At 68.9% G+C, this 57,076-nt stretch carries 48 protein-coding genes and 1 pseudogene (1 of these 49 cut by a window edge); 31 read left to right on the top strand and 18 right to left on the bottom strand.

Features of this window, described 5'->3' with window-relative positions; genetic code table 11:
* The 3 genes from N800_RS10645 to glyQ all read right to left on the bottom strand — a co-directional run.
* Positions 1-1,391, bottom strand: the 5' portion of a protein-coding gene (locus N800_RS10645) for an autotransporter assembly complex protein TamA (RefSeq protein WP_036138165.1). It extends 397 nt beyond the left edge of the window; the window shows 1,391 of its 1,788 coding nt (coding positions 1-1,391); it begins with the start codon at positions 1,389-1,391; its stop codon lies off the left edge, out of view.
* Positions 1,392-1,529: 138 nt separating this feature from the next.
* Positions 1,530-3,596, bottom strand: a complete 2,067-nt coding sequence (gene glyS, locus N800_RS10640; protein WP_036138197.1) for a glycine--tRNA ligase subunit beta — start codon at positions 3,594-3,596, stop codon at positions 1,530-1,532.
* Positions 3,597-3,673: 77 nt separating this feature from the next.
* On the bottom strand, positions 3,674-4,588 hold the full coding sequence (gene glyQ / locus N800_RS10635; RefSeq protein WP_036138161.1) for a glycine--tRNA ligase subunit alpha: 915 nt from the start codon (positions 4,586-4,588) through the stop codon (positions 3,674-3,676).
* A gap of 158 nt (positions 4,589-4,746) precedes the next feature.
* On the opposite strand from glyQ, the gene N800_RS10630 reads away from it, so the two are divergent.
* From N800_RS10630 to N800_RS10595, 8 genes are all read left to right on the top strand, one after another.
* A complete protein-coding gene (locus N800_RS10630) occupies positions 4,747-5,484 on the top strand; it encodes a glutamine amidotransferase (protein WP_036138159.1) in 738 nt (245 codons plus the stop codon).
* A 70-nt stretch (positions 5,485-5,554) separates the two neighbouring features.
* A complete protein-coding gene (locus tag N800_RS10625) occupies positions 5,555-6,472 on the top strand; it encodes a hypothetical protein (protein WP_156962966.1) in 918 nt (305 codons plus the stop codon).
* 164 nt (positions 6,473-6,636) lie between these two features.
* A complete protein-coding gene (locus N800_RS10620) occupies positions 6,637-9,933 on the top strand; it encodes a type VI secretion system Vgr family protein (protein ID WP_052108156.1) in 3,297 nt (1,098 codons plus the stop codon).
* Between the two features lie 11 nt (positions 9,934-9,944).
* The gene (locus N800_RS10615) at positions 9,945-10,463 is read left to right on the top strand and encodes a hypothetical protein (RefSeq protein ID WP_156962965.1); all 519 of its coding nucleotides are present in this window, start codon (positions 9,945-9,947) and stop codon (positions 10,461-10,463) included.
* A gap of 22 nt (positions 10,464-10,485) precedes the next feature.
* A complete protein-coding gene (locus N800_RS10610; RefSeq protein WP_198032523.1) occupies positions 10,486-12,141 on the top strand; it encodes a TIGR02594 family protein in 1,656 nt (551 codons plus the stop codon).
* A complete protein-coding gene (locus N800_RS10605; protein ID WP_052108155.1) occupies positions 12,138-12,545 on the top strand; it encodes an SH3 domain-containing protein in 408 nt (135 codons plus the stop codon). Before N800_RS10610 ends, N800_RS10605 begins: the two co-directional genes overlap by 4 nt.
* Before the next feature lie 580 nt (positions 12,546-13,125).
* Complete coding sequence (locus N800_RS10600) at positions 13,126-14,037, top strand: alpha/beta fold hydrolase (RefSeq protein WP_036138148.1); 912 nt, start codon at positions 13,126-13,128, stop codon at positions 14,035-14,037.
* A 60-nt stretch (positions 14,038-14,097) separates the two neighbouring features.
* The gene (locus N800_RS10595) at positions 14,098-15,108 is read left to right on the top strand and encodes a hypothetical protein (RefSeq protein ID WP_156962964.1); all 1,011 of its coding nucleotides are present in this window, start codon (positions 14,098-14,100) and stop codon (positions 15,106-15,108) included.
* Between the two features lie 15 nt (positions 15,109-15,123).
* On the opposite strand, the gene N800_RS10590 is transcribed toward N800_RS10595, so the two are convergent.
* Entirely contained in the window at positions 15,124-15,492 is a 369-nt protein-coding gene (locus tag N800_RS10590; RefSeq protein WP_036138142.1) for a YkgJ family cysteine cluster protein, read from the bottom strand.
* A gap of 229 nt (positions 15,493-15,721) precedes the next feature.
* Here N800_RS10590 and oleC point away from each other — a divergent pair, with 229 nt between their 5' ends.
* The 8 genes from oleC to N800_RS10550 all read left to right on the top strand — a co-directional run bounded on the left by oleC (position 15,722) and on the right by N800_RS10550 (position 23,340).
* Positions 15,722-17,365 (top strand): olefin beta-lactone synthetase, encoded by a 1,644-nt coding sequence (oleC, locus tag N800_RS10585; protein WP_036138140.1) that lies wholly within the window; start codon positions 15,722-15,724, stop codon positions 17,363-17,365.
* Positions 17,362-18,363 (top strand): 2-alkyl-3-oxoalkanoate reductase, encoded by a 1,002-nt coding sequence (gene oleD, locus N800_RS10580; RefSeq protein WP_036138138.1) that lies wholly within the window; start codon positions 17,362-17,364, stop codon positions 18,361-18,363. Before oleC ends, oleD begins: the two co-directional genes overlap by 4 nt.
* 61 nt (positions 18,364-18,424) lie before the next feature.
* Positions 18,425-19,090, top strand: a complete 666-nt coding sequence (locus tag N800_RS10575) for a ubiquinone biosynthesis accessory factor UbiJ (protein ID WP_036138135.1) — start codon at positions 18,425-18,427, stop codon at positions 19,088-19,090.
* Positions 19,087-20,763, top strand: coding sequence for a ubiquinone biosynthesis regulatory protein kinase UbiB (gene ubiB, locus N800_RS10570; protein ID WP_036138133.1), 1,677 nt, complete (start codon positions 19,087-19,089; stop codon positions 20,761-20,763). Before N800_RS10575 ends, ubiB begins: the two co-directional genes overlap by 4 nt.
* Positions 20,760-21,410, top strand: coding sequence for a 2'-5' RNA ligase family protein (locus N800_RS10565; RefSeq protein ID WP_198032522.1), 651 nt, complete (start codon positions 20,760-20,762; stop codon positions 21,408-21,410). Before ubiB ends, N800_RS10565 begins: the two co-directional genes overlap by 4 nt.
* 14 nt (positions 21,411-21,424) lie before the next feature.
* Entirely contained in the window at positions 21,425-22,156 is a 732-nt protein-coding gene (locus N800_RS10560) for a pseudouridine synthase (RefSeq protein ID WP_052108160.1), read from the top strand.
* 77 nt (positions 22,157-22,233) lie between these two features.
* Positions 22,234-22,653 carry an alternative ribosome rescue aminoacyl-tRNA hydrolase ArfB gene (gene arfB, locus N800_RS10555; RefSeq protein ID WP_036138128.1) on the top strand — a complete coding sequence of 140 codons (420 nt, stop codon included), beginning with the start codon at positions 22,234-22,236 and terminating at the stop codon, positions 22,651-22,653.
* 72 nt (positions 22,654-22,725) lie between these two features.
* A complete protein-coding gene (locus tag N800_RS10550) occupies positions 22,726-23,340 on the top strand; it encodes a lysophospholipid acyltransferase family protein (RefSeq protein ID WP_036138126.1) in 615 nt (204 codons plus the stop codon).
* A gap of 55 nt (positions 23,341-23,395) precedes the next feature.
* Here N800_RS10550 and N800_RS10545 read toward each other — a convergent pair whose 3' ends face one another.
* On the bottom strand, positions 23,396-24,364 hold the full coding sequence (locus tag N800_RS10545) for a LysR family transcriptional regulator (RefSeq protein ID WP_036138125.1): 969 nt from the start codon (positions 24,362-24,364) through the stop codon (positions 23,396-23,398).
* A 127-nt stretch (positions 24,365-24,491) separates the two neighbouring features.
* Here N800_RS10545 and aceB point away from each other — a divergent pair, with 127 nt between their 5' ends.
* The 4 genes from aceB to N800_RS10525 all read left to right on the top strand — a co-directional run bounded on the left by aceB (position 24,492) and on the right by N800_RS10525 (position 31,429).
* A complete protein-coding gene (aceB, locus tag N800_RS10540; RefSeq protein ID WP_036138123.1) occupies positions 24,492-26,135 on the top strand; it encodes a malate synthase A in 1,644 nt (547 codons plus the stop codon).
* Between the two features lie 195 nt (positions 26,136-26,330).
* Positions 26,331-27,629, top strand: a complete 1,299-nt coding sequence (gene aceA / locus N800_RS10535; protein ID WP_036138121.1) for an isocitrate lyase — start codon at positions 26,331-26,333, stop codon at positions 27,627-27,629.
* Between the two features lie 246 nt (positions 27,630-27,875).
* Positions 27,876-28,931 carry a GGDEF domain-containing protein gene (locus tag N800_RS10530; protein ID WP_036138119.1) on the top strand — a complete coding sequence of 352 codons (1,056 nt, stop codon included), beginning with the start codon at positions 27,876-27,878 and terminating at the stop codon, positions 28,929-28,931.
* 14 nt (positions 28,932-28,945) lie between these two features.
* Complete coding sequence (locus tag N800_RS10525; RefSeq protein WP_052108154.1) at positions 28,946-31,429, top strand: putative peptide modification system cyclase; 2,484 nt, start codon at positions 28,946-28,948, stop codon at positions 31,427-31,429.
* Here the strand turns inward: N800_RS10525 and N800_RS10520 are convergent.
* Together N800_RS10520 and N800_RS10515 are read right to left on the bottom strand one after the other, a co-directional pair.
* Positions 31,413-31,649 (bottom strand): NHLP-related RiPP peptide, encoded by a 237-nt coding sequence (locus N800_RS10520; protein WP_036138116.1) that lies wholly within the window; start codon positions 31,647-31,649, stop codon positions 31,413-31,415. The genes N800_RS10525 and N800_RS10520 overlap by 17 nt on opposite strands.
* A gap of 49 nt (positions 31,650-31,698) precedes the next feature.
* Positions 31,699-32,901, bottom strand: a complete 1,203-nt coding sequence (locus N800_RS10515; RefSeq protein WP_269635144.1) for a putative peptide maturation dehydrogenase — start codon at positions 32,899-32,901, stop codon at positions 31,699-31,701.
* Positions 32,902-33,111: 210 nt separating this feature from the next.
* Here N800_RS10515 and N800_RS10510 point away from each other — a divergent pair, with 210 nt between their 5' ends.
* Entirely contained in the window at positions 33,112-33,486 is a 375-nt protein-coding gene (locus tag N800_RS10510; protein ID WP_156962962.1) for a hypothetical protein, read from the top strand.
* Between the two features lie 122 nt (positions 33,487-33,608).
* Positions 33,609-34,085 carry a hypothetical protein gene (locus N800_RS10505; protein WP_156962961.1) on the top strand — a complete coding sequence of 159 codons (477 nt, stop codon included), beginning with the start codon at positions 33,609-33,611 and terminating at the stop codon, positions 34,083-34,085.
* A 21-nt stretch (positions 34,086-34,106) separates the two neighbouring features.
* Here the strand turns inward: N800_RS10505 and N800_RS10500 are convergent, their stop codons facing one another.
* Both N800_RS10500 and ubiK read right to left on the bottom strand, forming a co-directional pair.
* On the bottom strand, positions 34,107-35,633 hold the full coding sequence (locus tag N800_RS10500; protein WP_036138111.1) for a YifB family Mg chelatase-like AAA ATPase: 1,527 nt from the start codon (positions 35,631-35,633) through the stop codon (positions 34,107-34,109).
* A gap of 10 nt (positions 35,634-35,643) precedes the next feature.
* Positions 35,644-35,913, bottom strand: coding sequence for a ubiquinone biosynthesis accessory factor UbiK (gene ubiK / locus N800_RS10495; RefSeq protein WP_036138109.1), 270 nt, complete (start codon positions 35,911-35,913; stop codon positions 35,644-35,646).
* Positions 35,914-36,125: 212 nt separating this feature from the next.
* Between ubiK and N800_RS10490 the strand changes: the two genes are divergently transcribed.
* A complete protein-coding gene (locus N800_RS10490) occupies positions 36,126-36,464 on the top strand; it encodes a P-II family nitrogen regulator (protein WP_036138106.1) in 339 nt (112 codons plus the stop codon).
* A 188-nt stretch (positions 36,465-36,652) separates the two neighbouring features.
* Here N800_RS10490 and speE read toward each other — a convergent pair whose 3' ends face one another.
* On the bottom strand, positions 36,653-37,504 hold the full coding sequence (gene speE / locus N800_RS10485) for a polyamine aminopropyltransferase (RefSeq protein ID WP_036138103.1): 852 nt from the start codon (positions 37,502-37,504) through the stop codon (positions 36,653-36,655).
* A gap of 340 nt (positions 37,505-37,844) precedes the next feature.
* On the opposite strand from speE, the gene speA reads away from it, so the two are divergent.
* Positions 37,845-39,758 (top strand): arginine decarboxylase, encoded by a 1,914-nt coding sequence (speA, locus tag N800_RS10480; RefSeq protein ID WP_036138101.1) that lies wholly within the window; start codon positions 37,845-37,847, stop codon positions 39,756-39,758.
* Between the two features lie 133 nt (positions 39,759-39,891).
* The gene (locus tag N800_RS10475) at positions 39,892-40,758 is read left to right on the top strand and encodes an NAD(P)-dependent oxidoreductase (protein ID WP_036138099.1); all 867 of its coding nucleotides are present in this window, start codon (positions 39,892-39,894) and stop codon (positions 40,756-40,758) included.
* Positions 40,759-40,909: 151 nt separating this feature from the next.
* Here the strand turns inward: N800_RS10475 and N800_RS10470 are convergent, their stop codons facing one another.
* The 3 genes from N800_RS10470 to radC form a co-directional block, all read right to left on the bottom strand.
* Entirely contained in the window at positions 40,910-41,749 is an 840-nt protein-coding gene (locus N800_RS10470) for an SPOR domain-containing protein (protein WP_036138096.1), read from the bottom strand.
* On the bottom strand, positions 41,750-43,438 hold the full coding sequence (gene argS / locus N800_RS10465; RefSeq protein ID WP_036138095.1) for an arginine--tRNA ligase: 1,689 nt from the start codon (positions 43,436-43,438) through the stop codon (positions 41,750-41,752). It abuts the gene before it with no gap.
* Between the two features lie 128 nt (positions 43,439-43,566).
* Entirely contained in the window at positions 43,567-44,241 is a 675-nt protein-coding gene (radC, locus tag N800_RS10460; RefSeq protein WP_036138092.1) for a RadC family protein, read from the bottom strand.
* Positions 44,242-44,340: 99 nt separating this feature from the next.
* On the opposite strand from radC, the pseudogene coaBC reads away from it, so the two are divergent.
* From coaBC to N800_RS10445, 3 genes and pseudogenes are all read left to right on the top strand, one after another.
* Positions 44,341-45,590 (top strand): annotated as a pseudogene (coaBC, locus tag N800_RS10455) (bifunctional phosphopantothenoylcysteine decarboxylase/phosphopantothenate--cysteine ligase CoaBC).
* A gap of 128 nt (positions 45,591-45,718) precedes the next feature.
* Positions 45,719-46,177 (top strand): dUTP diphosphatase, encoded by a 459-nt coding sequence (dut, locus tag N800_RS10450; protein ID WP_036138090.1) that lies wholly within the window; start codon positions 45,719-45,721, stop codon positions 46,175-46,177.
* 12 nt (positions 46,178-46,189) lie between these two features.
* Entirely contained in the window at positions 46,190-48,520 is a 2,331-nt protein-coding gene (locus N800_RS10445; RefSeq protein ID WP_036138088.1) for a phosphomannomutase, read from the top strand.
* 125 nt (positions 48,521-48,645) lie between these two features.
* Here N800_RS10445 and N800_RS10440 read toward each other — a convergent pair whose 3' ends face one another.
* Both N800_RS10440 and pyrE read right to left on the bottom strand, forming a co-directional pair.
* Complete coding sequence (locus N800_RS10440) at positions 48,646-49,299, bottom strand: hypothetical protein (RefSeq protein ID WP_036138086.1); 654 nt, start codon at positions 49,297-49,299, stop codon at positions 48,646-48,648.
* Positions 49,300-49,405: 106 nt separating this feature from the next.
* On the bottom strand, positions 49,406-50,077 hold the full coding sequence (gene pyrE / locus N800_RS10435; protein WP_036138083.1) for an orotate phosphoribosyltransferase: 672 nt from the start codon (positions 50,075-50,077) through the stop codon (positions 49,406-49,408).
* Between the two features lie 86 nt (positions 50,078-50,163).
* Here pyrE and N800_RS10430 point away from each other — a divergent pair, with 86 nt between their 5' ends.
* Entirely contained in the window at positions 50,164-50,964 is an 801-nt protein-coding gene (locus N800_RS10430; protein WP_036138081.1) for an exodeoxyribonuclease III, read from the top strand.
* 6 nt (positions 50,965-50,970) lie between these two features.
* On the opposite strand, the gene N800_RS10425 is transcribed toward N800_RS10430, so the two are convergent.
* Positions 50,971-52,293: an AmpG family muropeptide MFS transporter gene (locus tag N800_RS10425; protein ID WP_036138183.1), complete on the bottom strand. Its 1,323-nt coding sequence runs from the start codon at positions 52,291-52,293 to the stop codon at positions 50,971-50,973.
* 137 nt (positions 52,294-52,430) lie between these two features.
* Between N800_RS10425 and N800_RS10420 the strand changes: the two genes are divergently transcribed.
* Positions 52,431-52,694, top strand: coding sequence for a hypothetical protein (locus N800_RS10420; protein WP_052108152.1), 264 nt, complete (start codon positions 52,431-52,433; stop codon positions 52,692-52,694).
* On the opposite strand, the gene N800_RS10415 is transcribed toward N800_RS10420, so the two are convergent.
* Both N800_RS10415 and N800_RS10410 read right to left on the bottom strand, forming a co-directional pair.
* Positions 52,682-53,848 (bottom strand): anhydro-N-acetylmuramic acid kinase, encoded by a 1,167-nt coding sequence (locus N800_RS10415; RefSeq protein ID WP_156962960.1) that lies wholly within the window; start codon positions 53,846-53,848, stop codon positions 52,682-52,684. The genes N800_RS10420 and N800_RS10415 overlap by 13 nt on opposite strands.
* Positions 53,849-53,855: 7 nt before the next feature.
* Positions 53,856-55,310 carry a peptidoglycan DD-metalloendopeptidase family protein gene (locus tag N800_RS10410; protein ID WP_036138076.1) on the bottom strand — a complete coding sequence of 485 codons (1,455 nt, stop codon included), beginning with the start codon at positions 55,308-55,310 and terminating at the stop codon, positions 53,856-53,858.
* A gap of 200 nt (positions 55,311-55,510) precedes the next feature.
* Between N800_RS10410 and tyrS the strand changes: the two genes are divergently transcribed.
* A complete protein-coding gene (tyrS, locus tag N800_RS10405) occupies positions 55,511-56,719 on the top strand; it encodes a tyrosine--tRNA ligase (RefSeq protein ID WP_036138178.1) in 1,209 nt (402 codons plus the stop codon).
* Positions 56,720-57,076 lie beyond the last annotated feature (357 nt).

Genomic DNA, 57,076 nt, shown 5'->3' with positions numbered 1-57,076 from the left:
ATCAGCCGACTGCGCTCGCCCACGCCTTTGTAGTGCCGTGCGGTGACGTGCGCCTGCAGGAAGTTGGCATCCGAGCCTGCGCCCTGCAGGCCACCGCGCAGCATCACCGCGCCGCCGAAGCCGTGCCGCGGGTACAGGCGATCGTCGGTGTCCAGGTATTCGCCGCGCAGCGAGGGATAGAGGTAGCTGGCATAGCGGAATTCGCGCGGGCCGACGATGCCGAGCCTGCGTTCGGCCTCGTAGGCCCAGCGTTCGCGCAGCGCGTGCACCGACGCCACGGCATTCCAGTTCGCATTGATCTCGCCATTGCGGGCAGCAACCAACTCGATGCGGCGGTTGTCGATGTAGTCGGTCTGTTCGTCGGCGGCCTGCGCGGTGAGCGTGTACCAGCCGTCGATCCAGCCGAAAGCCGGGATGCGGTACTGCGTGGTCAGTGTCTTGCGCTTGACCGCCCAGTCCACCTGCGCCAGCGCCTTGTGCCCGCGGTCGTTGACGTAACGGCGCTCCACGCCCAGCCGGACGCCCGCTCCGCTGTCGGTGCCGTAGCTCAAGCCGGAGGTGTAGATCGAACGCTTGGCCGGGGTCAGCGTCACCGTGGTCGGCACGCGCCCGTCCACCGCGTCCTGCGGCCGCGGCTCGATGTCGATGCTGGAGAAGTAATCGAGCTTGGCCAACGACTCGCGCAGGCGGTCCAGCTTGCCCTGGTGGTAGTAGCTGCCTTCGTCCCAGTACACGAAGTGCTCGACGATGCCGTCGCGCAGGATGCGCTTGGGCGACTGCACGAACGTGGTGGGTCCCATGTCGTAGCGGTCGCCGCTGTCCCAGCGCAGGTCGATGTCGGCGGCATGCTCGGCGCGCGTGACCTCGACGCGCCGGGCGGTGAAGTCCGCATCGAAATAGCCGCGCTCCGCCAGGCGACGGGTGATGCGCGCCTTGCTGGCCTCGTAGATGGCGTGGTCGAAGACGTCGCCGGGCCCCGGGGTGAACGCCGCGATCTCGCGGTCGAGGTAGCGGTCCTCCGCGCCGGCGCCATCGATCGCCACCGCCGACTCGCGTACCCGCACCGGCTCGCCGGGCTGCACGCTGATGACGACTACGCTAGCGGCTTCGTCGTCGCGGTTGCGCTCGACGGTGATGGTGGGCGAGTAGTAGCCGAATGGCTCCAGCGCCTCGCGCGTTTCGTTCTCGGCTTCGCGCACCAGGTAGCCGAGACGGCGGCCGGATATCTCGCGGTCGATGGCGTCCACCAGCGACAGCGAGGCGCGCACGTTGGTGGTCATCGCCTCGTCCAGGCCGCGGATGTCGACCCGGGTGACCTTGGCCGCCTGCGCCGTGCCGGCCAGGCACAGGCTCGTCAGGGTGCAGGTGAGGATGCGGGCGAGGGGGCGCATCGCCGCAGGATACCCACGGCGTGTCAAAGCGCGATTAACGCTGGCACCTGCATGGGCCCGGTGGCACGCCAACCGGGCCGCATGCGTTGCGGCGGCGAGTCCTTTCGCGGATGGGTACATGTGCGACCGGCGTACCGGTCAGATCGCCAGTTGCTCGATCGCCGCCACGCTGCCCAAGCGGTCGCTCAACCGCTGCAGCAGGGCGAGGCGGTTGTTGCGCACTGCCGCATCGTCGGCGTTGACCATCACCGCATCGAAGAACGCATCGACCTGCGGACGCAGTCGTGCCAGCCGGCCGAGCACGGCCACGTAGTCGCGGGCATCGAGCAGCGCATCGGTGTCGGCCACCGCGGCGTCCACCGCGGCCGCCAGCTCGCGCTCCGCCGGTTCGGTCAGCAGCGCGGCATCCACCGTGGTCGGCACCACGTCCTCGACCTTGCGCAGGATGTTGCGGCTGCGCTTGTTGGCCGCGGCCAGCGCGGCCGCTTCCGGGAGCTTGCTGAACTCGCCGATGGCGCGCAGGCGCGCGTCGAAGTCCGGCAATGATTCGTGCACCGCGTTGTACACCGCCTCGAACTGCGCGGCCGACACGCCCTGTTCGGTGTAGTAGCCGCGCAGGCGGTCGTAGACGAACTGGGTGATGTCCAGCGCACCCAGCTCCGGGTGCGTGGCTGGCTGCAGCGCCACCGCGGCTTCGACCAGTTCGTGCAGCAGCGCGTCGTGGCCGCCTTCCAGCAGCGTGCGCGCCAGCCCCAGCGCATTGCGGCGCAGGGCGAACGGGTCCTTGTTGCCGGTGGGGCGCAGGCCTGCGGCAAAGCCGCCGGCCAGCGTGTCCAGGCGCTCGGCAATCGCCAGCACCTGGCCCAGCTTGGATGGCGCGATGGCGTCGCCGGCAAAGCGCGGCATGTACGCTTCGTCCAGCGCGTTGGCCAGTTCGATCGGCTCGCCGGCCACCGCGGCGTAGTAGCGTCCGGCGATGCCCTGCAGTTCCGGGAACTCGTTGACCAGGCGTGACTGCAGGTCGGCCTTCGACAGCTCCGCCGCGCGCCGCGCCCGCGCCGGATCCACGCCCACCGCCTGCGCCACGCGTTCGGCCAGCGCCGCCACGCGCGCGACCTTGTCGGCGACCGTGCCCAGCTTGGCCTGGTACGTCACCGTCTTCAGGCCTTCGTTCATCGACGCCAGGCCCTGCTTCATGTCCTCGACGAAGAAGAACTTGGCATCGGCGAAGCGCGGGCGGATCACGCGCTCGTAGCCCTTGCGCACCTCGGCCTCGTCATGCGACTCGATGTTGGCGATGCCGACGAAGTGCTCACTGAGCTTGCCGTCGGCGTCCAGCACCGGGAAGAACTTCTGGTTGGCCTCCATCGTCGCGATCAGCGCTTCCTGCGGCACCGCGAGGAACTCGCGCTCGAAGCTGCACGCCACCGCCTTCGGCCACTCGGTGAGGCCGTTGACCTCCTCGAGGATGCCGGCGTCGATGCGCGCGCTGCCGCCCGTGGCATGCGCGATGGCCTCGACCTCAGCCACGATGCGCGCGCGGCGCTCGTCGGGATCGACCAGCACCTTGGCGCTGCGCAGCGACTCGACGTAATCGCCCGGCGTGCTGAACCACACCGGCTTGTCGTGCATGAAGCGGTGGCCGCGGCTGAGGCGGTCGCTGCGCACGCCCAGCACCTCGGCATCGACCACGTCCTTGCCCAGCAGCAGCACCAGCCAGTGCACCGGGCGGGCGAACCCGTACTCGTTGGCGCCCCAGCGCATCGGCTTGGGGATCGGCATCGCCGCGATCGCCTCGCGCACGATCTCGCCCAGCAGTTCGGCGGTGCGCAGGCCCGGCTTCACCGCGCGGTGCACGAAACGCTCGCCCTTGGCGTCGCTGGTCTTCTGCAGCGCGGTCCACTCCACGCCAGCCTTGGCGGCGAAGCCCAGCAGCGCCTTGGTCGGCTGGCCGTCGGCGTCCAACGCGATGTTGAGGTAGGGCCCCAGCACTTCCGATGCCTGCTCGGGCTGCTCGCCAGCCACGCCGGGCAGCAGCACCGTCAGGCGACGCGGGGTGTACAGCGGCTTTGCGCCTTCGCGTTCGAAGCCGATGCCGCGCTTGTGCAGCCCGTCGATCACGCCGTCGAAAAATGCCTGCGCCAGCCCGGCGAGTGCCTTGACCGGCAGCTCCTCGGTGCCCAGTTCGATCAGCAGCGGCTGCATCGCCGCCTGGTGCGCGTGCGAGTCGCCGGTCATCGCGTCTTCCATCGTCGTCCCGTTGTTCATGGCCTGCGTCGACATCACGCCGCCTCCGTACTGGCGGCGCGCTTCAGCCCCGGGAAACCCAGCTTCTCGCGCTGGGCGAAATACGCCTCGGCCACGCCCTGCGCGATGCGGCGCACGCGCAGGATGTATCGCTGGCGCTCGGTCACGCTGATCGCGCGTCGCGCATCCAGCAGGTTGAAGCTGTGGCTGGCCTTGCACACCTGGTCGTACGCCGGCAGCGGCAGGCCCAGCTCGATCAGCTTCAGCGCCTCTGCCTCGCACGCGTCGAAACGATGGAACAGCTCGGCCACATCCGCATGCTCGAAGTTGTACGCGGACTGCTCGACCTCGTTCTGGTGGTACACGTCGCGGTAGGTGACCGGCGTGCCATCGGGGCCATAGGTCCACACGATGTCGAACACGTTGTCGACGTTCTGCAGGTACATGCACAGCCGCTCGAGGCCGTAGGTGATCTCGCCCAGCACCGGCTTGCACTCAATGCCGCCGGCCTGCTGGAAATAGGTGAACTGGGTGACTTCCATGCCGTTGAGCCACACCTCCCAGCCCAGGCCCCACGCGCCCAGCGTGGGCGATTCCCAATTGTCCTCCACCAGCCGCAGATCGTGCACCAGGGGGTCAACGCCCAGCGCCTTGAGCGAGTCGAAATACAGCTCGACGATGTTCGCCGGCGACGGCTTCATCGCCACCTGGAACTGGTAGTAGCGCTGCAGGCGGTTGGGGTTCTCGCCGTAGCGGCCGTCGGTGGGGCGCCGGCAGGGCTGCACGTAGGCCGCATTCCACGGCTCCGGACCCAGCGCGCGCAGGAAGGTGGCCGGGTGGAAGGTGCCGGCGCCGACCTCCAGGTCGAGCGGCTGGATCAGCACGCAGCCCTGCTCGGCCCAGAAGGCGTTCAGGCGCTGGATGAGTTCCTGGAAGGTGGGTGCGGCCATGGTCTCGGAATGCACGCGACAAGGCGGGCTAGTATAGCGGTGAGGCTGCAGCCACCGGCCCGGAGACGGCGCTGGCGCGTGGCCGTGATCGAGTTGGTCGAAAGGTCTTTCCACGGGTCGCTCCCCTGCGCCCCCCTGCTGTCGTAACGCCTGCCGCCGTGTCCAAGTCCGCCCGCACCCCGTTCCTGATCCTCGAAACCGGCCAGCCGGTGCCCTCGATGCGCCGCCACCGCGGCTTCCCGCACTGGATCCGCGTCGCCGCCGGGCTGGAGGCCGACGAGACCGTGGTGGTCAACGTGCAGGCGGGCGAGCCGCTGCCCACCCGTGAAGGTTTCGCGGGCACTTTGGTCACCGGTTCGGGCGCGATGGTCACCGACCGGGCCGACTGGAGCGAGCGCAGCGCCGACTGGCTGCGCGACGCCGCTCACGCCGGCATGCCACTGCTCGGTATCTGCTACGGCCACCAGTTGCTGGCGCACGCCCTCGGCGGTGAGGTGGCCGACCATCCGGCCGGCCGCGAGATGGGCACCATCGGCTTGGCCTTGCACGACACCGCCGCGTACGATCCGCTGTTCGCCGGCCTGCCGCCCGCATTTCCGGCCCAGGCCACGCACCTGCAGACCGTGCTGCGTCCGCCGGTCGGTGCCACCGTGCTGGCGCGCTCCGAGCACGACGCCTGCCACGCCTTCCGCTGGGGCGACCGGGCCTGGGGCCTGCAGTTCCACCCCGAGTTCAGCGCCGCCCACATGCGCGGCTACGTGCACGCGCGCAGCGAAGCCCTGCTGAGCGAGGGCCGCTGCCCGAAGACCGTGGCGCGCGAGGTCAGCGCCACCCCGCACGCGCGCCGCGTGCTGCGCCGCTTCGTCCGCCACGCGCGCACCCTGTCGGGGCACTGACGGCTCGGGTAGCATGGCGGGGCTGGCGCGCACCGGCGCGCCTATCCAGCTCCCCCGGGGAACCAGTTCCATGACGACACGTGCGATGGGCCCGATGAAGGGCCTTGAGTGGCTCAAGCGCGGCATCAACCTTGGCCGCCACAACCCGAAGGCCGTCTTTGGCGGTGCGGTGCTGGTGGCCATCGGCGCGCTGCTGCCGGGCCTGCTGCAACTGGTGATGCTGCAGGCCATGGGCGCCAGCGCCACCGGCCAGCTGATCGCCATGGGCCTGTCCACGGTCGTGTCGATCGTGCTGATGTCGCTGCTGGTCGGCGGCTACCTGCGGGTCATCCACGCCGCCGAACAAGGCCGGCCGGTCGGGCCGAGCGACGTGCTGGCGCCGTTCCGGGCCGGGCAGGGCGCCGCACGCCTAGTGCTGTTCGGCGTGCTGCTGGTGCTGGTCTACCTGGTGCTGGCCTCGGTGGTGATCCTGCTGGTCGGTGAGGGCTTCATCGAGTGGTACATGCAGATGATGGTCCTGTCGCAGAAGGGCGGCGCGCCTACGGCCGATGCCATGCCGGCGCTGCCGGAGGGTTTCGGTTCGGTGGTGGGGCTGGGTTTCCTGGTCGCGGTGTTCCTGGGCGGCGTGTATTCGATCGGCTTTGGCCAAGTGGCACTGACCGGGCGCAGCCTCGGCGGCGCGCTGAAGGACGGGCTGGGTGGCACGCTGAAGAACTTGCTGCCGCTGCTGCTGCTGGCCGTGGTGTCGGTGGTCGCGCTGATCGTGGTGGCGCTGGTGATCGGGCTGGTGGTGACGCTGCTGGCGCTGGTGGGCAACCTCATCCACCCGGTGCTGGGCATGGTGCTGGCGCTGCCGGTGTACCTGGCGCTGCTGCTGGGCATCTACGTGGTGATGTTCGGCGTGATGTACCAGATATGGCGCGACGTGGCCGGCGACGTGCCACCGCCGGTGGCGCCGTCGACGTCGGGTACGCACATCGAGTTGTAATTGCGGTCACGCCGGCTCCTTCGGAACCGGCTATGATCGACACGTGACGGCCACGCGGGCAGCGCCCCGGGCCGGCACGATGCCCCGCACAGGGAGTGCGGGATGGGCATGACCGCGATGGTGCCGTTTGGCGCGTCGCGGTGGACACAAGGAGGTGGAACGCCATGGATGCACCCGCAACGCTGCTGGCCGCATTGGCCGGCGCCCCCCTGCAGCACGATCGCCTGCTCCGGCTGCACACGCCGCTGGGCCCCGACGTGCTGGTGGCGGAAACGCTGGACGGCGTCGAGTCCGTGGACGGCGGCGGCTTCCGCTTCGAACTGACCGCCCTGTCCGTCGACGCACACCTGTCACTCGACCAGTTGCTGGGCGAGCCGGTGCTGCTGCAGTGGCAGACCGACGGAAGCAACGCCACGGCTGGCGCCCACGGCGGCGATGCCATTCAGGGCATGCTGGCAAGCGCGCAAACACTGCGCCCGCTGCATGGCCACGTGACGCGCTGCGAGCGTCTGGGCAGCAACGGCGGGCTGGCGCGGTATCGCCTGCGCGTAGAGCCCTGGCTGGCGTTCCTGCGCCAGCGCGTGGACAGCTACGTCTTCCAGGACATGACGGTGGTGGAGATCGTCGAGTCGGTGTTCGCCGACTACGTCGATGGTGCCACCGGGTCCGGGGGTCGCGGGAAGCTCGCGCCGGCGTGGCGCTGGGCGCTGAACGACCCGGCCGTGTACCGCAAACGCAGCCTGACCACGCAATACGAGGAGAGCGACCTCGCTTTCGTCGAGCGCCTGCTGGCGGAAGAAGGCATTGCGTACTGGTTCGAACACGAGGGCGCCGGCAGCGCTGCAGCGGGTGGCCGTGACGGGGCGGGCGGCGCCTCGTTAGGTTCGCACACGCTGGTGCTCGCTGACCACGCTGATGCCTTCGCCGAGTTGGGCAGCGTGCGTCACCACCGCAGCGATGCCACCGAACGCCACGATGGCGTGCACACCTGGACCACAGCCCGCCGGTGGCGGCCGGTGCAGCTGCGTCGCGCCAGCTGGGATTACAAGACGCTGGACGTGCGTGCCGTTGAGGCCGGCGTTGGCGGCGACGGCACCGTGGTGCTGGACGATGACACCGCCGGCCCCTACGCGTGGCCCGACCGCGACACTGGTGAGCGCTATGCACGGCAGCAGTGGGAAGCGCTACAGGTCGGCGCGGAAACCAGCCACGGCGCAGGCACCTGGCGCAGCCTGCGCGCGGGTGCGCGCTTCCAGTTGCTGGACGACGACTGGGCCGGATGGTTGGGTTTGTCCACGGGGTTGAGTGCGGCCAGCGCAGGCGAAGCAGAGGACAGCACCTTTGCCTGCCTGCGCGTGCACCACCGCGCCCGCAACAACCTGGGCGCGCAGACACTTGCCGCAGTAGAGCAGGCGTTGGGGTCGACCGCGATCGCGGCGCCCACATTGCCCAGCGCATGGGCGTCGCAGGATGACGCTGCCTGCGCCGCGCCGCATCCGGGATTGAAGGCAAACCATGCCGGCGTGGAGCGGAATCCTGCCGTAGACGCCGAGGCCGACGCGACAGGCGCGTACTTCTACCAGAACGGTTTCGACGCCATCCCCGCGCATCTGCCGTACCGGCCGATCACCGTGGACGGCCACGGCGTGCGCCGCCACCCGCGTCCCAGCGTGCACGGCACCCAGACCGCAATCGTGGTCAGTTCAGACGCGCCGCTGCTGACCGATCGCGACCATCGCATCAAGGTGCAGTTTCCGTGGCAGCGTGGCGGCGACGCAGGCAATCGACTGGAGCACCCGTCGGGCGAAACCAACGCCCCGGCCCATGGCGGCGCGTGGACCTGGGTGCGCGTGGCCGGCCCGTGGGCGGGCGACAACTGGGGCAGCGTCCTGGTGCCGCGCAAGGGCCAGGAAGTGCTGGTCGCCTTCCTTGAGGGCGACATCGACCGCCCCGTGGTGATCGGCAGCGTGTACAACGGCCGCGGCAACGCCGACGCCGCGCACAACCAGACCGGTCCGGGTGCGGGCGGTGCCACCGGCAACGCGCCTGCGTGGTTCGATGGCAACGAGCACCCGGCGGTGTTCACCGGTCTCAAGAGCCAGCAGCTGGCCGACAGCCAGGGCGGCACCGGCGGCTACCAGCAGCTGCTGTTGGACGACACGCCGGGCCAGGGCCGGGTCCAGGCCAACACCACCCAGTTCGCCAGCGGACTGACCCTCGGCCACCTCAAGGGCGGCCAAGACAACGAACGCGGCCCTGACCGCGGCTTCGGCTTCGAGCTGGCCACCCAGGCCTGCGGCGCATTGCGTGCGGGCGCCGGCCTGCTGCTCACCACCGAGCGCGGCCGCCAACAGCTGGGCGCGGACGGCGCATTGCAGCAACTGCAGCAGTCCGAACAATTGCTGCAGAGCCTGCACGACGCGGCTGCCGCGCAGAACGCCACCTTGCTGGATGATCCGCGTGCGCTGCCCGCGCACGATTCGATCAAGGCGCTGCAGGAGACCCTGCGCGCCACCCAGACCGGCACCGCCCCCGGCGACGGCGTCGGAGGCGGCGAAGGCGAGGCGTCCGGCTGGTCCGCCCCCGCCATCGTCGCCAGCAGCCCCGACGGCATAGTCAGCGTGACGCCGGCAGACCAGGTGTGGGTGTCGGGGACGCAAACGGTGCTGACCGCGGGGCAGGACCTGCAGTGGATGAGTCAGGGGGAGACCGTCGCGGCGGTCGCCGGTGGGGTGCTGCTGTACGCGCATGGCAGCGATGCGCCGAAGGGCAAGCCGAACCAGGAGCGCGGGATTGCGTTGCATGCGGCGCAAGGGAAGGTGAGTGCGCGCGCCCACAGGGACCGGGCGCGTGCCGCGGCCCGGACGCACGTGACCCTTGCGAGCACACAGGCGGACGTGAACATTGCCGCGGCCTCGCACATCCTGGCAACGGCGGCCGGTGCCTACATCCGGTTGAAGGGTGGCGACATCGAACTCGGCGCCCCCGGAAAGATCGAGTGGAAAGGCGCCCGCAAGGAGTGGGCGGGCCCGCAAACCTCGACGTTTACGCTGACCGCCCTACCCCGGTCCGAATGGTCCCACCTCACCAGTCTGCGCTTCGCGCTGGAAGGCGACGATGGTCTCGTCGACCAGGTGGGCTGGGTCGGCGAGCCCTTCCGCATTACCGACAGCACAGACGCGGAGCTAGCGTCCGGGGTGATTCAGAATGACGGTCGACTGCCCCGCGTCCAGTCCGACTGGGCCCAAGAGGTTCGGTTGTTCGTAGGGGTTGGAACTTGGCAGTTGGAACCCGTTCCGATACGGGGGGCTGGAACCCCGGCTGAAGAAGACGAGGACGAACGGGCCGAAACGGAAACCTTAGATCCCAACGACCCCTATGCCGCAGTAATCGACGGAGACGATGACGACCGGCTTTCCCTGGAAGTGATTATTCCCTTGATGCAGATGGACCTAACATGATGAGGCTACAGTTGAGTATTCGTGCCGTTGTCCTCGCGCTGGCCCTCGTCCTTAGCCCTGCCGAGGCGCAGCAATATCCAGGCGGTACTCACCGATTCGAATCGCCGCAGGGCGAGTTGGCGATCCATTCCGGGTTCGTGAACAACTGGAACGCGCATACATTCAATGTCTACAGTTTTCTGTTCAAGCCAGTTAACTCCGAGCTGGGATGGCAACAGGTGCCCGTCGTCGAGCGCAACGATGGCAGCGATCTGAAGTTCACGGTGTTGACCGCCAACACCGTCGACTTCACCCTGCGCGACGCGCGGGTGGCGGTCGTGCACGGCACCTTCGAGCTGTGGGTCGCGCAGAAGATCTACAAGGAGTCACCCTACGACGATAACGTCTCAGTCCAGCTTCGGCGATATGTCCTGGTGCAGACCGAGGACGAGGAAAGATGGGTCTTCCAGTATGCGTCTTCCCGGGACCTTGGCCGTGGCACAACGATAGAGCAGGCCCTGAATCCGCGGTCGCGGATGAAGACCAAATAGTTGCATGCGGGGGCAGGACGCCATGACACAGTTCGCCAAAGCTTTTTTCCACAAGGACATCCGCACGGTGGAGTTCACTGCCGGCAATGGCGATCGCATGTTGCGATCCGGCGGAACGTTGGCCTGGCTTTTCAACAACCCAGGAAACCTGCGGCCCAAGTCGAAGTCCCTGTATCCAGGGCAAATAGGGGCGGGGGAAACCAAGTACGGAAGGCTCTGCATATTCGCTTCGGTCGAAGCCGGCCGCGCGGAGAAGCGCGCGCTGCTGCGACGCAAGTACAACCCGATGACCTTGCGCAAGGCCATCTTTACCTATGCACCTCCTGCGGACAACAACGATTCCGAGGCCTACCTTTCATTCGTAAAGAAGAAAACGGGCTTGAGCGATGGGGTGTTGGTCGAGGATCTGTCCGAATCGCAGCTGGGCGCGATGATGTCAGCGATGGAACAGTACGAAGGATTCAATGCCAAGCAGGACACCCGCAAGGAAAAGTGGATTCACGTCACGCAAGTCACGCTGTCGGACGGTGCACGTCCCATTGCCGAACAATCGGTCACGATCGTGCGAGGGGACGACGTGCGGGAGGTAAAGAGCGACGCCTTCGGGCGCCTGCCGCTTGTTGTCACCGACAGGCCCGGCGAGTTGTTGTTACTCCAGGTCGGACGTAACACGACCCTCCAATGCACGGTGGAACTCCCGCTGCCGGCCCAGTCGCAGTCATTCGTCCTGCTCCGATCCGGATCCGAGTACAAAGCCACGCTTGCCAGCCACAATCCGTTGCCTGGCACCACGCCAAGAAAGCAAGATCCCATCCGGTACGTGGTGCAGCCGGGCGACTCGATGCAGGAGATCGCTCGGCGATTCAAGATCGACTCTAGGAGGTTGGTTGGGGACAACAAGGCGACGGTGCGTGACGCTGACCGGATATATCCGGGCCAGGTGCTCTGGATCCATGGAAAAGGGCCGGGGCCGGCAGGGGCCGCTGGCAATGGTCAGAGGTCCTCCCCGGTAATACCGGCTGCCCAGCGTCAGCCACTTAGGCAGCCTCGCAGCAAGGAAAATCAGGGCCATCCTTTGGGCGTCGTGGCGCTCGACCAGAAGCGGGCCCCCTGGATGGAAACGGCCGTCGCCGAACTAAGGAAGTGGGGCGGGACGAAGGAATCGGTCATTGATGACACCATCAACTACCACAAGCAGATCGGCATTTCCTTCAAATCGCTTTCGGTGGCGTGGTGCGCGTCCTTCGTTAATTACTGCTTGAAAACAGCGGGGTACAAGCATTCGGGGAGCGCTGGCTCGCAGTCGTTCAGGAACTCGGCTAATTTCCACAAGCTAACGGCACCCGTCTACGGTGCGCTAGTGGTCTACAGCAATCCCAAAAAGCCGGGCCAAGGGCACGTTGCCTTTGCCTATTGCAAATTGAAAGGCGGCGACGTCGCCGTGCTCGGCGGGAACCAAGGTGACAGCATCACCTTCAACTCCCACCGAGGCGTTTACATCGACATGCTGAAGTACAAGCTCCAAGGCTATTACGTGCCAGTCGCCTACAAGGCGCACGCAGAAAAGCAGTTGAAGCAGGGCGGCGATCTAGGCGAAGAAGAGCACACGTTGAAGACGTTGAGGGCTGCGTTCGGCAAGAGCGCGAAAGTCACGCAGGAGGATCGGAATACGAGATGAAGACGATGAGCGGAGTGATATCCTTAGCAGCCTGCCTGTTGCTGGCGATTCCGGTTGGTTCCTGCGCCCACACGAAATCGGTGCCGGTGATGGTCGGCGGGGACGCGGAGTCAGATGCGTGCGGCGCGGTCGGCGAGGTCAAGGGGCTGCGGAGTGGCGGTGACGGGTTCCTTGCCGTTCGCGCGGGCCCCGGGACCTCGTACCGCGTCGTGGACAAGATTGGCAACGGCCAGCTGTTGTACCTGTGTGACGCCACCGACGATGGGGCGTGGCTGGCCGTGGTGTACGGCCCCGATGACGATGATTGTGGGGTGAGTTCGCCCCTGCAGGCGCGCCAGGCCTATCAGGGGACGTGCAAAGCGGGATGGGTCAAGGCCACGTGGATTGAGGTTGTGGCGGGGTGAGGCGTCCGCAAAAGCGCGGCGCGCATTTGCGTGGACGGTACATCCACCACGCGCCGGTGGGCCGCCTTCCCTCTGCTTTGTACACTGGTAGCCCGCGTTCGCCGGCTTCCGGGAGCGCCCCAGGTGCAGCCTCGGGCGAGTTGGAGCAAGCGCTGGGCCCTCCGACCCAGCGGCACCGCGCGCCTTCGGGTGGCACCGCCTTAGCGACGTGTAGCAGCCGCCAGTTGCGCTATCCGCTCTTGGGGGGCGAGCCGAATCCAGAGCCCTAGTGGGAGCACGTAGCTTTTCCGGGAGGCATAAATTGCTGCTGTCGGACGGCGAGCCGATTGCCCACAGGCTTCCCCGTGCCCCTTCGGTGATCGCGCCGCGCAGTTGGGCAGTCTGTCCATACCGTATTGGAGCTGAAGGCGGCGACAGGGAAACCGCGTACGACTTCTACTTCCGGCGTCGGCGGCGCGCGCGTGGATTACTGGGTCGATTGCTAGGGTGTGCGGACTGGTCGCGCCCGGTCGAAGCTGCGCCCGCGGACGGGGGCGCAGGTAGGGGATAATGCCCACCTCGTCGCGCCACGGCCGTTCCGATGCCCTTGCCTGTTCTGCCTGACTACCCCTTCCAGCCCCATCGCTTCGAGCCCCGCCCGGGCATCGCCCTGAGCTACCTCGACGAGGGCCCCCGCGACGGCGAGGTGGTGGTCATGCTCCACGGAAACCCCTCGTGGAGCTTCTACTGGCGCCATCTGGTGCTGGGTTTGCGCGACCGCTACCGCTGCGTCGTGCCCGACCACGTGGGCATGGGCCTGTCCGACCGGCCGGACGACGCGCCCGACGCGCACCCCCGCTACGAGTACACCCTGCAGTCACGCGTTGATGACCTGGGCGCGCTGCTTGAGCACCTCGGCATCACCGGCCCGGTCACGCTGGCAGTGCACGACTGGGGCGGCATGGTCGGCTTCGGCTGGGCGCTCTCGCGCATGCCCCAGGTCAAGCGGCTGGTGATCCTCAACACCGCGGCGTTCCCGCTGCCAACCGCCAAGCCGATGCCGTGGCAACTGTCGCTGGGCCGTGACTCGAAAATAGGCGGTTTCCTGATCCGCGCCTTCAACCTGTTCGCGCGCGGCGCGGCGTGGCTGGGCACCGAGCGCAGCCTGCCGGCAGACGTGCGTCGCGCTTACAGCGCTCCGTACAACGGCTGGTGCAACGCGATCAGCACGCTGCGCTTCATGCAGGACATTCCACTGCGCGAAGGCGACCGTGCATGGCCTCTGGTCGAAGCCGCCGGCCGCGCACTGCCGCAGTTCGCAGATCGTCCGGCCTTCATTGGTTGGGGCCTGAGGGACTTCGTCTTCGACCGCCACTTCCTGGATGGATTCCGCCGTGCGCTGCCCAACGCCGAAGTGCACGCTTTCGAAGACGCCAACCACTACGTGCTGGAGGACAAGCACGAGGTCCTGGTGCCGGCGATCCGGACGTTTCTGGGCCGGAACCCGCTTTGACGCTGAGGAGCTGTCGCCGGTAAACACGGGACCGCCCCCCGGGCAGGGAAGACGACGTCAATGAAGATGGATTTGCCATTCAAAGGGTCTTTGCGTCCGCTTCTGGGCGCTGCGCTTCTGATCCTGATGCCGGCGTGCGATAGGGGCGACGCAGGGACTGTTGCGCTCGCCGCACCTCTTCCTGCCCAACCCACGGGAAGAGGCGAAGACATCAAGGCGACGCCCTCGGCAGTGCAGGGGTGCCACGAGCTATTGCTGGACCAGACAATCCCGTCAGGCCGCGTGCAGGTGGCACTGTGCGGGTGCGGGAGCTCAGCCGAGCTGCGCTTCGTGCACCAGTTCGCCGGAAAAATGGAGGTCCGGGCTTACCCGTTGAATGCTCAGGTCGCCGAAGCAATCGTGCACAGCGAAGCCAAGCTCTGGTCCGATCACCTGGTTTCGGTCGACCTGGCCCAAGAACGCGGAGGACGGCTGGTCCTTGGCGACTTCCGCGACGGGATGCCGGTGATTTCCAGTGTCCCTTACGTTACGGCCGATGAGGAGTCACTGGTACAGGATTTCCGGGATGGCGCCTTGTACATTTCCACCGAGTCCAAGGGTGAGCGGCGGCTCACTCGGGTTGAGGTCGGCGACGATCGGGGAAAATTCCATCCCGAAAGGGTTTCCTGCGAATGGGGCCCACCGGCCGGGGTCCGCCACCACCTGGACTTGTCACTGAGCACGGATGGGAGCGTCATCGGCGTCAGCTACGTGGGCTTCACGCCGCAGAAAAATGGTGCGGTCACCAGTTGCAGCATCGACGCCGATCGCGACGATCAGGAATCGCGCTGGTCTTCCGATGCATCGGAAACACGGATCAACCTTCTTGCTGCCGGAGTGGATCACGAGCCCGATGGTGAGGCTGAGTCCGACGACAACCGTATCCGCATCCGCTCGGAAAGCGGCCGGTACACGGTGACGTTCGAGATGAATGCCAGCGACTTCTGCGGTCATTCCTCGGTCCATGCCCGGAGCATCACACTTGATCCGCGCAATCAGGTCTGTGAATCCGTCGAGTCGCCTGACGGCTGAAGACAGAGCGCCGTCTCAAGGCGGATTCCGCTCCTCCACCCCCTCCCAATCGGCCTCGGTCAGTACCGGCAGCCCATGCGCCAGTCGCGACTTGTCACACTGCGGGCTGGCCGCGCCGAACTCCCACGACGCCGGCACCGCGCGGCACACCGAGGGCCGCACCGGGTGGATGGTGCAGCGGCTGTAGCGGCCGATGTCCGCATCCAGCGCCACGCAGCGCGGTTGCGCCTGCGAGGTGCCGCGCATCACCCGCTCGTGCTGGCGCAGGGGCTCGGTCAGTTCGATCGGCACGACGCCGCCCATGTCCCGGTCGGCCTCCGACCAGTGGAAGCTGACGCGGAAGTAGGCACAGCAGGCACCGCAGGTCAGGCAGGGGTGGTTCATCGGCGTAGGGCGATCGGGTGGGGCGGGAGGTCCGGCGATACCGGACCCGGGGGCCAACGCCGGGGATCGCCCACCCGTCACCGCTCCACGGGGAACGGGGGCTGAGGTCGTGGTCCAATGGCCTCGGGTGCGCGGTCCGAGGCAGGGGACGCCTCTGCCGGCGGGTGGCGAATTTTTCATCATCGACCGGGCCGGGCGCAAGTGTCGGCCGACAGGCGACAATGAACGGATGACTGCCCCCTGCAACATTGCGGCCGCGCTGCCGCGGCTGGCCGCCGAGCGGCCCGATCAGATCGCCCTGCGTTGCCCCGGCACGCGTGGGCCGGACGGGTTGGCCCGCTATGACCAGACCCTGACCTACGCCGCGCTGGACCGGCGCAGTGACGCCATCGCCGCCGGTCTGGCCCACCACGGCATTGGCCGCGGCACGCGCACGGTGGTGATGGTGCGACCCTCCCCCGAGTTCTTCCTGCTGATGTTCGCGCTGTTCAAGGCGGGCGCGGTGCCGGTGCTGGTGGACCCGGGCATCGACAAGCGGGCGCTGCGCCAGTGTCTGGACGAGGCACAGCCGCAGGCGTTCATCGGCATCCCGCTGGCGCACCTGGCGCGGCGCCTGCTGGGCTGGGCCAAGGCGGCGGCAAAGCACGTCACCATCGGCCGCCGCGCGTGGCTGGCCGACGTGACCTTGGCGGCCGTGGAGCAGGCGGGCGCGGCCGCGGGCCCGCAGCTGGCCGACACCGCCCCGGACGACGTGGCCGCGATCCTGTTCACCAGTGGCTCCACCGGAGTGCCCAAAGGCGTGGTCTACCGTCACCGCCACTTCGTCGCGCAGATCGACCTGCTCGGCCGGGCCTTCGGCCTGCAGCCGGGCGGGGTGGACCTGCCGACTTTCCCGCCATTCGCACTGTTCGACCCGGCGCTGGGGCTGACCTCGGTGATCCCCGACATGGACCCGACGCGCCCGGCCAAGGCCGATCCGCGCCGCCTGCATGACGCCATCGCCCGCTTCGGCGTGGACCAGCTCTTCGGCTCGCCGGCGTTGATGGCGGTGCTGGCGCGCCATGGCCAGCCGCTGCCGACCCTGCGCCGGGTGACCTCGGCCGGGGCGCCGGTGCCGCCGGACACGGTGGCGGCACTGCGGGCGCTGCTGCCCGAGGGCGCACAGTTCTGGACGCCGTATGGCGCCACCGAATGCCTGCCGGTGGCGGTGGTCGAAGGCGCCGAGCTGCAGGCCACCCGCGCCGCCACCGAGACCGGCGCCGGCACCTGCGTTGGGCGCCCGGTGCCACCCAACGAGGTGCGCATCATCGCCATCACCGACGACGCCATCGCCGACTGGCGCGACGTGCGCGTGCTGGGCGAGGGCGAGGTCGGCGAGATCACCGTGGCCGGCCCGACCGCGACCGACACCTACTTCAACCGCGACGCGCAGACGCGCCAGGCCAAGATCCGCGAGGGAGAACGGGTGGTGCACCGCATGGGCGACGTCGGCTACTTCGATGCCGAGGGCCGCCTGTGGTTCTGCGGCCGCAAGTCGCACCGCGTCGAGACCGCAGAGGGTCCGCTGTACACCGAGCAGGTCGAGCCGGTGTTCAACGTGCACCCACAGGTGCGGCGCACCGCATTGGTGGGTGTCGGTTCGGCCGCCACGCAGCACCCGGTGCTATGCGTCGAGCTGGCCCAAGGCGTTCCCGCCCGCGAGTGGCCGCGCATCGAGCGCGAGCTGCGGGAGATCGGCGGACGGCACCCGCACACCGCGCGTATCGCCCGCTTCCTGCGCCACAAGCGCTTCCCGGTGGACATCCGCCACAACGCCAAGATCGGCCGCGAGAAGCTGGCCGTGTGGGCCGCCCAGCAAGGAGTCACGGCATGAAGATCCTGGTCACCGGCGGTGGCGGCTTCCTCGGTCAGGCACTGTGCCGCGGCCTGCGCGAGCGCGGCCATGAAGTAGTCAGCTTCAATCGCGGCCATTACCCCGCGCTCGATACGCTGGGCGTGCCCCAAGTGCGCGGCGACCTGGCCGAGCGCGACGCCATCGTCAGTGCGGCGGAAGGCTGCGAGGCCGTGTTCCACAACGCCGCCAAGGCCGGCGCCTGGGGCAGCTACGAGAGCTACCACCTGGCCAACGTAGTCGGCACCGAAAACGTGTTGGCTGCTTGCCGTGCGCATCGCATTCCAAAGCTGGTCTACACCTCCACGCCCAGCGTTACCCACCGCGCGACCCATCCGGTGGAGGGCGGTACCGCCGACAGCGTGCCCTATGGCGAGCATCTGAAGGCCCCGTATGCGGCCACGAAACTGATCGCCGAAAAGGCCGTCCTTGCCGCCAACGATGCGGCGCTGGCCACCGTGGCCCTGCGCCCGCGACTGATCTGGGGCCTGGGCGACAACCAGCTGCTGCCGCGACTGGTCGAGCGGGCGAAAGCCGGCCGACTGCGCTTCGTCGGCGATGGCGGCAACCGCGTCGACACCACCTACATCGACAACGCCGCGCAGGCGCACTTCGATGCCTTCGCGCATCTGGCACCGGGCAGTGCCTGCGCCGGGCGCGCGTACTTCATCAGCAATGGCGAACCGCGCACCATGCGCGAGACGCTCAATGGCCTGCTGCACGCCGCGGGTGCACCGGAGGTCACCGGCACGGTGCCGTTCCGCGTGGCCTACGCGCTGGGTGCGGCGTGCGAAGGTCTGTGGCACGCCCTGCCGCTGCGCGGTGAGCCGCCGATGACCCGCTTCCTGGCCGAGCAGTTGGCCACCACCCACTGGTATGACATGGCGCCGGCGCGGCGCGACTTCGGCTACGTGCCGACGGTGTCGTTCGACGAGGGGCTGCGACGGCTGGCGGTGGCGTGGTCGGCAGGTATGGCGTGAATCACGCGCCCGGTCGGCGCCGCGCGACGGCGCCCGAACGCCGGCCCGGTAGAATGCGCCCATGACCGACCGCTCCTCGCCGCTGGATTCGCTCAAGCCGCTCGCCGGCCGCACCCTTGAGGCCGCGCTCAACCGCGCACTGGCCCTGGACCCTGAGACGCGCGAGAGCCTGCGCTCGCTGGACGGCCGCACGGTCGCCCTGCACGTGGCCGCGCCGCCGCTGGCGCTGCAGATCCGGGTCAACGGTGACCGGCTGGACGTCGGCCCGGTGCTCGACCCCGCCACGCCCGACCTGTCGGTGCGCAGCACGCTGGGCGGGCTGCTTTCGCAACTGCCGTTCCTGCGCAACGACAACGCGCCGCCGGTGGGCAAACTGCGCATCGAGGGCGATGCCGACCTGGCGCGCCGCCTGCAGCGCCTGGCTGAACGCTTCGACCCTGACTGGCAGCAGCCGTTCACCCGCGTGTTCGGCGACATCCTCGGCGTGCAGGTGGCCAATGCCATTGCCGGAGCGCTGCGCCATGCCAAGGACGCGGCCGGCGCCTTCGCGACCAACGCCGCCGAGTATGTGACCGAGGAATCGCGTGACGTGGTGCCGCGCGACGAGCTCAACGCCTTCCACGACGATGTCGATGCGTTGCGCGACGACGTCGAGCGTACAGCTGCCCGCGTGGCGCGCCTGGCCAATCGCATCCCCGCCGTGCCGACACGCGAGGGCGCGCCATGAAGTCGGCGCTGCGCGCCTGGCGCATCGGCCGGGTCCTGCTGCGCTACCGCCTCGACGACCTGCTCGACGGCACCCCGGTCGAGGGCTGGCTGAAGCTGGCGCGGCCGTTCGTGCCGCGCGCCTCGGCCGAGATCGCGGCAATGTCGCGCGGCGCGCGCCTACGCCTGGCGCTGCAGGAACTTGGCCCGATCTTCGTCAAGTTTGGGCAGATCCTGTCCACCCGCCGCGATCTCGTGCCGCCGGATGTGGCCGAGGAGCTGGCGCTGCTGCAGGACCGCGTCGCGCCGTTCGACGGCGAACACGCGCGCCGCATCGTCGAAGCCGCGCTCGGCCGTCCGGTGGCGGAAGCGTTCATTGACTTCGACACCACGCCGCTGGCGTCGGCCTCGATCGCGCAGGTGCACGCCGCGACCCTGCCCGCCACCGCGGAGACCGCCGCGCGCGAAGTGGTGGTCAAGGTCCTGCGACCCCACATCGAGCCGGAGATCGCCAGCGACATCGCGCTGCTCAGCGCCATCGCCGGCATCGTCGAACGCACCCACCCCAGCGCCGACAAGATCCGCCCGCGCGAGATCGTGGCCGAGATCGAGAACACCCTCAATGCCGAGCTGGACCTGCAGCGCGAGGGCGGCAACGCCAGCGTGCTGCGCCGCTTCTGGCAGGGCAGCGACGATTTGTACGTGCCGGAGGTGATCTGGTCGCACACCGCCGACCGCGTGCTCACCATGGAGCGCGTCTACGGCATTCCCTCGGATGACATTGCCGCGCTCGATGCCGCCGGCATCGACCGCCACGCGCTCGCCGCCAAGGGCGTGCGCGTGTTCTACACCAGCGTGTTCCGCGACAACTTTTTCCACGCCGATGCGCATGCCGGCAACATCTGGGTGGACACCGACCCGGCGCGCAAGGCCAACCCGCGCTTCATCGCGCTGGATTTCGGCATCGTCGGCCAGCTCTCCAGCGAGGACCAGTACTACCTCGCCGAGAACTTCATGGCGATCTTCAACCGCGACTACCGCCGCATCGCCGAGCTGCACGTGCGCGCCGGCTGGATGCCGTCACACATCCGCATCGACGAGCTGGAAGCGGCGGTGCGCGGCGTATGCGAGCCGTACTTCACCCGTCCGCTGAGCGAGATCTCGCTGGCCGAGGTGCTGCTCAAGCTGTTCCGCACCGCGCAGCGCTACGAGCTTACCCTGCAGCCGCAGCTGATCCTGCTGCAGAAGACCCTGCTCAACATCGAAGGCGTTGGCCGACTGCTCGACCCGAAGCTGGACATCTGGGCGGTGGCACGTCCGGTGCTGGAGAAGATCCTGGTCGAGCGCTACAGCCCGCAGCGGCTGGCCAGCGAGTTCCGCAAGCGCCTGCCCGAGCTGGTGACGCACGCGCCGGAGATGCCGCGCCTGCTGCACGCCTGGCTGGACCAGCAGGTCAGCGGCCAGCACCACCTGTCGATGCGTTCGCATGACCTGGCCGAGCTCACCCGCACGGTCAAGGACGCGCAGCGCCGCACGGTAGCCGCGATCCTGGGCACCGGGCTGTTGATCGTGGCCGCGGTGCTGTACGGGTTGGAGGCCGGCGGACCTCGCGTGTGGTCGGTGCCGGCGTCGTCATGGATCGCCGGGCTGGGCGGGCTGTGGGCGCTGCTGGCGGCGTGGCCGCGGCGGCGGTGAGCGCGGCGGTTGCGATCGCGCAGGCGCGGTCCGAGTCACCTGACGCGGCAACGCACACCTTTGCCAACGAGGACCGCGACTTCCCGGAGTGGCATGGCGGCATCGCGCGGTACGGGTTCTGGGCGGTGGTGGTCGATTGCCCGCATTGGCAGGCGCTGTTCGATGCCGCGACGCGGCACGTGGTGGCGCATGTCCTGCCGGGTTACCGTCGCCAACCGCACATCACCATTGCCGCGGCGGGCCTGCTGGATGAGGCGCATCTGTCGGTCGCGTTGCGCCAGCGCCAGGCGGACGCGATGCGCGCCACCGGCGAGGGGGCGTTCGACCTGCATGCCGGGCCCCTCGACAGCTTCACCGGTTCGCCCCACGTCGCCATACGCGACCCGTCGGGTGCGCTGTCGCGGCTGCGCGCCCGGCTGCAGGCGATTGCCCGCCACGATCCGCCCGCGGCCTATCGCCCGCACCTGACGATCGGCCTGTACCGCGACGTTTTCAGCCTGGCCAGCGTGCACCACCACCTGGCGGCGTTCCGCGTCCCCGCGGTCACGCCGCTGCGCGTGCGGGAGGTCAGTTTCTGCGCGTACTCGACGCGCGAACTGCAGGGCCGGTTCGACATCCTCGATACGATTCCGCTGGAAAACGCATGACCACCGACTCCGAGATGGCGCATGCCGCGTCCGCTGCGCATGGGGCCGATGACGCCGCGCTCGAGGTGCTGTACCTCGATGATTGGCTGGCCGTGGTCGACAAGCCCGCCGGCCTGATGGTCCACGACAGCGCGCTGGCACGTGGCGAAACCGACTTCGCCGCCGACCGCCTGCGCGAGCAGTTCGGCCGGCCGATCTTCCTCGTGCACCGGCTCGACCGTGCCACCAGCGGCGCGCTGCTGCTCGCGTTCGACCGCGACACCGCCGCGGCGCTGGGCCAGGTGATGATGTCGCGCGAGGTGGAGAAGGATTACTGGGCGGTGTGCCGAGGCTGGCCCGAGCCACGGTTCACCGTCGACCACCCGCTCGACGGCGGGCCGGGCAAGCCACAGAAGAAGCCAGCGGTCACCCGCTTCACCCGCCTGGCCACCACCGAACTCACCGTGCCCTCGGCGGGGTTCGAGACCTCGCGCTACGCGCTGCTGTGCGCGCAGCCGGAGACCGGGCGCTTCCGCCAGATCCGCCGCCACCTCAAGCACGTCTCGCACCACCTGATCGGCGACACCAGCCATGGCGATGGCCGCCACAACCGCAACTTCCGCATGCTGGGCATCCATCGCATGCTGCTGCACGCGCGTCGGCTGTCGTTCCTCCACCCGGTGAGCGGTGCGCGCATCGCGGTGACCGCGCCGCTGGACGCGGAATTCAGTCGCGCACTGGCCCTGTTCGAGGGTTTCGAGCCCTAGCCGCGGGCCGTACCCGGGACTTCAGCGGGGAATGCCCGCCGATGTCCCTACAATGCCCGGGAAGAGGATGCCGCCCCATGCTGCAAGTCAGTGCCAACGTGCAGATCGCCGACGACGAACTGGTCGAGCGTTTCGTGCGCTCGACCGGTCCCGGCGGGCAGAACGTCAACAAGGTGGCCACCGCGGTGGAACTGCGTTTTGACGTGGCCCAGTCGCCGTCCCTGCCCGAGCCGGTGCGCGCGCGGCTGCTGGCCAAGCGCGACCGACGCGTGACCGGCGAGGGCGTGCTGGTGATCAACGCACAGCGCTTCCGCACGCAGGAGCGCAACCGCGAGGACGCCCGCGTGCGGCTGGTCGCCTTCATCGAAAGCGGGTTGCATGCGCCGACCCCGCGCATCGCCACCCGGCCCAGCCGCGCCTCCAAGGTGCGGCGGCTGGAAGCCAAGCGCGAACGCAGTACGATCAAGCAGGGGCGTACCCGGCGGGACTGGGACTGACGGGCACGCGCCACGAATCCCGCCACGCTTCCCCGAACCCGACGCCGCCCAAGGCAACGCCCACGACACCGCATGCCCAACGACGCCGCCACGCCCTCCATCGTCCTGCCCCTGCCGCCGCAAGTGCCGCGCGTGCGCCCGCACGCCTTCGTCCGCTGGCTGGGGCGCACGATCCTGCGGCTGGCGGGTTGGCGCATGGTCGGCGCCTTCCCCGACATCCCGCGCGCGGTGCTGATCGGCGCACCGCATTCCAGCAACTGGGATGGGGTGCTGGGGCTGGCCGCCAAGATGGGCATGGGCCTGGACATCAAGATCCTGGGCAAGGATTCGCTGTTCAAGGTGCCGCTGATGGGCGCGCTGTTGCACCGGCTGGGGGTGATTCCGGTGGATCGCAGCGCCGCGCATGGCGTGGTTGAGCAGGCCTCGACGATGATCCGCAACAACGCCCAGCTCTGGTACGGACTGGCCCCGGAAGGCACGCGCAAGCCTGTGGAGCGGTGGAAGCCGGGTTTCTGGCGTATCGCCAAGGCCGCGGGCGTACCCGTGGTGCCAGCGTACTTCCACTATGGCCAGCGGGTGATCGGGGTGGGCCCGCCGTTCGAGCTGGGCGACGACATGGATGCCGACATCGCGCGCATCCGCGCGTGGTATCGCAGCGTCGCCAACGGCAAGTACCACGAAGCGTAAGTCCGGCGGCCTGCTGTCCCGGGGTGCGTCAGGCGCACCGACAGGCCGGCCCGGCTCAGCGGTCCGATTGCCCCGTGGCGTAGTAATCCGCGCGTTCGAACAGCGCCGGCTGGATCAGTTCGGTGAACGCCCGCGCCTGCGGTGACAGGTACTTGCCCTTGCGCACCACCACCCCGTAGCTGCGCGAGGGGAAATAGCGCGCCAGGGAACGGGCAGCCAGCCGCTCGTGGTCGGCCTCGGTCAGGCAGATCGCGGTCACGATGCTGATCCCCAGCCCCATCGACACGTATTGCTTGATGACCTCCCAACCACCGACCTCCAGCGCCACCGTGTACGGCACCCGGTTCTGGTGGAAGACCAGGTCGACCAGCCGGTAGGTGGTCAAGCGCTGCGGCGGTAGGATCAGTCCGTAGGGCGACAGGTCCTGCAGGGTCAGGTCGTCCTTCTGCGCCAAGGGGTGGTCGCGCGGGGTGATCAGCATCGGCTCGAAGCGGTAGACCGGCGCGTAGCTCAGGTCGCCGGGCACATCGATCATCGAGCCCACCGCCAGGTCCACCCCGTCCGAGCGCAACAGGTCCAGGCCGCCGGCGCCGGTGACGTTGTGCAGGGTCAGGCGCACGTCCGGGTGGGCGGCGCGGAAGGCTTCCACGATCTTCGGCAGCAGGTAGAGGATGGTCGACGTGCCCGCGGCCACGTTGAGCTCGCCCGCGTCCAGCCCCCGCACCCGCTCGCGGAAGGCTGCGTCGAGCCCGTCCAGGCCTTCGACCAGCGGCCGTGCCAGCTCGTACAGGGCCTCGCCCTCGACGGTCAGTGCCAGCCGGCGGCCAGTGCGTTCCAGCAGCCGCACTCCCATCTCCCGTTCCAGTGCCTGCAGTTGCAGGGTCACCGCCGGCTGGGTCAGGTACAGGGCGTCCGCCGCGCGCGACACCGAACCCAGTCGGGCCGTCTGGCAGAACGCCCGCAGCGGCTTCATCCGGTCGCCCTTGTAGGCAAAGCTTGGTGCCTTGGGGGGGCGGTCGGCCATTGGTTTCAGTCATGTATTAGTGCAGCTAATGATAAGCATTGAAAAAACTTGATTGTCAAATACAAGACGGCGGCGCATGTTGTTTTTGCATCGCAGCACGCACCAACCCCAGCGAGGAGAGATCCAGATGTCGGCAGTCTTGGCGGAACAACGGGAGCCCCGGAACGGGGCTGGGTCAGTCACCGGCATCGAGGTGACGGCCACCTTTCCGGGGCAGGAACCCCTGCTGACCCCGGTAGCCCTCGACTTCCTGGCCGGGCTGCATCGCCGCTTCGAAACCAGCCGCAAGGCCCGCCTGGCCGCCCGCCGTGAGCGCCAGGCCTTCTTCGACGCCGGTGGCCTGCCCGACTTCCGTGCCGACACCGCCGCCCTGCGTGCCGGCGACTGGCGCGTGGCCCCCATCCCGGCCGCCCTGCAGGGCCGCCGCGTGGAGATCACCGGCCCGGTCGACCCGAAGATGGTGATCAATGCCCTCAACTCCGGCGCCAACTGCTACATGGCGGACTTCGAGGACAGCACCGCGCCGACCTGGGCCAACCTGGTCGCCGGCCAGCAGGCCCTGCGCCAGGCCGTGGCCGGCACCCTTGAGTACACCGCGCCCGCCGTGGCCGGCACGCCCGGCAAGCACTACGCACTCAAGCCGTTCGAGCAGCAGGCCGTGCTGCTGGTCCGCCCGCGCGGCTGGCACCTGGACGAGAAGCACGTGCGCATCGACGGCGCGCCGATGTCCGGCAGCCTGTTCGATCTCGGCCTGTTCGCCTTCCACAACGCCCGCGCGCTGGCGGCCAAGGACCGCGGCCCGTACTTCTACCTGCCCAAGCTGCAGTCGATGGAAGAGGCGGTGCTGTGGAACGACGTGCTCGACCACGTCGAGCGCGCCCTCGGCCTGCCCGCCGGCCAGCTCAAGGTCACCGTGCTGATCGAGACCCTGCCGGCGGTGTTCGAGATGGACGAGATCCTGCACGCGCTGCGCGGCCGCATCGTCGGCCTCAACTGCGGCCGCTGGGATTACGTTTTCTCCTACATCAAGACCTTCCGCCGCCACCGCGACAAAGTGCTGCCCGAACGCGGCCAGGTGACGATGACCCAGCCGTTCCTGCGCGCCTACTCCGAGTTGCTGATCCAGACCTGCCACAAGCGCGGTGCACACGCGATGGGCGGCATGGCTGCGCAGATCCCGATCAGCGGCGACGCCGACGCCAACGCCGCCGCGCTGGCCAAGGTCCGCGCCGACAAGCTGCGCGAGGTCACCGCCGGTCACGACGGCACCTGGGTCGCGCACCCGGCGCTGATCCCGCTCGCCCGCGAAGTGTTCGACGAGCGCATGCCCACTCCGCACCAGCAGCATGTCAAGCGCGAGGAAGTAGTGGTAACTCGCGATGACCTGATCAAGCCGTCGCTGGGCACCATTACCCGTCGGGGCTTCGAAAACAACGTCGAAGTCTGCGTGCGCTACCTCGCCGCCTGGCTGGATGGCAACGGCTGCGTACCGATCCACTGGCTGATGGAGGATGCGGCCACCGCCGAGATCGCCCGCACCCAGTTGTGGCAGTGGCTGCACAGCGACGGCCTGCACCTGGATGACGGCAGCGAGGTGGACTTCGCCCTGCTCGAGCGTGCGCTCATCAACCTGCCCGCCAAGCTCACCGATCGCCTGCAGATGCCCGGAGGCAGCCGCGTGGCCGAGGCCATCGGCCTGCTCGACCGGCTCACCCACGCCGACACGCTGGAGGACTTCCTGACCCTCCCCGCCTACAAGCGACTCAGCTGATCCAACCCGGTTCGTGGCGACCGGCAGGTGCAGGCCCCGGCCCGCGCCAACGGCCCCGCCACGCCCGAGTACAGCCCGCCGCGCAGTGATCGCCCCGACCACCGCACCACCGCATTCCGCTTCACCCACCCAGGAAGACGCCATGTCTTTCCCGCAACGACCCCAGCCAACACCCTGACTTAGAGGAACGCCGCCATGACCAGCAAGCTCCCCACCGCCGACCAACTGCGCCACGACTGGGCCACCAACCCGCGTTGGGCCGGGATCAACCGCCCGTACTCGGCCGAGGACGTGGTGCGCCTTCGCGGCACCGTGCCGGTCGAGCACTCCATCGCCAAGCTGGGCGCGGAGAAGCTGTGGAAGTCGCTGCACACCGAGGACTTCATCAACGCCCTCGGCGCGCTGACCGGCAACCAGGCCATGCAGCAGGTCAAGGCCGGACTCAAGGCGATCTACCTCTCCGGCTGGCAGGTGGCGGCCGACGCCAACATCGCCGGCGAGATGTACCCCGACCAGTCGCTGTACCCGGCCAACTCGGTGCCGCAGGTCGTGCGCCGCATCAACAACACCCTGCTGCGCGCCGACCAGATCCAGTGCGCCGAAGGCAGTGGCGACATCGACTTCCTGCAGCCGATCGTGGCCGATGCCGAAGCCGGCTTCGGTGGCGTGCTCAACGCCTTCGAACTGATGAAGGGCATGATCGAGGCCGGCGCCTCGGGCGTGCACTTCGAGGACCAGCTGGCCAGCGTGAAGAAGTGCGGCCACATGGGCGGCAAGGTGCTGGTGCCGACCCGCGAAGCCGTCGAAAAGTTGGTCGCCGCACGCCTGGCCGCCGACGTGATGGGCGTGCCGACCCTGATCGTCGCGCGCACCGACGCCGAGGCCGCCGACCTGCTGACCAGCGACATCGACCCCAACGACGTGCCGTTCACCACCGGCGAGCGCACCGTCGAGGGCTTCTACAAGACCAACAACGGCCTCGACCAGGCCATCAGCCGCGGCCTGGCCTACGCGCCCTACGCCGACCTGGTGTGGTGCGAGACCGGCAAGCCGGACCTGGAGTTCGCGCGCAAGTTCGCCGAGGCGATCCACGCCAAGTACCCGGGCAAGCTGCTGGCCTACAACTGCTCGCCGTCGTTCAACTGGAAGAAGAACCTGGACGACGCGACCATCGCCAAGTTCCAGAAGGAAATCGCCAGCTACGGCTACAAGTTCCAGTTCATCACCCTGGCCGGTTTCCACAGCCTGAACTACGGCATGTTCAACCTCGCGCACGGCTATGCCCGGCGCCAGATGAGCGCCTTCGTCGAGCTGCAGGAAGCCGAGTTCGCCGCGGCCGAGAAGGGCTTCACCGCGGTCAAGCACCAGCGCGAAGTCGGCACCGGCTATTTCGACGCCGTGACGCAGACCATCCAGGGCGGCAAGTCGTCCACCGTCGCGCTGAAGGGCTCGACCGAGGAAGAGCAGTTCCACGAGGAGCGCGTGGCCGCGTGAGGCCGGTTGCACGCGGCGCGGTCCCGCTCTGGGGCGGCGCCCCGCGACAACCCGTGACAGCGGCGGGCCGGAACACGATTCCGGCCCGTCCACGGTCGGCTGTCCCCAGCCGCTAAGACATCACCGCATGCAGCCCGGCGGCCCGCAGGCGTTGTGCCCGGCCATGGCCCCTGCGGACCGCGCCCCCCGTTTCCTGAATGGATAAGGGTGGTAGTCTTCAAAGCACCGAGGGCAAGGGCCAGGGACATGAAAGTGGAAGGCGCGGCGGCGGCCGCGTTCAAGGACACGGTTGCCAAGGAAGGTGGGTCGATGCCGGCACGCGAGGAGCTGGCCATGGCAGCGCTTACGCCCGAGGAATTCGACCTGTTTGCCGACGTCGGTCGCGTGCGCCGTGTCTATGCCGGCGATGTGCTGTTCCGCCGTGGCGAGCTGGGCACCACCATGTACGTGGTGGTCAAGGGCGCCATCGACCTCGACTTCGGCGATGACCTGATCGTCAAGCGCCTGGGTCCGGCCGAATTCTTCGGTGAACTGGGCTTGCTTATCGGCGACCATGCGCGCAGTGCCGAAGCGTCGGTGCCGGTCGATGGCGAATTGCTGGAACTGCACCACGAGGAGTTCCAGCGCCTGGTCGAGCGCGAACCGGGCATGGTCTGTTACTTCCTGCGCCGCGCGATCATGCGCGTGGTGCTCAACGAGCAGGGGCTGATCCGTCGCCTGCGCCGCCGCAACCAGGACCTCGAATCCGCGCTGGACAACCTGCGCGCCACCGCGCACCAGTTGCAGCAGACCGAGGTGCTGATCCGCACCGACGAACTCACCGGCCTGGCCAACCGCCGTGGCATGACCCGGCACCTGGCCGACCGCCGCCGCAACGGTGCCATGAGCGGCCTCGGCCTGCTGCTGGTGGACTGCGACAGCTTCAAGCAGATCAACGACGACCACGGCCACCTCGTCGGTGACCGCGTGCTGCAGAGCGTGGCCAACATCCTGCGTTCGGTGTCCGGAGCGGGCGACGTGGCCTGCCGCCTGGGCGGCGATGAATTCGCGCTGCTGATCAAGGCGACCACGCGCGAGGAGGTCATGCGCATCGCCGAGTTCGTGCTGACCACGGCGCAGGGTTTGCAGCGCATGGGCCACACACCGCCGCTGATCTGCAGCCTCAGCATCGGCGCCTGCCTGGTCGGCCCGGAAGGCGACTTCAACGACTGGTATGCCCATGCCGATGCGGCGCTGTACCGCGCCAAGCGCGACGGCGGCAACCGCGTGGAATGGCAGGACAGCCGCTCGCTGCCGGCGTGATGGGTCCCCCCTGCATGAACGCGTCCATCGCCCCGCCGACCGCACGTCCCGCCGCCGACCAGGCGCCGCAGCTGCGTACGCTGCTGCTCACCGACCTGTGCGATTCCACCGCGCTGGTGGAGCGCATCGGCGACGTCGCCGCCGCCGCGCTGTTCCGCGAGCACGACCGCCTGGTGCTGGCGCTGCAGCAGCAGTGGCACGGCCGCCTGATCGACCGCTCCGACGGCCTGCTGCTGCTGTTCGAGCGCCCCATCGACGGCCTCGGCTTCGCCCTCGACTACACCCGCGGCCTGCGCGACCTCGGTGCCGCGCACCAGGTGGAGTTGAAGGCGCGGTCCGGCCTGCATGTCGGCGAGGTGCTGACCTGGCGCAACAGCGAGGAAGCCGTGCGCGTCGGCGCCAAGCCGCTGGAGGTCGAAGGCCTTGCCAAGCCGATGGCCGGTCGGCTGATGGCAACCGCGCGGCCCGGGCAGATCCTGTTGTCGGCCGTGGCCGAGCCGCTGGCCCACCGCTCCGCGCGCGAGCTGGGCGAACGCGGGCTGGGCTTGTTGTGGAAATCATATGGGCGCTGGCGCTTCAAGGGCGTGCCCGAGGCGCAGGAAATCTTCGAGGTTGGCGAGCCGGGCATCGCGCCGCTGCGTGCGCCGCCGGCGACACCCAAGGCGTGGCGCGACATCCCGCTGTGGCGCCGGCCTGCCGCGCTGGCCGCGGAGGTCGCGGTGCTGGCGGTGCTCGGCCTGGGCTTGTGGTGGGCCACGCGCCCGCAACCGGCCATCGCCTTCGCCAACCGCGACTGGGTGGTGGTGGCCGACCTGCGCAACCTCACCGGCAACCACGCCTACGACGATGCGGTGGAGACGGTGCTGCGCATCGCGCTGGAGCAGTCGCGCCACGTCAACGTGGTCGCCGACGCGCGCGTGGACGAGACCCTGCAGGGCATGGGCCTCGATCCGGCGAAGGCCACGCTGGACCGCAACGTGGCCTCTGAGATCGCAGTGCGCGACGGCGTCCGCGCCGTGCTCCTGCCCACCGTGGCCGACGTCGGCGGCCAGCTGAAGGTGACGCTGGAGGTGGTGGACCCGGCGACCCAGGCCACCGTATTCACCGAGACGGCCACCGGCCGTGGCCCCGAGGCCATGGTCAACGCGGTCGGCGAGGCCAGCGACGCCCTGCGCCAGCGGTTGGGCGAAGCGCTGGCCTCGGTACAGGCCAGCTCGGCGCCGCTGGACAGGGCCACCACTGCCAACCTCGATGCACTTCGCGCCTACGGTCTGGGCCAGGCGGCGTACGCCACCCAGGACCTGGACGCGGCCGAGCAGCATTTCCGCCAGGCACTCGCGCTGGACCCGGGCTTCGCCATGGCGCGCATCGGCCTGTCCCGGATTGCCTACACCCGCACCGACGTGCCTGCTGCGCTGTCAGAGCTGAGCCTTGCGCTGCGCGACACCTCGCGCCTAACTGACCGCGAGCGGCTGTATGCCAAGGCACAGCTCGCCCAGTTGCGCCTGGACCGCGACGCGCTTGAGCAGTGGCAGGCGCTGTCCAAGCTCTACCCCGACTTCCACGTCGCCGCGTTCAACACCGCCAACCTGCTGCGGTTCGCCAACCGCTACCGGCCGATGCGCGACTACGCCCGCCAAGCGACCGCGCGACAGGCGGTGACCCGGCCCGCCGCATGGCACTACCTCGGCATTGCCGACGCCGCACTGGGCGATGCCGCCACGGCGCGCCGCGACTTCGACGCCGCGCGCAAGGCCGGTTTCCCGCCGGTCTTCATCGAGCCGGCGCTGCTCGAGGCGGCGCAGCGACACCCCGACAAGGCGCTGGCCCTGTTGCCGCCGACAAACCGCCTGCCGCCGCCGATGGCGTTGGAGCATCGGATGGCGCGGATGACCATTGCCGCTGATGCGGGACGTTGGCCGGAGGCCAAGCGCGTGGCCGACGAATTGGCGGCCAGCACCCGGGAGCCGCGACAGGCCTTCGAATGGGCGGCCCGCGCCGCTGTGCTCGCCGTGCGCCAACACGATGCGTCGCCCACGCGCCTGCGCGCGGACGCCGAAGCGCTGCTCAACCAGGCGGCGGTTGCGTTGCCGCAGACCGTGGGCCGCACCCGCGAGTCGGTGGCTGCCGCGGCGTTGTACGCGGGGTACGTTGCCGCCGGTTGGGGCGATGAGGCCGCGGTGCGCCGTGCAGTCGACGCCACGCGACCGGTGGTCGCACAGTCACCGTTCAACGTGCTGGCCAACTTCGTGGCGCTCACCCAGGCACGCTTGGCGTTGCAGCAAGGCGATGCCGCCCGTGCGCGCCAGCTGCTGCAGCCCCACCAGAGTGAAGACGCACTGCTGCTGACCCGCTATTGGCAGGCCCGTGCCGACGGCCGTCCGACCGCGGCGCCGGCACCCGCCTCCGCCGCGACGCGCCTGCGCGCCTACGGCGAGTGGGCCGCCGAACGCCCGCCCGTGCTGGAGGCGCTGCTGCCGCTCAGCGGCAGAAAATGATCCAGCCGCTGGTGGCTTCCAGCTGCCGGGCAAACTTGTCGGCGTTTTCGCGCAGGTGCTCCTTCGACGGTAGCGACACCCGTTCCGGTGCGATGCTCGGGTCGACCACGAAACCGAACTCCGCCAACGTGGCGACCGGGTCGGTCTCCATCCGCGCGCGCAGTGCGTCGTCTTCGGCCAGCCCCTTCAACAGCGCCAGCGTTTGGCTCTGGTTTGCCATGCCACGATCCCCCTTTGGTCGCCCGTAGCGGGTTGTACCGGCTCAGGGCTTACTCCGCAACTGCCGCCCAAGGCACGGGCTTGAGGTGCAGCAGGTCGCGGCTCGGGTCCGGCACGCCCACGCCGTTGGCGCCGATGGCGATCTCCACCTGTGGCCGCAGCTTCAGCAGCGCGGCCACGTCGGCATCATTGATGGCCGCCGTGTAGAACGCGCCCAGCCCGCGCTCGGCGGCCAGCAGGTAGAAGGTCTGGCTCAGGTGGCCCGAATCGAGCAGCACTGCCTTGTAGGCCTTCGGGTGGCGGCGGTACTTCCAGTGATGGCGATCCAGCCGCGCGACGTGGAAGACCAGCGCGTGCGCCTCGGCGAAGTACTCCTGGCCGATGGTCAGTGCGCTCGCCAGCGCGCGGGCCCGTTCGCGCGCAAGTGGCTGCAGCAGCGCCAGCGCATGGGTGTCGCTCTCGTAGTGGTACACGCCTGGCGCCAGCCCCTCCACGTTGATCACCAACGGGTAGGCATCGATCGGGTGCAGGCCACCGCCTGAGGCGCTGGTCCGCCGCAGCGCCACCATGTCCGGCGCGAGGGTCTCCGCGCCCAGCGTGCCGAAGGTGCCGTACAGCACCCGGGTGAAATCGGCGAGCGGCAGCGCGACTTCGGTGCGGAAGTGGCGGGTGGTGCGGCGTGCGCGCAGGGTGGTGGCGAATGCATCATCCAGCGGCTCGATGGGCAAGGGGCTGCGCGCCAGGGCGTCCTCGCGCCGCCAGGCATGTGGGGGCAGCGGCCCCAGTGTGGCGGCATGCTGCTGCAGGCGCTCGCGGTGGGCCGCGTCGTCATGACGCCGCCGACCCTCCTCGCCGATCACGCCCTGCCATTGGGAAGCCGCGTGGTACAGCGCCGCATCGGGGTGCCAGCCCACTGCTTCCAGCCGCGCCTCGCCATCGCGCAGGGCCTGCGCCAATGGAGCGTCGGCGTCCGACAGCAGCAATCCCCGTTCCGCGAGGTCCGCCAGCGTCGCGGCGTCCACGCCAAGGGCCAAGGCGCATTCGTCCACTTCCCGCCATTCAGCAGCGGGTGCGCGGACAATCAGTGCAAGCTCCTCTGGCGTGAGGGGGATGCGCATGCCTGTAATCGGGCAGCGCATTTCGAGGGTGCTCTTTGCCGTGAAACGCACCTCGCCCCTCAGCAAACCGGCGAAGTCCGGTAGTCCAGCGCCACCGATCTGGAGGTGACAGGGTTGGCGGCGGCGAATGCGCATCCTGGCAGTATGAAAGCACGCTCGCCGGACCGCCAACGGGTCAACGGCTCTGCCCTTGACCATCGCCGACGAGTTTCCCTGGGGGCAGCGCCGGACCGGGAGGCCGGGCCGGAGCGTAGCGGGATCCGTTGGATCTGGCGGGTGCCCGGGACGCATGACCCTGATCGCACTGAGACTTTTGGCATTCGACAGCGAACAGGAGGATTGCGTATGTTCGAGGATCTTTCCCCCAACGTTGATCAAGGAAGCTCATTCATGCGCTCATCAACTCTTGCATTGACCATTGCCATGTTGGCGGCCGGCACGATGTTCTCCACCGTCCGGGCCGAAGCGGGCGTAGCCAGCAGTCCGGCAGCCCAATCCGAAGCCCCGATCTCCACGCCGCAACCGGCTCCCGCCGCCGAGCCCGCCAAGCAGCAGGTGGTTGAGGAGGGGCGCATGATCTGCAAGGCGGAACGCACCATTGGCAGCAATCGGGTCCAGCGCGTGTGCCGTTCAGCTGAACAGGTGCGCCTCGAACGTGAGGCGGCACGTGAGGCGTTGGATAAGCGCGCGATCTGCAGCACCTGCGGCGGAGGAGGTTGATCGACGCCGATCGCCTGCGTTGCGGCCGCGAGAGGGGGTATCCCCTTGGATTGTCACGCATCCTGCCCCGGAGTAGCCTCAAACCCCGGACTGTGGCTCAGGTAACTCAAGGAGGTGTAGCCGTGAACAAATTTTGCAGGGCACTTGGGGTGTCGTTGGCATTGGCATGGGGCACCGTGGCGCTCCATGCCTCGGCCGCGGAACAGGGGGATAAGCTTGCAGCCATCCTTGAACAGCAGCAGTCCCTCAAGGCCAACATCGATGCCGGAACCTCGGGGCTGTCTCCGCGACAGGTTCGCGTGATCCGCAAGGAGCAGGAAACGGTATTTGCGATTGCGGGAAGCAATACGCGTTTTGACCAGCTCAACATCCAGGAACAGATCCGACTGGAAAACGCCCTGGAGCGGATCAACGCGAACGTTGTTGGCACTCGCGTCGCCCAGGAAAATCAGGACACCTGTTGGACGGAAGCCAAGACCGGCTCGAAGATGAAGGTCACGCGGTGCGGTACGCAGGAAGAAATTGACGAGGCGCGCCGAGGGGCGCGTGCCTGGATGGAGAAGCCCAAGATCTGCATTCCGCCGGGTTGCGGAGGCTGATGTTGGTTGCGGCGCCGGCCGCTAAGCGACGGCGGCGCCGCGATCCACTTGCCGGTAGCCGATTGCCTCGGTCAGGTGTTGTGTCTGGATTGCCACGGCGCAGTCCAGGTCCGCGATGGTCCGGGCCACGCGAAGTATCCGGTGCACCGAGCGTGCGCTGAGTTGGAGTCGATCCGCGGCGGTATCCAACAGGTTCTGGTCGTGATCGGACAGGGCGCACATCTGCCGGAGTTCAGCCTGCGACAGCTGCGCGTTTGGCTTGCCGGTGCGTTCAAGCTGGCAGTGGCGTGCCCGGGCGACGCGGTTCGCGACCGTGGTGCTGGACTCACCGGGTGGCGCGGCCCCCCGTAGTTCGCCCGAGGACAGGCGCGGGACGTCTACATGAAGGTCGATCCGGTCCATCAGTGGCCCGGATACGCGGGCACGATAGCGGGCAATCGACTCCTCGCTGCAGCGGCAACGCCCACTGGCGTCCCCCGCCCAGCCGCACGGGCAGGGGTTCATCGCAGCCACAAGCTGGAACCGCGCCGGGAAGTCGACGCTGCGTGCCGCCCGGGATACCGTCACGGTCCCGTTCTCCAGGGGTTCGCGCAGCACTTCCAGTGCAGCCCGGCTCCATTCCGGCAACTCATCCAGAAACAGCACGCCGTTGTGGGCCAGCGATACTTCGCCCGGCCTTGGCACGCCGCCGCCGCCGACGAGCGCGATCGCGCTGGCCGAGTGGTGAGGCGCCCGGAAGGGGCGGATGCCCCATGCCCGCATCGCATCGTGGGCGGTGTGGTGGCCGAGTCCGGCAGCCGACGCAATGGCTGCACTTTCCAGGGCCTCATCGTGACTCGGTGGTGGCAGCAGGCCCGGAAGGCGGGCGGCCAGCATCGATTTGCCGCAGCCCGGTGGGCCCAGGAACAGCAGATGATGGGAACCTGCCGCTGCGATCTCCAGCGCACGTCGGGCGTGAGCCTGGCCGCGGACGTCGACGAGATCGGGTGCGCAGCCCGCGGCCGGGCCTGCCGCGGGTTCTGCACGCGGCAGCATTTTTTGGCCCTTGAGGCCGGCACAGACTTCCAACAGGGTTCGTGCTGTGTGGACGCGCGCCTGCGCGGCGAGGGCCGCTTCCGCTCCGTTGGCCAGCGGCAACACCAGGGACCGCCCGGTAGCGTTGGTGGCCAAGGTGGCAGGCAGGGCGCCGTCCACCGCTCGCAATTCGCCGGTCAACGCCAGTTCGCCCAGGAACTCGGTGTCCTCCAGCGCCTGCTGCGGGATTTGCCCGCTCGCCGCCAGGATGCCCAGCGCGATAGGCAGGTCAAAGCGGCCGCCATCCTTGGGCAGGTCCGCCGGGGCCAGGTTGACAGTAATGCGCCGCGCGGGGAACTCGAGTTGCGAGGACTGCAGCGCGGCGCGCACCCGATCCTTCGCCTCGCGCACCGCGGCGGCGGGCAGGCCGACGATGGACATCGACGGCAATCCGCCGCCCAGATGCACCTCGACCCTGACTTCGGGCGCACGCACGCCCGATCGCGCACGGCTGTGCACGATGGCCAGATTCATGGGGGTGGCCTCAGTGGCGCGGCGCGGTGGTGTCGGCGCCCAATCGGGCCTCGAGCTCCTCGACGGTGCGCTGCAGTGCTTCCAGCTTCTCGCGGGTGCGCAGCAGCACCGCGCGCTGCACTTCGAACTCCTCGCGGGTCACCAGGTCGAGCTTGGCCAGCCCGCTCTGCAGCACCGATTTGAAGTTCTGCTGCAGCTCCTCGCGGCCTTCGCGCAAGCCGGGCGGCACCAGGCTGCTGAGGCGGCGGGCGAGGTCGTCAATCTGGTTGAGGTCGATCATGTGGGGATTCCTCCGTCGGGCGTCCAGCGTGGCGCACCCGGCGGTTGGGCGCCGTCGGCGGACACCGCGGCGTGGTGTAGGAAAATTCCTAACGTTGCGTCGGAATTCTAGCCGACGCGGTGATGAGCGCGTCGTCAACGGCCTTCGCGATATCCTGATGCGCGGGGCACCGACCCCGGAATCGCAGGGCAGGGCCCGAAGGAGACAGCTCGATGAAGATGGTCATGGCGGTGATCAAGCCGTTCAAGCTCGACGACGTGCGCGAGGCGCTGGCCGATGCCGGCGTGGCCGGCATCACTGCCACCGAGGTCAAGGGTTTCGGTCGGCAGAAGGGCCACACCGAGCTTTATCGCGGCGCCGAGTACGTGGTCGACTTCCTGCCCAAGATCAAACTGGAAGTGGCTGTCACCGACGACCAGGTCGACGGCGTGGTCGAGGCGATCATGAAGGCGGCCGGCACCGGCAAGATCGGCGACGGCAAGATCTTCGTCTGGGACCTCAACCAGGTGGTGCGCATCCGGACGGGTGAGCTGGACGGCGACGCGCTCTGAACAGCTTGGACCGCGTGCTGTCATCAGCCGCTGGACACATTCTCCAGTTCGAGGTTGGCGCTAGTTGGGGTAGATCCAGCGCGCGCATCGTGATGGCGTTTACTGGCGCGTGGTGTGTGAAGCCCCTTGGTCGCCCGCACAAAACAAAAGCCCCGCCGAAGCGGGGCTTTTGTGTCTGACAAGGGATCTTACTCCCCCAGCGCCTCCGCCACGAATGGCGGCAGGCTCGCCGCGCCCTTGTGGATGTCGGCGGTGTAGTACTTGGTCGCGAACGCCTTCGCACGCGCATCGGCCTCGCGGAAGTCGAAGCCCTGGCCCTTGCGCGCCATCGTGCAGCTCCACCAGCCGGTGGGGTAGCACGGCTGCGGGAACGGCAGAGTCTGGAACGTGCTGAAGCCGGCCTTGCCCATCTCGGCGCGCATGGCCTTGATCAGCTCCAGCAGCACCAGCGGCGACTCGGACTGCTGTACCAGGATGCCGTCGTCCTTCAGCGCACGGAAGCAGCTCTCGAAGAACGCCTTGTTGAACAGGCCTTCGGCCGGGCCGACCGGGTCGGTCGAGTCGACGATCACGATGTCCAGCGAATTCGGCGCGCAGTTGGCCATGTAGGCGATGCCGTCGTCGAACAGCAGCTCGGCGCGGGGGTCGTCATTGCTGTCGCACAGCTCCGGGAACCACTTCTCGGCCATGCGCGTGACCTGCTCGTCGATGTCGCACTGCACGGCCTTTTCGACGCCCGGGTGCTTGAGCACCTCGCGCAGCGTGCCGCAGTCGCCGCCACCGATGATCACCACGCTCTTCGGGTTGGCGTGGGTGAACAGCGCCGGGTGCGACATCATCTCGTGGTACAGGAAGTTGTCGCGAGTGGTCAGCATCATCGCGCCGTCGATGAGCATCAGGTTGCCCCAGTCGGTGCTCTCGAAGATTTCGATCTTCTGGAACGGCGACTGCACCTCGTCCAGCTTCTTCGTGATCCGGTAGCCGATGGCCGAGCCAGAGGGCTCGAAGTTCTCGTAGTGCCAGGTGGTGTTGTCGCTCATGCCAGTCGGTCCTTGTGGGTGTGGGGCGGGCTGCACGGGGCAGCTTGCGGCCGGGCCGGGTGGGGCGTCAAAGACGCCGGTGACGCGTGGCGTCCGCCGGGGCGGGCAGGCCGTGCGAGGCCGCGGATTGTAGCGGACGCGCGCCGGTGCGGTGATGAAGCCACGGCAACGTCCGGCTGGGCGACGGGGCAGTGGGCGTGGCGTCCAGCGTGTGCAGCGGGCGGCGATGGAGGTCAGGGCGGCCCGCCCATGGCCCCGCCCGGCACGACCATGGCCTCACATACCCCCCGGCCCCCCGGGGGTAGAATGCGCGTCCCCACACCCCCTTGGTACCAAGCCGATGTCCGACTGGTCGATTGATCAGGCCCGCCAGACCTACTCGATCCCCTACTGGAGCGAGGGCTTCTATGACGTGGACGCCGCCGGCCGCATCAGCGTGCGCCCGCGTGGCGACACCGGGCCGACCGTCGCGCTGCCGCAGATCGTGGACCAGGCCCGCGCCAGCGGTGCCAAGTTGCCGCTGCTGGTGCGTTTTCCCGACATCCTCGGCGCGCGCCTGCGCAAGCTGCAGGGCGCCTTCGCCCACGCCATGGACGAGTGGAGCTACCCCGGCGGCTACACCGCCGTGTACCCGATCAAGGTCAACCAGCACTTCGGCGTCGCCGGGACGCTGGCGGCGGTGGGCGGCAATGGTGCCGATGCGCCGGCCAACACCGGCTTTGGCCTGGAGGCGGGCAGCAAGCCCGAGCTGATGGCGGTGCTGGCGCTGAGCCGGCCCGGCGGACTGATCGTCTGCAACGGTTACAAGGACCGCGAGTACATCCGCCTGGCGCTGATCGGTCGCAAGCTTGGCCTCAATACCTGGATCGTCGTGGAGAAGCCGTCCGAGCTGGCGTTGGTGCTGGAGGAGTCCGAGGCGCTGGGCGTGAAGCCGGGCCTGGGCGTGCGCATGCGCCTGGCGTCGCTGGGCGCCGGCAAGTGGCAGAACAGCGGCGGCGACAAGGCCAAGTTCGGGCTGTCCCCGCGCCAGGTGCTGGACTTGTGGAAGCAACTGCGCGACGCCGGCATGGGCGACTGCCTGGGCCTGCTGCATTTCCACATGGGCAGCCAGATCTCCAACGTGCGCGACATCGCCAACGGCATGCGCGAGGCGGTGCGCTACTTCGTCGAACTGTCGGTGCTGGGCGCCAAGGTGCAGTTCATGGATGTCGGCGGCGGCCTCGGCGTGGACTACGAGGGGACCCGCTCGCGCAGCTACTGCTCGATCAACTACGGCGTGAACCAGTACGCCAGCACCATCGTGCAGCCGCTGGCCGAGGCCTGCGAGGAATACGGCCTGAACCCGCCGCGCCTGGTCACCGAGTGCGGCCGCGCGATGACCGCGCACCACGCGGTGCTGGTGGCCAACGTGTCCGAAGTGGAGCAGGCGCCGGAAGGCCGCGTGCCCGAGGCGCACGACGACGAGCCGGCAGTGATCCGCCACCTGCGCGAGATCCATGGCGAACTGGGCGCGCGCCCGGCGGTGGAGCTGTTCCACGAGGCCGTGCACCACCACGGCGAAGGCCTGTCGCTGTACGCGCTGGGCCAGATCGACCTGGTCCACCGTGCGCGCATCGACGACCTGTTCTACGCCATTGCCAACGGCGTGCGCGAGCGCCTGCACCCGGGCGAGAAGAGCCACCAGGCGGTGCTCGACGAGCTCAACCAGCGCCTGGTCGACAAGTACTTCGTCAACTTCAGCGTGTTCGAGTCGATGCCCGACATCTGGGCCATCCAGCAGGTGTTCCCGATCGCGCCGATCGAGCGCTTGGACGAGGTGCCGACCCGCCGTGGCGTGATCGCCGACCTGACCTGCGACTCCGACGGCCGCATCGACACCTATGTCGAGAACGAGACGCTCAACACCTCGATGCCGATCCACGCGCTGCGGCCGGGCGAGAGCTACCGGCTGGGCTTCTTCATGGTTGGCGCGTACCAGGAGATCCTGGGCGACATCCACAACCTGTTCGGCGACACCGACGCGGTCGAAGTGCGCGTGGACGGCGACGCGGTGAAGCTGGTGCAGCAGCGCCGGGGCGATACCACCGACGTGATGCTCGACTACGTGGGCTACAAGCTCGACGACCTGCGCGCGGCCTATCGCGCCAAGGTGGCGGCGGCGCACCTGCCCGCGGACGAGGCCGAACGCCTCACTGTGGCGCTGGAGACCGGCCTGACCGGCTACACCTATCTGGACGACGCGCCGCTGGCCTGAGCGCGACGTTCGCGACTTCCTTCGGACGCTTCATTGCGTCCAACCCCATGCATCGCCCGCGCTCGCCGCGGGCAGTGCGCTGAAGGGGGCGCCGCTGCCGGCGACCCCTTCGTCCCCCACCGGAGGCAACACCATGAAAGTCGGATTCATTGGCCTGGGCGCGATGGGCGCGCCGATGGCCCGCCACCTGCACGCCAAGGGCCTGCTGACCGCGGTCGGCAACCGCACCCAGTCCAAGGCCGACGAACTGGCGGCCGAATTGGGCGTGCGCGCCGCGCGGTCCACCGACAACTTCGCCGACTGCGACGTGGTCGCGCTGTGCGTGTCCTTGGACCACGACGTGCTGACCACGGTTGAAGGCCTGGCCAACGTGCTGCGCGCCGGCACCGTGGTCGTCGATCATTCGACCGTGTCGGTGGAAACCGCGCGCCGCGCCGCGGCGATGCTCGCCACGCATGACATCGCCTTCATTGACGCGCCGGTCTCCGGCGGCGTGGAAGGCGCGCGCAACGGCAAGCTGTCGGTGATGCTGGGCGCGGACGAAGCGGCGCTGGACAAGGCACGGCCGGTGCTGGAAGCCTACGCGGCGCGCATCACCCACATGGGCGGCATCGGCGCGGGTCAGGCGACGAAGGCCATCAACCAGGTGCTGGTCGCCGGCATCAACGAGGCGGTGTGCGAAGGCCTGGCGCTGGGCGAGAAGCTCGGCCTGGATCCGGACAAGCTGCTGCCCACGCTGATGGCCGGCGCGGCCAACAGCTGGTTTCTGGAAAAGCGCGGCGCGACCATGATGCGCGACGAGTTCACACCCGGCTTCAAGTGCGTGCACATGCTCAAGGACCTGCGCATCGTGCAGGGCATCGCGGCCAGTGCCGGCATCCGCACCACGGCCATCGACCAGGCCGCCGCGGATTATGCGGAGTTGGTGGAGCGCGGGCAGGGCGAGGCGGACACCTCGGCGCTGATCACGCTGAAGCGGGAAAAGCCCTCGCAGGGGTGAGCCTGCCGGGAGCGGGCCGTGGTGGCTCGCTCCTCTTCCACCACCGCGGCGTGTCGAGAGGGCGGGGCTTGGCCCCCTTTCAACCGAGCGAGTATCGGGGAGCGAATTGAAAAGGGGGCTCAGCCCCGTCCGCCCCCGATGACCCAAAGCATCACTCGACCTTGATCGCCATCGCGGCCAACCCGCCCGATGTCAGCTTGCGTTTGGCCTCGGCCAGGTCGCTGGCGGTGCCATACGGCCCCATGCGCACGCGGTAGACCGTCTGCCCCTTGATCTGTGCCGCTTCCACGCGCGCGCCCACGCCCAGCATGGCGATCTTTGCCTTGAGCTCCTCGGCCTGGCCAGAAGCCTGGAACGCGCCGGCCTGCAGCAGGTAGCGGGTGTCCTCACTCGGCGCGGCGGTCCTGGGGGTCGCCGTCGCTGTCGACTCCGCCGGCTTGGACGCGGTCGCGCTGCGTTCCGCCACCGCGTCTTCGCTGACCGGTTGGGGCAGCGGTTCGGTACGCGGCGCAGCGGATGTCGTCGCGGTGCCGGTCGCGCCAGCGGCCGACGCCGGAGTCGCGGCTGGCTGCGCGGCAGCGGCCTGCGGGCGCTGACGTGCCTGGCGCTCGGCCTCGGCGCGCTCGGTGGCGGCGAGTTCGGCGTCGGTCATCGGCACTTCCTTGCCCGGCAGCAGGGTGTAGAAGTCGTACTCCGCATTCTTGGCGTTACCCGCGGCCGGTTTGGCCCCGGCGCTGGCCCGCGTGGCGGGGTTGGCGGCCTCCTCGGCCGGCAACAGCTCGTCGTCCTCCACCGACACCGGCGTTGGCTGCGCGTCGGGGTTGGCCTGCGGGCGCAGGAAGCCATCGCCATCGCCCTTCAACAGCTTCGGCGCCACCATCACTAGGATGATCGTGATCACCACGCCCAGCACCAGCCACGCCCAGCCCGGCAGGCCGCCGCTGTTGCCGCCGTTGCGCCGCGCTTGGGACTTACCGCGTCGTGCCGCCATTTACATCACCTCGGGGGCATTCACGCCCAGCAATTCCAGACCGTTGGCCAGCACCTGGCGCGTGGCCATCGCCAGCACCAGACGCGCATCGCGCACGTTGGCGTCGTCGACCAGGAACTGGTGATCGTTGTAATACGTCTGGAACGTCTGCGCGAGTTCCAGCAGGTACACGGCGATCTGGTGCGGCTCAAGGTCGCGCCCGGCGCTGGCCACCACGTCGGGGTAGCGCAGCAGGGTCTGCACCAGCTCGTGCGCGGCCGCGTCCTCCACGTCCAGCGGTTGCGCCAGGCCGTTGGCCGCGTTGAAGGTCAGCCCCTGCTCGCGCAGCTTGCGCAGCAGCCCGTGCATGCGCGCGTGCGACACCTGCACGTAATACACCGGGTTGTCCAACGACTGGCTGCGCGCCAGGTCGATATCGAAGGTCAGCTGCGAGTCGGGCTTGCGTGCGATCAGGAACCAGCGCGTGGCGTCACGGCCGACTTCGTCGATCAGGTCGCGCAGGGTCAGGTAGCTGCCGGCGCGCTTGGACAGTTTCACTTCCTCGCCGCCGCGCATCACCGTGACCATCTGGTGCAGCACGTACTCCGGCCAACCTTGCGGGATGCCGCAGTCCAGCGCCTGCAGGCCGGCGCGCACGCGCGCCAGCGAGCCGTGGTGGTCGGCGCCCAGTTCGGTGATCGCGCGCACGTAGCCACGCTGCCACTTGCTCAGGTGGTAGGCCACGTCCGGCACGAAGTAGGTGTAGGTGCCGTCGGACTTGCGCATCACGCGGTCCTTGTCGTCGCCGAAGTCGGTGCTGCGCAGCCACAGCGCACCGCCTTCCTCGTAGGTGTGGCCGTGGTCGATGAGCTCGCGCACGGTCTCCTCGACCTTGCCGTCGGTGTACAGCGACGACTCGAGGAAGTACACATCGAAACCCACACCGTACGCAGCCAGGTCGGCGTTCTGCTCGCGGCGCAGGTAGGCCACCGCGAAGGCGCGGATGGCGTCGAGGTTGTCCGGGTCCTTCGCGCCCGTGACCACGTGGCCTTCGACCTCGACGCTGTCGCCGCGCAGGTAGGCGTTGGCGACATCGATGATGTAATCGCCGCGGTAGCCGTCCTCCGGCCAACCGGCATCGTCCGGGCCGCGACCCTGCGCGCGTGCCTGCACCGAGATGGCGAGGTTGTTGATCTGCGCGCCGGCGTCGTTGTAGTAGAACTCGCGCTTCAGGTTCCAGCCGTTGGCGGCCAGCACGCGGCCGATGCAGTCGCCGATCACCGCGGCGCGGCCGTGGCCCACGTGCAGCGGGCCGGTCGGGTTGGCCGACACGTACTCCACGCCCGCCACGCGGCCTTCGCCGCTGGTGTTGCGGCCGTAGGCATCGCCCTGCTCGAGGACCTGTGCTATCTGCCGACGCCACGCAGCCTCGGCCACGTGGAAGTTGATGAAGCCCGGCCCGGCGATCTCGACTTTGGCGATGTCGTCGCTGGCTGGCAGCGCGTCGAGCAGCGCCTGGGCAATCGCGCGCGGGTTCGACTTGGCCGGCTTGGCCAGCAGCATCGCGGCGTTGGTGGAGAAGTCACCCTGCGCGCGCGACTTGGGACGCTCGATGACGAAGTCGGGCGTGTCGAGGTCGGCCGGCAGGGTGCCGGCGGCGCGCAGCGCATCGATGGCCTGCGTCACCAGGTCGCGGAGGGTGGCTTTCACGGAGTATCCGGGGGTTGCAGCGGGAATCGGCCATTTTAACCGGGTTGCGGCTCGCCGTTGCCGGCTGCGGCGCGTGTATTCAGGCGCGGCTTGTCCCGTCTACCGAGCCGCTGGCGCTGTTCCCGTCGTCACACCCAGCCGCGGGCCGCCAATGACACCGGCGGGCCGTCGGCGACCACGAAATGGTCGAGCAGGCGCAGGTCCACCAGCGCCAACGCCTGCTTCAGCCGCGCGGTCACCGCCCGGTCCGCGGCCGAGGGCTCGGGATTGCCGCTGGGGTGGTTGTGGCCCACGATCACCGCCGCCGCATTCAGTGCCAGCGCGCGCTGCACCACCACCCGCGGATGGACCTCGGCCCCGTCGAGGGTGCCGTGGAACAGCTCCTCGAAGCCCAGAGCGCGGTGCCGTGTATCCAGGAACAGCGCCGCGAACACCTCGTGCGGGCGGCCGCGCAGGCGCTGGGCGAAGTAGCGGCCGGCCGCCTGCGGGTCGGTCATCGCCTCGCCGCGCTCCAGTGCAGCCGAAAGGTGGCGTTGCCCCAATTCCAGTGCCGCCGCCAGCGCGCTCGCCCGCGCCGGTCCCAGCCCGGGCAGCTTGGCCAGGGCGTTGGGCGAGCGGTCCAGCAGCGGCCGCAGCGGACCGTGGGAGGCCAACAGGTCGCGGGCGGTGGCCACCGCGTCGCGCCCCGGCAGGCCGGAGCCGAGGAAGATCGCCAGCAACTCGGCGTCGGACAGAGCGCTGGCGCCGCGGGCCAGCAGTTTTTCCCGGGGGCGCTCGGCCGCGGGCCAGTCTCGGATGTGCATGCCAACAGCATCACGTTCCCCGCGTGCGCGCGCTATCGGGTGAATCCACCGCATCGGGTAAGCTAAATGCTGCTTTTGCCGTAGGAAATCTCCCCGTCCATGGCCGCTGACACGCCCACTCCCTCCGCGTCGCTGCAGGGCCAGCACGTCCTGTTGTGCGTCTGCGGTGGCATCGCCGCGTACAAGGCGGCCGAGCTGGTGCGCCGGCTGCGCGATGCGGGCGCCGAGGTGCGGGTGGCGATGACCGAGAACGCGCAGCGTTTCGTCGGAGCCACCACGTTCCAGGCGCTGTCCGGCCAGTCAGTGCGTACTTCGCTGTGGGACGAGGCCGCCGAGGCCGCCATGGGCCACATCGAGCTGGCGCGCTGGGCGGACCGCATCGTGGTCGCGCCAGCCACCGCCAACACCTTGGCCAAGCTGGCGCACGGTTTCGCCGATGACCTGGTCAGCACGTTGTGCCTGGCCAGCGATGCGGCGCTGTTCGTGGCGCCGGCGATGAACCGGTTGATGTGGGCGCACCCGGCCACCCAGGCCAACGTCGCGACGCTGCAAAGTCGTGGCGCAACGCTGCTGGGTCCCGGCAGCGGCGGGCAAGCCTGTGGCGAAGTGGGCGACGGCCGCCTGATGGAACCCGACGACATCGTCACGAACCTGGCGGCGATGCCGCTGCGGAGCCGCGCATGAGCGCTGCCGTTTCGCTGGCCGGCCTGCGCATCGTGGTGAGCGCCGGCCCCACGTTCGAGGACATCGACCCGGTCCGCTTCATCGGCAACCGCAGCAGCGGCAAGATGGGTTTCGCCATTGCCGAGGCCGCCGCGCGACGCGGCGCGGAGGTGGTGCTGGTGGCGGGGCCGGTCAGCCTGCCCACGCCCGCGGGCGTGGCCCGCATCAACGTGCGCTCCGCGGCGCAGATGCACGCCACCGTGCTGGGTACGTTGCCGGCCGACATCTACATCGGCGCGGCCGCGGTGGCCGATTACACCCCGCGGCAGATGGCCGCCGGCAAGATCAAGAAGCAGCCCGGCCAGGACACCCTCGTGCTGGAACTGGTCCGCACCGCCGATGTGCTGGCCGACGTGGCCGTGCACCCGCAGCGCCCGCGGCTGGTGGTCGGCTTCGCCGCCGAGACCCACGACGTGGCGCACTACGCGCGCGGCAAGCTGGTCAACAAGAAGCTCGACCTGATCGCCGCCAACCGGGTGGGCGTGGAAGGCAGCGGCTTCGAGGCCGACGACAACGCACTGGTGGTCTATTCCGCCGACGAAGAGACGGCGCTGGGTCCCGCGCCCAAGGCGCAACTGGCCGATGAGCTGCTTGACCTTGTGGCGGCGCGGTTGATGCCCGCATGAGCACAGCACCTGCCGGCGGTGGCGGCGACCGCTTCGCCGTCCATGGTGCCGCCGAGGGCCCCACGCCCGGCGGCCAACGCCTCGTACGCCCGGTTTGCCCACATTTTCTGGCCCTCTGAAAGGACCGCATGCACCACACCCTCGAACTGAAGATCCTCGATGCGCGCTTCGGCAGTGAGTGGGCGTTGCCCGCGTACGCCACGCCGGCCAGTGCCGGCCTGGACCTGCGGGCCGCGCTGGATGCGCCGTTGACCCTGCAGCCGGGTGATGCGGCGCTGGTCCCGTCGGGCCTGGCCATCCACGTGGGCGACCCGACGCTGTGCGCGGTGATCCTGCCGCGCTCCGGGCTGGGGCATAAGCACGGCATCGTGCTCGGCAACGGCACTGGCCTGATCGACGCTGATTACCAGGGGCCGCTGATGATCAGCGTGTGGAATCGCGGTCGCGAGGCTTTTACGATGCAACCGGGGGATCGCATCGCGCAGCTGGTCGTACTGCCGATCGTGCGGGCGACGCTGCAGGTGGTCGCGGAATTTGAAACCAGTGCGCGCGGTGCGGGCGGCTTCGGCCACACCGGCGTGCGCTGACAGGGGAAACACATGGTGGACATCAAGATCGAACGCCCGCAGCTGTCGCTGGCGCAACTCAAGCCGCTGCTGCCGGTCGTGATCGTGGGCTCGGTGCTGCTCGCGGCGTGGTTCGGCTGGGGCGGCTGGCAACAGCAGCGCGACGGTGCGCGCCGCACGGCCATCCAGCAGGTGCGTGATGCGGCCGTACAGCAGGCGCAGACCGCGATCGCCGCCGACACCAAGCGGTTGGCCGAGCAGGTCGGCAAGCCGGCGTTCCTGGCCGCGCTGACCGCGGGCGACCTGGCCACGGCGGCGGCGGAGCTGGCCAGAGGCTGGCCGGAAGCCAAGGGCGCCAGCGTGCAGCCCACCGGATTGGACGCCACGTATGCCGGCCTGGCGGCGGGTGCCAAGGGCGGTTATGGCCGCCTGGCCGCGCAGGAGTCGGCGCTGCTGGCCGGCAAGCCGGTCGTCGCCATCATCAAGGAGGGCGGCACCAACCAGCTGGCGGTGGCCGCTCCGGTGCCGCTGGACGGCGTCGCCATCGGCGTGGCCAGCGTGCTGTTGCCGGCCAACCGCGTGGCCGGGGCGGTCGAGCAGGCCGCCGTGGCCGACGGCAGCTACCTGGCCTTGCGCCAGGGCGGCCACAGCGTGGTCGAGCGCGGCGACGTGGCCCTGAACACGGGCGCCGAGGCTCTGGCAGCCAAGGTGCCCGGCAGTGACCTGCGCGTCGCGGCCGCCGTGCCCGATGTGGCGGGTGGTCCGTTGGGCCTGGGCGCGATGGCGTGCTTTGGCGTGGCGGCGGGATTCCTGCTGCTGGCGCTGGTGGCCTGGCGCGCCCCGACCCTGCAGCGGCGCAAGGCCGGCGGCGACGCCGAACCCGAGGGCAGCGAGCTGACCCTGGCCGATGTCGCCCAGCAGGCACCGGCCCGCGTCGTCGCGCCGGCCGCAGCCGCAGCCGCAGTCCCGGCTCCGGCGTCGACGCTGGCCGTGGATCCCGGCGTCTTCCGCGCCTATGACATTCGTGGCGTGGTCGGCAGCAGTCTCGACGTGGGCGTGGCCACCCTGATCGGCCAGGCCATCGGCAGCGTGATGCAGGAGAAGGGCCTGACCGACATCGTGGTCGGCCGCGACGGCCGCCTGTCGGGTCCCGAGTTGGCGGGCGGGCTCATCGATGGCCTGCGCAAGGCCGGCTGCAACGTCACCGACATCGGCCTGGCGCCCACTCCGCTGGTCTACTTCGGTGCCTACCAGTTGCGCGCGGGCTCGTGCGTGTCGGTCACCGGCAGCCACAACCCGCCGGACTACAACGGCTTCAAGGTCGTGGTCGGCGGCGAGACGCTCTCCGGCGACACCATCACCGACCTGTACCGACGCATCGCCGAGGATCGCCTGCACACCGCGCCGGCGCCGGGCCTGCTGCAACAGCGCGACATCAGCGAGGACTACGTGCAGCGGGTCGCCGCCGACGTCCAGCTGGAGCGGCCCCTGCACGTGGTCGTCGATGCCGGCAACGGCGTGGCCGGCGACCTCGGCCCGCGCGTGCTGCGCGCGATTGGCGCGGAAGTCACCCCACTGTTCTGCGAGATCGACGGCACCTTCCCCAACCACCATCCGGACCCGAGCGAGCCGCACAATCTCGAGGATCTGGTGGCCTCGGTGGCGCGGCTGGGCGCCGACCTCGGCATCGCCTTCGACGGCGACGGCGACCGCCTCGGCGTGGTCACCCGCGACGGCGAGAACATTTTTCCCGACCGCCTGCTGATGCTGTTCGCCGCCGACGTGCTTGAACGCAACCCCGGCGCGCAGATCATCTACGACGTGAAGTGCACCGGCCGTTTGCCGGGCCACATCCTGCGCCACGGTGGCAGCCCGCTGATGTGGAAGACCGGTCATTCGCTGATCAAGGCCAAGATGCGCGAGACCGAAGCCGAGCTGGCCGGCGAGATGAGCGGCCATTTCTTCTTCAAGGAGCGCTGGTACGGCTTCGACGACGGCATCTACTCCGCGGCGCGCCTGCTGGAGATCGTGGCGGGCAAGGTGCAGACCCCGACCGAGACGCTGGCCGCGTTGCCCAACGGCATCGCCACCCCGGAGATCAAGGTGGATGCGCCGGAAGGCAACCCGCATGCCTTCGTCGACCGCTTCGTCACCGAGGCGAAGTTCGAAGGCGCCCGCCTGTCGACCATCGATGGCCTGCGCGTGGACTGGCCTGACGGTTGGGGCCTGGTGCGGGCCTCCAACACCACGCCGATCCTGGTGATGCGTTTCGATGCGGACAGCGAGGCGGCGATGGCCCGCATCCAGGCGGCCTTCCGCGCGCAGCTGCTGGCGCTCAAGCCGGACCTGGCTCTGCCGTTCTGAGCCTTGGCGGCACGCCATTGCGCGGAAACGAACAAGGGGCGCCTCGGCGCCCCTTGTTCGTTTCAGGTTGTCGGCTCCACCCGTGAGGTGGGCCAGCGCCGTCGCCGGGACGAAGGATGCTGCGCTCAGCCGCCGTTCGGTGGCGTGACCGGCATCTTCAACTCGCGATAGCGTTTGAGCGCCGAGGCCAGTTCGCCATCGATCGCCGCGCGTTCTCCGCGCTGGCGTACCAATGCGGCCTGCTGGCGGAGCAACTGCTGGTGCTGGGTCTGGATCGACGCCGCCAGCGGCGCCGGAACGGGCCTGCCGGCCAGCTCGGCCTCACTGGCGCGTTGCAGCAGGCTGACCAGGCTCTGGCGCAGTCCGGTCACGCCCAGCGAGGACGCCTTCACGGTTTCGTCCAGCAGGGTGATGCGGTGCTCAAAGGCGCGCATCAGCTCTTCCTCGTTGGTGTACGACTCCACCATCGCGTGCTCGCGGCGTTGGCGTTCCTCCTCGACGATGGCGGCCTGCCGCTCGGCCTCGGCCTGCTGCGCCGCGGCCGCGCGTTCGGCGTCGGTCAGTGCGCGGGCCACCTGGCCGGTCTTCAGGCCACTCTTGGCGCTGATCTCGGTGCGGGCCGAATCGGCGGCGCTTGCCGGCAGCGCGTCGCCGCAGACCTTGCGTCCGTTCTCGTTCCAGCAGTACAGCTTCTTGCCGCCAGCCTGCTGCGCGGTGACCGGCGCGGCCGTCAATGCCATCAGCAGGCCGGCGGCCAGTGCGGTGCTCTTCGTGTTCATGTCGGCCCCCCCGGCCGTCATTGCGGATATGCCCCCGTTCACGGCGACACTCTGGTTGATACCAAGCAAGAATCGCGCCACTGGCGGCCATCCTGCATGGATGGCCTCATTCGGCGCTGCCGTAGGCCTCACGGTACGCCAGCAGCCTGTCGCGTTGCGTGGCCAGCGTCGCATTGTTGCCGGTGAAGGCCAGCAGGTCGCCCAACGTCGCCACCGCCACCACTGGCAGGTCGTGTTCGGCGCCGACGGTTTGTGCCGCGGAGCGTCGGGTTTGGCCAGGGGGCAGTTCGACCCCGCCGGCCACTTCCTGGCGGTCCAGCGCGATGACGATGCCCGCCACCTGGCCTCCGGCAGCGGCGATGATGCCCAGCGCCTCGCGGATCGCGGTGCCGGCGGTGATCACGTCGTCCACGATCAGCACCCGGCGACCGGACAGCGGCGCACCGATCAGCGTGCCGCCCTCGCCATGCGCCTTGGCCTCCTTGCGGTTGAACGCGACCGGCAGGTCACGGCCGCGGCGTGCGTACTCGCAGGCCAGCGCGGTGGCCAGCGGAATGCCCTTGTAGGCCGGTCCGAACAACAGGTCGAAGTCCACCCCGGCCGCGTCCACCGCGTCGGCGTAGCAGCCCGCCAACTCGGCCAGGGTGGCGCCGGTGTTGAACAGCCCGGCATTGAAGAAATAGGGGCTCTGGCGGCCCGACTTGAGGGTGAACTCGCCAAAGCGCAGCGCGTCGGCGCGCAGGGCCAGTTCCAGGAAACGGGTACGGTGGTCGTTCATGCGCATAGTGTCGGGCGCGACGGCGGTTTTCGCCACCCGGTCTGTCCGGTACCCTGCCCACTCGTTCCTTCAGAGGGGCCCTGCACGTGCGGATCATCAGCTTCAATGCCAACGGCATCCGCTCGGCGGCCACCAAGGGCTTCTTCGACTGGTTCCGCCAGCAGGACGCCGACGTGCTGTGCCTGCAGGAGACCAAGGCGCAGGAATCGCAACTGAGCGACCCGCAGTTCCGCCCCGACGGCCACCATTGCTTCTACAAGGATGCCAGCACCAAGAAGGGCTACAGCGGCGTGGCGATCTACGCCCGGCGCGAGCCCGACGAGGTGATCACTGCGCTGGGCCGGCCATCGTTCGACGACGAGGGCCGCTACATCGAGGCGCGCTTCGGCAACCTCAGCGTGGTCAGTTTCTACATCCCGTCCGGCTCCTCCGGCGACGAGCGCCAAGGATTCAAGTTCGAGGTCATGGACTGGCTCCGGCCGGTGCTCGACGGCTGGCTGCGCAGCGGCCGCGAGTACGTGCTGTGCGGCGACTGGAACATCGTGCGCAGCCGGCTCGACATCAAGAACTGGTCCAGCAACCAGAAGAACTCCGGTTGTCTCCCGCCCGAGCGCGACTGGCTCAATGGCCTGTGTGCGGATGCGGCCGCCGAGGCCGATCCAGCCAACGGCCGCGGCTGGGTTGATGCCTACCGCGCGCTGCACCCCGAGGGTCAGGACTACACCTGGTGGAGCAACCGCGGCGCCGCGCGTGCCAACAACGTGGGCTGGCGCATCGACTACCAGTTCGTGACCCCGGGGCTGCGCGACAAATTGCGCGGCTGCTCGATCCTGCGCGAGCCGCGCTTCTCCGACCACGCACCATTCACCGTCGACTACGACCTCTGACGGCGGCTACGCCACCGCGCGCACGTCCGACTCCGCGATCGCGCTGTCGACCAGCCCGCGCCGCGACATCCACGCAAACAGCGCCACGCCCGGCAAGGCCACTGCCGTGGTCAGCAGGTAGAACTCCACGTAGCCCATCTGCTCGATCAGGCCGCCGGCCGTGGTGCCGGTGACCACGCGGCCCACCACCGACGCGGCCGCCGACAACAGCGCGAACTGCGAAGCGGTGAACGACAGGTTGCACAGGGCCGACAGGTAGGCCACGACCGCAACGCCACCGATGCCGCTGGCCACGTTCTCGAAGCAGATGGTGAAGGCCAGCAACGCGTTGTCGTGGCCCACGCTGGCCAGCCAGGCGAACGACAGGTTGGAGACCGCCATCAGCACGAGGCTCAGCAGCACCGCGCGCTTCATCCCCAGCCGCGAATACAGCACGCCGCCGATGAAGATGCCGATCAGATAGGCGAAGAAGCCGAAGCCCACGTCATAGGTCGCGATCTCGTCGTTGCTGAAACCCAGGTCATCCAGCAACAGGCGAAGCGTCAGGTTGGCCAGCGTGTCGCCGATCTTGTGCAACAACACGAACAACAACACCAGCCACGCGCCGCGGCGTGCAAAGAACTCGGTCAGTGGGCCGGTCACCGATGCCAGCATGGCCGCCACGCCGCGCTTGGCCATCGGCTCGCGGTGGCGTGCCGGTTCGCCCAGCCACAGCGCCGCGACAACGGCGGGCGCCACGAAGGCCGCGCACAGCACGTAGGCCGTGCCCCAGCCGGCGCGCGCCGACACCAGCAGCGCCAGCGCGCCTGCGCTCACCGAGCCGATGCGCCACCCGTACTGCGACATGCCCGAACCCACGCCCAACTGCCGGGGCTCGAGGATCTCGATGCGGTAGGCGTCGATCACGATGTCGAAGGTCGCGCCTGATATGCCCACCAGCACCGCCGCGATCGCCACGGTCTGCAGCGAGGTGCTCGGGTCGGCCACGCCGAGGAACACCACCGACGCGGCCACCATCGTCGCCGCCAGCAGCAGCCAGGAACGGCGTTGGCCCAGGCGGTGCAGCAACGGCAGGTGCACGCGGTCGACCGCGGGCGCCCACAGGAATTTCAGGTTGTACGCCAGGAACGCCAACGAGAACGCAGTGACGCTCTTCTTGCTGATGCCGTCCTGCGCCAGGCGCGTGGTCAGCGTCGCGCCGATCATCGCGTACGGAAAGCCCGAGGAGATGCCCAGCAGCAAGGCGGCCAGCGGCGCCCGCTCCAGGTAGGGGTGGAGCGATTCCAACACGCCGAGGCGGGCTCGGGTCGGCGGGGCAGCGTCAGTCATCGGGTCGTTGTCGCGCGGAGTAGCGGCCACCATAGCGTGGCCGCCTGCCCCCGCGAAGCCCCCGGCGGACGCGTGATCACGTTCCGTGCGAATGAGGTTCAATCCGGTTATGGTAGGCGCGAACCAGGACGGTCCCGATGAGCGAAACCCTGCAGATCCAACTCGATGCGGTCCTGCTCGAGCGCGTCCGCCGCGTCGCCCAGACGCGCGGCTGGAGTGAGACGACGGCCATCCGCCACCTGATCGAGCACGGCCTGTTCGCGGTCGAGCCGCGCGGCGAGCCGCGCTTGGATGACATGGATGCGAACATCCTGCAATCGGCGATCGCCGCCCTTGAAGGCATTCCCGATGACCCGGGCTTCTCGCTGATCGGCCGCGCCGGCGACGGTCAGGCCGGGTAGATCGCGCCCAATACCCGTGGGCCGCGCGCGCCGGTCACCGCCGGCAGGTTGCCCGGCGCCCCCATCAGCGTCTGCCGCGCCAACCACGCGAACGCCATCGCCTCGACGTAATCCGGGTCCAGCCCGAACGCCGCGGTCGAGCCCACCGCCACGTCGCCCAACAGCGCGCCGATCCGCGCCATCAGCGCGCCATTGCGCACGCCGCCTCCACACACCAGCACGCGCCGGGTCGCCGGCTGTTCGCGACGCAGTGCCGCGCACACGGTCACCGCCGTCAGTTCCAGCAAGGTGGCCTGCACGTCTTCCGCGCGCTCGCGCCCGCCCAGTCGCGCATCCACCCAGTCCAGGTGGAACTGCTCGCGGCCCGTGCTCTTGGGCGGTGGCAGCGCGAACCACGCCTCGTCCAGCAGGCGGGCCAGCAGCGCCGCATCCACCGTGCCGCGCGCGGCCATCTCCCCGTCGCGGTCAAAGGGTTCGCCGAAATGGCGCTGGCACCATGCATCCATCAACGCGTTCGCCGGCCCGGTGTCGAAGCCGCGGATCGTGCCGTTGGCCGGCAACAGGGTGAAGTTGCCGATCCCGCCCAGGTTCAGCACTGCGCGGTCTTCGCTGGCGGCGTGCAGCAGCGCGGCATGGAAGGCCGGCACCAGCGGTGCGCCGTGCCCGCCGGCGGCCACGTCGCGACGGCGGAAGTCGGCCACGGTGGCGATGCCGGTGCGCTCGGCGATGACGTTGCCATCGCCCAGTTGCAGGGTGAACGGGTGCCGCCCGTCGAAGGCGGCGCCGTCGGGCCGATGCCGCACGGTCTGCCCATGGGAACCGATCGCGGTGATCGCCCCGGCCGCCATGCCGGCCTCCGCCAGCAGCCGTGTTGCCGCCTCGGCCAGGGCTTCGGCGATGCGCACATCCAGCGTGCCCACCTCATCCAGCGAATCGATCCGCGCGCCTTGCCCGACCGCCACCAGCCGTTCGCGCAGCACGGGGTCCCAGGGATATGTGCGCCCCAGCACCAGCGCGCCGTGCGGCGCGCCATCGGTTTCGTCGAAACGCACCAGTGCGGCGTCGATACCATCGGCGCTGGTGCCCGACATCAGGCCGATGAAAAAGCGAGGGCCCGTGGCGTGGTCGCGCACGGGCCCGGCAGTAGCGGTCATGTGAGGATCAGGCCTTCGACTTGCCGCCCTTGCGCGGCGTGTCCTTGCTGGCCACCGCCTTGTCCGACTTCAGCGGGGCGGCGTCGGCGTAGATCACGTCTTCCACTTCCTGGATGCGCGACAGGGCGGTGCGCGTGTAGCTGCGGAACGCGGTCAGCGCGGCGCCGCTCAGCGGCTCCGGTGGCGGCATGGTCACCGACAGCGGATTGCGGTGTACGCCGTTGATCTGGAATTCGTAGTGCAGGTGCGGGCCGGTCGACAGCCCCGACGTGCCCACATAGCCGATCACCGCGCCCTGCGGCACGCGCTGGCCGGCGGTGAACTTGCCAAAACGCGACATGTGCGCGTACAGCGTGGTGTAGCCGCGCCCGTGGTCCAGCTGCACCACGCGGCCGTAACCGCCCTTCCAGCCGACGAACTTCACCCGCGCGTCGCCGGCGGCCATGATCGGCGTGCCGGTGCCCGCGGCGTAATCGACGCCCTTGTGCTGGCGAACACGGCCCAGCACCGGATGGCGGCGCGAGCCAAAGCCCGACGTCAGGCGCGCATACGGAATCGGCATGCGGATGAACGACTTCTTCAGCGGCCGGCCTTCGGCGGTGAAGTACTCCGGCTTGCCGTTGCGCTCGAAGCGGAAGCCGCTGTGCAGCTTGCCGCCGGCAGTGAACGTTGCCGCCAGCACCGGGCTCGTGGCCACCAGTTCGCCCTCGCGCCAGGTCTGCTCCACGACCACACTGAAACGGTCCTTGGCGCCAACATCCTCGTTGAAGTCGATGTCGTACTTGAAGATCTCGTCGGTCAGCGTATTGATTGCCTTCGCGCTAAGGCCCTGCTTGCGCGCCGAACGGTACAGCGACTTGCCCACCTCGCCGCTGATGACGACGGTGCGGGTCTGGGTCGGGCGCTCGATCACTTTCTGCGTGACCGATCCACCTGCGATTGCCATCTCAACGCGATGCGTGGCATCGCGGTCGTAGCGGAAGCCCCGCAGCGTGCCATTGACTGGCAGATCGAAGGCCAGTTCGGTGCCTGGCTTCAGCCGGCGCAGCGCATCCTTGGCACCCGGCTGGGCCAGGATCGCGTGCATCGTCGAAGCCGGTACGCCGAGGTCCTCGAACAGTTCACCCAGCGTCTGCCCGCGCTCCACGCGCACCACCTGCCAGCTGTCGCCCTCGGTGCCGCGCAGACGCGCGATCGGCAGCGGCGGCAACGCCAACGCCATCGAATGCCGGGGCGCGTGGTGCGGACGCTCCAGGGCCAGCGGCTTGCCCAAGCCCGGCACGATGGCCGCGACCAGCATGCCGATGGTGGCGAACAGGCTCGCGTGCGCCCAGTGGCGTCGCGACCAGCGGCCAGTGAATCCCTCGTCCATGTGCCGGGCCAGCACCGGACGGTGCAAGGCGGCCTCGCGAAGGGCTTTCAATCGTTCGCGACGTTCCTTGCCGGCGGTGTGGTCGGTCATTGGATGCTCCCCCTACACGCGGCGAGTGAAAACCGCGTAACGCGCGTACCATAATCACACGAGGACTGTGCGTCAAACCCTTGAGCTGAATGGAGTTTTTGACCCCTGTCCCATTTAACGCCGAATTAACTGCTACCTTTGAACGCCGTCATATTCAGTTTCGGCGCCCGCTGCGAGAACTCCCCCCCGTGCCTGCCCAAGTGTCCGTCCAAGAATCCCTCGACCTGATCGGCCGCGGTGCCGAAGAAATCCTCAAGCGCGACGAGCTGGAGGCCCGTCTCAAGCTCGGTCGGCCGTTGCGCATCAAGGCCGGCTTCGACCCCACCGCCCCCGACCTGCACCTGGGCCACACCGTGCTGCTCAACAAGATGCGGCAGTTCCAGGACCTCGGCCACCAGGTCATCTTCCTGATAGGCGACTTCACCGGAATGATCGGCGACCCGACCGGCAAGAACGTCACCCGCAAGCCGCTCACGCGCGAGGACGTGCTGGCCAACGCCGAGACCTACGCCGAGCAGGTGTTCAAGGTGCTGGACAAGGAGCGCACCGAGGTGCGCTTCAATTCCGAGTGGTTCGGGCAGATGTCGGCGGCGGACATGATCAGGCTGGCGGCGCAGCACACCGTGGCGCGCATGCTCGAGCGCGACGACTTCGCCAAGCGCTACGCCGCCCAGCAATCCATCGCCATCCACGAATTCCTGTATCCGCTGGTGCAGGGCTATGACTCGGTCGCGCTGCAGGCCGACGTCGAACTCGGCGGTACCGACCAGAAATTCAACCTGCTGATGGGCCGTGGCCTGCAGGAAAGCCACGGACAGGCACCGCAGATCGTGCTGACCATGCCGTTGCTGGAAGGCCTGGACGGCGTCAACAAGATGTCCAAGTCGCTGGGCAACTACATCGGCATCAACGAACCCGCGATCGACATCGTCACCAAGACCATGAAGATCGACGACGTGCTGATGTGGCGCTGGATCGACCTGCTCAGCTTCGAGATATCCATCGCCGAGGCCGCCAGCCTCAAGCGCGAGATCGAAGCCGGTCAGCTCAACCCGCGCGATCTCAAGCTGCGCCTGGCGCGTGAGCTCGCCGCCCGCTTCCATGGTGCGGGCGCGGCCGAAACCGCCATCGCCGGCTGGAACGCCGCCGTGCGAGGCGAGGGCGACACCGCCTCGCTGCCGCTCACCGACGTGGCCGTGCCCTTGGAGGGCCTGCGCCTGGCGGCCCTGCTGACCGCCGCCGGGCTGACCCCCAGTAATTCCGAGGCCAACCGCAAGCTCAAGGAGCGCGCCGTGCGCATCGACGGCGAAGTGGTGGAGGACGCCCAGCGCCAGTTCACGCCCGGCTTTGAGGGTGTGCTTGCCGTCGGCAAGCGCACCTTTGCCCGGGTGCGCCTGGTCCAGGCCTGATCCGGTAGCCGGGCCCGATGGGGCCTTCGGATGCTGACAACAACGCCACCCACGGGTGGCGTTGTTGTTCTTGGCGCCTGGGGGCACATCCAACGAGCAGGTGGGAAGGGCGGCGCGCCACGTCTGTCTGGTGCGCGCGGCGAGGCGGGGAGTGTTCGCGCCCGGCGCGGGTCCCTTCGTCCTGCGTGCGCTTCTCATGTGTGAGAGGCCGCGAGCCGGGTTGCTTCGGACTGGAGGCGAGCGCCATCTCTCAGTGCGGTGCGCGCATTACTTCGTAATTTGCGTGCATTCGCCGCATGCCACGCCATCGCCGCGAGATATTTTGTTTTCACCCCTTCCCAAACGCGATGTGCATGT

This window comes from Lysobacter daejeonensis GH1-9 (assembly GCF_000768355.1).
Taxonomy (GTDB): Bacteria; Pseudomonadota; Gammaproteobacteria; order Xanthomonadales; family Xanthomonadaceae; genus Aerolutibacter; species Aerolutibacter daejeonensis.
The sequence above is the reverse complement of the archived record's forward strand: the minus strand, read 5'-3'. Positions and strand labels throughout refer to the sequence as shown.

Bases quoted from the DNA above. Each gene is read 5' to 3' on its own strand.
- glyS (WP_036138197.1), bottom strand. From the start codon at position 3,596: ATGCAGCCGCTGCTGATCGAACTGGGCACCGAGGAGCTGCCGGTCAAG.
- glyQ (WP_036138161.1), bottom strand. From the start codon at position 4,588: ATGGCCGCACCCACCTTCCAGGAACTCATCCAGCGCCTGAACGCCTTC.
- N800_RS10625 (WP_156962966.1), top strand. From the start codon at position 5,555: ATGACGACACGTGCGATGGGCCCGATGAAGGGCCTTGAGTGGCTCAAG.
- N800_RS10620 (WP_052108156.1), top strand. From the start codon at position 6,637: ATGGATGCACCCGCAACGCTGCTGGCCGCATTGGCCGGCGCCCCCCTG.
- N800_RS10610 (WP_198032523.1), top strand. From the start codon at position 10,486: ATGACACAGTTCGCCAAAGCTTTTTTCCACAAGGACATCCGCACGGTG.
- N800_RS10605 (WP_052108155.1), top strand. From the start codon at position 12,138: ATGAAGACGATGAGCGGAGTGATATCCTTAGCAGCCTGCCTGTTGCTG.
- N800_RS10600 (WP_036138148.1), top strand. From the start codon at position 13,126: ATGCCCTTGCCTGTTCTGCCTGACTACCCCTTCCAGCCCCATCGCTTC.
- N800_RS10595 (WP_156962964.1), top strand. From the start codon at position 14,098: ATGAAGATGGATTTGCCATTCAAAGGGTCTTTGCGTCCGCTTCTGGGC.
- N800_RS10590 (WP_036138142.1), bottom strand. From the start codon at position 15,492: ATGAACCACCCCTGCCTGACCTGCGGTGCCTGCTGTGCCTACTTCCGC.
- oleC (WP_036138140.1), top strand. From the start codon at position 15,722: ATGACTGCCCCCTGCAACATTGCGGCCGCGCTGCCGCGGCTGGCCGCC.
- oleD (WP_036138138.1), top strand. From the start codon at position 17,362: ATGAAGATCCTGGTCACCGGCGGTGGCGGCTTCCTCGGTCAGGCACTG.
- N800_RS10575 (WP_036138135.1), top strand. From the start codon at position 18,425: ATGACCGACCGCTCCTCGCCGCTGGATTCGCTCAAGCCGCTCGCCGGC.
- ubiB (WP_036138133.1), top strand. From the start codon at position 19,087: ATGAAGTCGGCGCTGCGCGCCTGGCGCATCGGCCGGGTCCTGCTGCGC.
- N800_RS10560 (WP_052108160.1), top strand. From the start codon at position 21,425: ATGGCGCATGCCGCGTCCGCTGCGCATGGGGCCGATGACGCCGCGCTC.
- arfB (WP_036138128.1), top strand. From the start codon at position 22,234: ATGCTGCAAGTCAGTGCCAACGTGCAGATCGCCGACGACGAACTGGTC.
- N800_RS10550 (WP_036138126.1), top strand. From the start codon at position 22,726: ATGCCCAACGACGCCGCCACGCCCTCCATCGTCCTGCCCCTGCCGCCG.
- N800_RS10545 (WP_036138125.1), bottom strand. From the start codon at position 24,364: ATGGCCGACCGCCCCCCCAAGGCACCAAGCTTTGCCTACAAGGGCGAC.
- aceB (WP_036138123.1), top strand. From the start codon at position 24,492: ATGTCGGCAGTCTTGGCGGAACAACGGGAGCCCCGGAACGGGGCTGGG.
- aceA (WP_036138121.1), top strand. From the start codon at position 26,331: ATGACCAGCAAGCTCCCCACCGCCGACCAACTGCGCCACGACTGGGCC.
- N800_RS10530 (WP_036138119.1), top strand. From the start codon at position 27,876: ATGAAAGTGGAAGGCGCGGCGGCGGCCGCGTTCAAGGACACGGTTGCC.
- N800_RS10525 (WP_052108154.1), top strand. From the start codon at position 28,946: ATGAACGCGTCCATCGCCCCGCCGACCGCACGTCCCGCCGCCGACCAG.
- N800_RS10520 (WP_036138116.1), bottom strand. From the start codon at position 31,649: ATGGCAAACCAGAGCCAAACGCTGGCGCTGTTGAAGGGGCTGGCCGAA.
- N800_RS10515 (WP_269635144.1), bottom strand. From the start codon at position 32,901: ATGCGCATTCGCCGCCGCCAACCCTGTCACCTCCAGATCGGTGGCGCT.
- N800_RS10510 (WP_156962962.1), top strand. From the start codon at position 33,112: ATGTTCGAGGATCTTTCCCCCAACGTTGATCAAGGAAGCTCATTCATG.
- N800_RS10500 (WP_036138111.1), bottom strand. From the start codon at position 35,633: ATGAATCTGGCCATCGTGCACAGCCGTGCGCGATCGGGCGTGCGTGCG.
- ubiK (WP_036138109.1), bottom strand. From the start codon at position 35,913: ATGATCGACCTCAACCAGATTGACGACCTCGCCCGCCGCCTCAGCAGC.
- N800_RS10490 (WP_036138106.1), top strand. From the start codon at position 36,126: ATGAAGATGGTCATGGCGGTGATCAAGCCGTTCAAGCTCGACGACGTG.
- speE (WP_036138103.1), bottom strand. From the start codon at position 37,504: ATGAGCGACAACACCACCTGGCACTACGAGAACTTCGAGCCCTCTGGC.
- speA (WP_036138101.1), top strand. From the start codon at position 37,845: ATGTCCGACTGGTCGATTGATCAGGCCCGCCAGACCTACTCGATCCCC.
- N800_RS10475 (WP_036138099.1), top strand. From the start codon at position 39,892: ATGAAAGTCGGATTCATTGGCCTGGGCGCGATGGGCGCGCCGATGGCC.
- N800_RS10470 (WP_036138096.1), bottom strand. From the start codon at position 41,749: ATGGCGGCACGACGCGGTAAGTCCCAAGCGCGGCGCAACGGCGGCAAC.
- radC (WP_036138092.1), bottom strand. From the start codon at position 44,241: ATGCACATCCGAGACTGGCCCGCGGCCGAGCGCCCCCGGGAAAAACTG.
- dut (WP_036138090.1), top strand. From the start codon at position 45,719: ATGCACCACACCCTCGAACTGAAGATCCTCGATGCGCGCTTCGGCAGT.
- N800_RS10445 (WP_036138088.1), top strand. From the start codon at position 46,190: ATGGTGGACATCAAGATCGAACGCCCGCAGCTGTCGCTGGCGCAACTC.
- N800_RS10440 (WP_036138086.1), bottom strand. From the start codon at position 49,299: ATGAACACGAAGAGCACCGCACTGGCCGCCGGCCTGCTGATGGCATTG.
- pyrE (WP_036138083.1), bottom strand. From the start codon at position 50,077: ATGAACGACCACCGTACCCGTTTCCTGGAACTGGCCCTGCGCGCCGAC.
- N800_RS10425 (WP_036138183.1), bottom strand. From the start codon at position 52,293: ATGACTGACGCTGCCCCGCCGACCCGAGCCCGCCTCGGCGTGTTGGAA.
- N800_RS10420 (WP_052108152.1), top strand. From the start codon at position 52,431: ATGAGCGAAACCCTGCAGATCCAACTCGATGCGGTCCTGCTCGAGCGC.
- N800_RS10415 (WP_156962960.1), bottom strand. From the start codon at position 53,848: ATGACCGCTACTGCCGGGCCCGTGCGCGACCACGCCACGGGCCCTCGC.
- N800_RS10410 (WP_036138076.1), bottom strand. From the start codon at position 55,310: ATGACCGACCACACCGCCGGCAAGGAACGTCGCGAACGATTGAAAGCC.